Annotated in this window: 51 protein-coding genes and 2 tRNA genes (2 of these 53 running past the window's edge); 15 read left to right on the top strand and 38 right to left on the bottom strand. The window is 63.3% G+C overall.

Annotated features, from left to right (window positions below):
• From N1058_RS18360 to N1058_RS18340, 5 genes are all read left to right on the top strand, one after another.
• Positions 1-611, top strand: partial view of a TrmH family RNA methyltransferase gene (locus N1058_RS18360; protein ID WP_265519060.1) — the 3' portion only. Its footprint begins 217 nt before the window's first position; only the last 611 of its 828 coding nucleotides appear in the window; the start codon falls outside the window, past its left edge; it ends in the stop codon at positions 609-611.
• A gap of 225 nt (positions 612-836) precedes the next feature.
• Positions 837-912 (top strand) — tRNA-Thr (locus tag N1058_RS18355).
• Between the two features lie 117 nt (positions 913-1029).
• Positions 1030-1803: an NAD kinase gene (locus tag N1058_RS18350; protein WP_265519054.1), complete on the top strand. Its 774-nt coding sequence runs from the start codon at positions 1030-1032 to the stop codon at positions 1801-1803.
• A 271-nt stretch (positions 1804-2074) separates the two neighbouring features.
• The gene (locus tag N1058_RS18345; protein WP_420848011.1) at positions 2075-3619 is read left to right on the top strand and encodes a DEAD/DEAH box helicase; all 1545 of its coding nucleotides are present in this window, start codon (positions 2075-2077) and stop codon (positions 3617-3619) included.
• A 252-nt stretch (positions 3620-3871) separates the two neighbouring features.
• Positions 3872-4369, top strand: a complete 498-nt coding sequence (locus N1058_RS18340) for a GFA family protein (RefSeq protein WP_265519053.1) — start codon at positions 3872-3874, stop codon at positions 4367-4369.
• Here N1058_RS18340 and sufA read toward each other — a convergent pair.
• From sufA to N1058_RS18305, 7 genes are all read right to left on the bottom strand, one after another.
• Positions 4366-4755 (bottom strand): Fe-S cluster assembly scaffold SufA, encoded by a 390-nt coding sequence (sufA, locus tag N1058_RS18335; RefSeq protein WP_265519052.1) that lies wholly within the window; start codon positions 4753-4755, stop codon positions 4366-4368. The two genes, N1058_RS18340 and sufA, sit on opposite strands and share 4 nt — an antisense overlap.
• Before the next feature lie 135 nt (positions 4756-4890).
• On the bottom strand, positions 4891-5274 hold the full coding sequence (locus tag N1058_RS18330) for an SUF system Fe-S cluster assembly protein (RefSeq protein ID WP_265519051.1): 384 nt from the start codon (positions 5272-5274) through the stop codon (positions 4891-4893).
• A 4-nt stretch (positions 5275-5278) separates the two neighbouring features.
• Positions 5279-6520, bottom strand: a complete 1242-nt coding sequence (locus N1058_RS18325; protein ID WP_265519050.1) for a cysteine desulfurase — start codon at positions 6518-6520, stop codon at positions 5279-5281.
• Positions 6521-6741: 221 nt separating this feature from the next.
• A complete protein-coding gene (gene sufD / locus N1058_RS18320; RefSeq protein ID WP_265519049.1) occupies positions 6742-8007 on the bottom strand; it encodes a Fe-S cluster assembly protein SufD in 1266 nt (421 codons plus the stop codon).
• 10 nt (positions 8008-8017) lie between these two features.
• On the bottom strand, positions 8018-8773 hold the full coding sequence (gene sufC, locus N1058_RS18315; protein WP_265519048.1) for a Fe-S cluster assembly ATPase SufC: 756 nt from the start codon (positions 8771-8773) through the stop codon (positions 8018-8020).
• A gap of 31 nt (positions 8774-8804) precedes the next feature.
• Entirely contained in the window at positions 8805-10334 is a 1530-nt protein-coding gene (gene sufB / locus N1058_RS18310) for a Fe-S cluster assembly protein SufB (protein ID WP_265519047.1), read from the bottom strand.
• Positions 10335-10507: 173 nt separating this feature from the next.
• Complete coding sequence (locus N1058_RS18305) at positions 10508-11671, bottom strand: cysteine desulfurase family protein (protein ID WP_265519046.1); 1164 nt, start codon at positions 11669-11671, stop codon at positions 10508-10510.
• Between the two features lie 231 nt (positions 11672-11902).
• On the opposite strand from N1058_RS18305, the gene N1058_RS18300 reads away from it, so the two are divergent.
• The 3 genes from N1058_RS18300 to tyrS all read left to right on the top strand — a co-directional run bounded on the left by N1058_RS18300 (position 11903) and on the right by tyrS (position 14575).
• Positions 11903-12577 (top strand): alpha/beta hydrolase, encoded by a 675-nt coding sequence (locus N1058_RS18300; RefSeq protein ID WP_265519045.1) that lies wholly within the window; start codon positions 11903-11905, stop codon positions 12575-12577.
• 12 nt (positions 12578-12589) lie between these two features.
• A complete protein-coding gene (locus N1058_RS18295) occupies positions 12590-13234 on the top strand; it encodes an FMN-binding negative transcriptional regulator (protein WP_265519044.1) in 645 nt (214 codons plus the stop codon).
• Between the two features lie 87 nt (positions 13235-13321).
• Positions 13322-14575: a tyrosine--tRNA ligase gene (tyrS, locus tag N1058_RS18290; protein WP_265519043.1), complete on the top strand. Its 1254-nt coding sequence runs from the start codon at positions 13322-13324 to the stop codon at positions 14573-14575.
• A gap of 10 nt (positions 14576-14585) precedes the next feature.
• Here tyrS and N1058_RS24150 read toward each other — a convergent pair whose 3' ends face one another.
• Positions 14586-17939 carry a YhdP family protein gene (locus tag N1058_RS24150; RefSeq protein WP_265519042.1) on the bottom strand — a complete coding sequence of 1118 codons (3354 nt, stop codon included), beginning with the start codon at positions 17937-17939 and terminating at the stop codon, positions 14586-14588.
• Between the two features lie 175 nt (positions 17940-18114).
• On the opposite strand from N1058_RS24150, the gene N1058_RS18280 reads away from it, so the two are divergent.
• Together N1058_RS18280 and N1058_RS18275 are read left to right on the top strand one after the other, a co-directional pair.
• The gene (locus tag N1058_RS18280) at positions 18115-18582 is read left to right on the top strand and encodes a peroxiredoxin (protein WP_265519041.1); all 468 of its coding nucleotides are present in this window, start codon (positions 18115-18117) and stop codon (positions 18580-18582) included.
• A gap of 115 nt (positions 18583-18697) precedes the next feature.
• Entirely contained in the window at positions 18698-19972 is a 1275-nt protein-coding gene (locus tag N1058_RS18275; protein WP_265519040.1) for a M23 family metallopeptidase, read from the top strand.
• 6 nt (positions 19973-19978) lie between these two features.
• Here the strand turns inward: N1058_RS18275 and N1058_RS18270 are convergent, their stop codons facing one another.
• From N1058_RS18270 to N1058_RS18240, 7 genes are all read right to left on the bottom strand, one after another.
• Positions 19979-20299, bottom strand: coding sequence for a hypothetical protein (locus tag N1058_RS18270; protein ID WP_265519039.1), 321 nt, complete (start codon positions 20297-20299; stop codon positions 19979-19981).
• Positions 20300-20427: 128 nt separating this feature from the next.
• A complete protein-coding gene (locus tag N1058_RS18265; RefSeq protein ID WP_265519038.1) occupies positions 20428-21705 on the bottom strand; it encodes a hydantoinase/carbamoylase family amidase in 1278 nt (425 codons plus the stop codon).
• The gene (locus N1058_RS18260) at positions 21702-22646 is read right to left on the bottom strand and encodes a dihydroorotate dehydrogenase (protein WP_265519037.1); all 945 of its coding nucleotides are present in this window, start codon (positions 22644-22646) and stop codon (positions 21702-21704) included. Before N1058_RS18260 ends, N1058_RS18265 begins: the two co-directional genes overlap by 4 nt.
• Positions 22640-23470 (bottom strand): dihydroorotate dehydrogenase electron transfer subunit, encoded by an 831-nt coding sequence (locus N1058_RS18255; protein ID WP_265519036.1) that lies wholly within the window; start codon positions 23468-23470, stop codon positions 22640-22642. The genes N1058_RS18260 and N1058_RS18255 overlap by 7 nt, the downstream gene beginning before the upstream one ends.
• Before the next feature lie 14 nt (positions 23471-23484).
• Positions 23485-24771 (bottom strand): TRAP transporter large permease, encoded by a 1287-nt coding sequence (locus N1058_RS18250; RefSeq protein ID WP_265519035.1) that lies wholly within the window; start codon positions 24769-24771, stop codon positions 23485-23487.
• Positions 24768-25268: a TRAP transporter small permease gene (locus N1058_RS18245; protein WP_265519034.1), complete on the bottom strand. Its 501-nt coding sequence runs from the start codon at positions 25266-25268 to the stop codon at positions 24768-24770. Before N1058_RS18245 ends, N1058_RS18250 begins: the two co-directional genes overlap by 4 nt.
• Before the next feature lie 96 nt (positions 25269-25364).
• Positions 25365-26387: a TRAP transporter substrate-binding protein gene (locus tag N1058_RS18240; protein ID WP_265519033.1), complete on the bottom strand. Its 1023-nt coding sequence runs from the start codon at positions 26385-26387 to the stop codon at positions 25365-25367.
• Between the two features lie 208 nt (positions 26388-26595).
• Here N1058_RS18240 and N1058_RS18235 point away from each other — a divergent pair, with 208 nt between their 5' ends.
• A complete protein-coding gene (locus tag N1058_RS18235) occupies positions 26596-27513 on the top strand; it encodes a helix-turn-helix domain-containing protein (protein ID WP_265519032.1) in 918 nt (305 codons plus the stop codon).
• A 59-nt stretch (positions 27514-27572) separates the two neighbouring features.
• Here the strand turns inward: N1058_RS18235 and N1058_RS18230 are convergent, their stop codons facing one another.
• From N1058_RS18230 to N1058_RS18220, 3 genes are all read right to left on the bottom strand, one after another.
• Positions 27573-28262: an MOSC domain-containing protein gene (locus N1058_RS18230; RefSeq protein ID WP_265519031.1), complete on the bottom strand. Its 690-nt coding sequence runs from the start codon at positions 28260-28262 to the stop codon at positions 27573-27575.
• 237 nt (positions 28263-28499) lie between these two features.
• A complete protein-coding gene (gene tig / locus N1058_RS18225) occupies positions 28500-29936 on the bottom strand; it encodes a trigger factor (RefSeq protein ID WP_265519058.1) in 1437 nt (478 codons plus the stop codon).
• 88 nt (positions 29937-30024) lie between these two features.
• Positions 30025-30109 (bottom strand) — tRNA-Leu (locus N1058_RS18220).
• Between the two features lie 429 nt (positions 30110-30538).
• On the opposite strand from N1058_RS18220, the gene N1058_RS18215 reads away from it, so the two are divergent.
• The gene (locus N1058_RS18215) at positions 30539-30679 is read left to right on the top strand and encodes a DUF1127 domain-containing protein (protein ID WP_265519030.1); all 141 of its coding nucleotides are present in this window, start codon (positions 30539-30541) and stop codon (positions 30677-30679) included.
• 178 nt (positions 30680-30857) lie between these two features.
• Here N1058_RS18215 and N1058_RS18210 read toward each other — a convergent pair whose 3' ends face one another.
• A complete protein-coding gene (locus tag N1058_RS18210; protein ID WP_265519029.1) occupies positions 30858-31523 on the bottom strand; it encodes a hypothetical protein in 666 nt (221 codons plus the stop codon).
• Positions 31524-31552: 29 nt separating this feature from the next.
• Here N1058_RS18210 and trmFO point away from each other — a divergent pair, with 29 nt between their 5' ends.
• Positions 31553-32959, top strand: coding sequence for a methylenetetrahydrofolate--tRNA-(uracil(54)-C(5))-methyltransferase (FADH(2)-oxidizing) TrmFO (trmFO, locus tag N1058_RS18205; protein ID WP_265519028.1), 1407 nt, complete (start codon positions 31553-31555; stop codon positions 32957-32959).
• Between the two features lie 21 nt (positions 32960-32980).
• Here the strand turns inward: trmFO and N1058_RS18200 are convergent, their stop codons facing one another.
• The 5 genes from N1058_RS18200 to yajC all read right to left on the bottom strand — a co-directional run bounded on the left by N1058_RS18200 (position 32981) and on the right by yajC (position 39157).
• Positions 32981-34744 carry a DUF4153 domain-containing protein gene (locus N1058_RS18200; protein ID WP_265519027.1) on the bottom strand — a complete coding sequence of 588 codons (1764 nt, stop codon included), beginning with the start codon at positions 34742-34744 and terminating at the stop codon, positions 32981-32983.
• 207 nt (positions 34745-34951) lie between these two features.
• The gene (locus N1058_RS18195; RefSeq protein WP_265519026.1) at positions 34952-35782 is read right to left on the bottom strand and encodes a phytoene/squalene synthase family protein; all 831 of its coding nucleotides are present in this window, start codon (positions 35780-35782) and stop codon (positions 34952-34954) included.
• 1 nt (position 35783) lies between these two features.
• Entirely contained in the window at positions 35784-36173 is a 390-nt protein-coding gene (locus N1058_RS18190) for an Mth938-like domain-containing protein (RefSeq protein WP_265519025.1), read from the bottom strand.
• Positions 36170-38743: a protein translocase subunit SecDF gene (gene secDF, locus N1058_RS18185; RefSeq protein ID WP_265519024.1), complete on the bottom strand. Its 2574-nt coding sequence runs from the start codon at positions 38741-38743 to the stop codon at positions 36170-36172. The genes N1058_RS18190 and secDF overlap by 4 nt, the downstream gene beginning before the upstream one ends.
• A gap of 75 nt (positions 38744-38818) precedes the next feature.
• A complete protein-coding gene (yajC, locus tag N1058_RS18180; protein WP_265519023.1) occupies positions 38819-39157 on the bottom strand; it encodes a preprotein translocase subunit YajC in 339 nt (112 codons plus the stop codon).
• A gap of 217 nt (positions 39158-39374) precedes the next feature.
• Here yajC and N1058_RS18175 point away from each other — a divergent pair, with 217 nt between their 5' ends.
• On the top strand, positions 39375-40253 hold the full coding sequence (locus N1058_RS18175; RefSeq protein ID WP_265519022.1) for an ATP-binding protein: 879 nt from the start codon (positions 39375-39377) through the stop codon (positions 40251-40253).
• Positions 40254-40455: 202 nt separating this feature from the next.
• On the opposite strand, the gene N1058_RS18170 is transcribed toward N1058_RS18175, so the two are convergent.
• The 14 genes from N1058_RS18170 to N1058_RS18105 form a co-directional block, all read right to left on the bottom strand.
• Complete coding sequence (locus tag N1058_RS18170) at positions 40456-41742, bottom strand: peptidoglycan DD-metalloendopeptidase family protein (RefSeq protein ID WP_265519021.1); 1287 nt, start codon at positions 41740-41742, stop codon at positions 40456-40458.
• 135 nt (positions 41743-41877) lie between these two features.
• The gene (locus tag N1058_RS18165; protein ID WP_265519020.1) at positions 41878-42522 is read right to left on the bottom strand and encodes a protein-L-isoaspartate(D-aspartate) O-methyltransferase; all 645 of its coding nucleotides are present in this window, start codon (positions 42520-42522) and stop codon (positions 41878-41880) included.
• Between the two features lie 2 nt (positions 42523-42524).
• Positions 42525-43283, bottom strand: a complete 759-nt coding sequence (gene surE / locus N1058_RS18160; protein WP_265519019.1) for a 5'/3'-nucleotidase SurE — start codon at positions 43281-43283, stop codon at positions 42525-42527.
• A 46-nt stretch (positions 43284-43329) separates the two neighbouring features.
• Positions 43330-44637: a serine--tRNA ligase gene (gene serS / locus N1058_RS18155; protein ID WP_265519018.1), complete on the bottom strand. Its 1308-nt coding sequence runs from the start codon at positions 44635-44637 to the stop codon at positions 43330-43332.
• 57 nt (positions 44638-44694) lie between these two features.
• Positions 44695-45492: a twin-arginine translocase subunit TatC gene (tatC, locus tag N1058_RS18150; RefSeq protein WP_274709323.1), complete on the bottom strand. Its 798-nt coding sequence runs from the start codon at positions 45490-45492 to the stop codon at positions 44695-44697.
• Positions 45493-45542: 50 nt separating this feature from the next.
• Entirely contained in the window at positions 45543-46118 is a 576-nt protein-coding gene (gene tatB, locus N1058_RS18145) for a Sec-independent protein translocase protein TatB (protein ID WP_265519016.1), read from the bottom strand.
• Positions 46119-46157: 39 nt separating this feature from the next.
• Positions 46158-46391 carry a twin-arginine translocase TatA/TatE family subunit gene (locus N1058_RS18140; protein WP_265519015.1) on the bottom strand — a complete coding sequence of 78 codons (234 nt, stop codon included), beginning with the start codon at positions 46389-46391 and terminating at the stop codon, positions 46158-46160.
• Positions 46392-46525: 134 nt separating this feature from the next.
• Positions 46526-47629: an ABC transporter ATP-binding protein gene (locus N1058_RS18135; protein WP_265519014.1), complete on the bottom strand. Its 1104-nt coding sequence runs from the start codon at positions 47627-47629 to the stop codon at positions 46526-46528.
• A gap of 89 nt (positions 47630-47718) precedes the next feature.
• Positions 47719-48450, bottom strand: coding sequence for an SMC-Scp complex subunit ScpB (scpB, locus tag N1058_RS18130; RefSeq protein WP_265519013.1), 732 nt, complete (start codon positions 48448-48450; stop codon positions 47719-47721).
• Positions 48447-49244: a segregation and condensation protein A gene (locus tag N1058_RS18125; protein ID WP_265519057.1), complete on the bottom strand. Its 798-nt coding sequence runs from the start codon at positions 49242-49244 to the stop codon at positions 48447-48449. The genes scpB and N1058_RS18125 overlap by 4 nt, the downstream gene beginning before the upstream one ends.
• Before the next feature lie 136 nt (positions 49245-49380).
• Positions 49381-50397 carry a beta-N-acetylhexosaminidase gene (gene nagZ / locus N1058_RS18120; RefSeq protein ID WP_265519012.1) on the bottom strand — a complete coding sequence of 339 codons (1017 nt, stop codon included), beginning with the start codon at positions 50395-50397 and terminating at the stop codon, positions 49381-49383.
• An 88-nt stretch (positions 50398-50485) separates the two neighbouring features.
• Positions 50486-53059 carry an SPOR domain-containing protein gene (locus N1058_RS18115; protein ID WP_265519011.1) on the bottom strand — a complete coding sequence of 858 codons (2574 nt, stop codon included), beginning with the start codon at positions 53057-53059 and terminating at the stop codon, positions 50486-50488.
• A gap of 98 nt (positions 53060-53157) precedes the next feature.
• A complete protein-coding gene (gene argS / locus N1058_RS18110; RefSeq protein WP_265519010.1) occupies positions 53158-54915 on the bottom strand; it encodes an arginine--tRNA ligase in 1758 nt (585 codons plus the stop codon).
• A 70-nt stretch (positions 54916-54985) separates the two neighbouring features.
• Entirely contained in the window at positions 54986-56218 is a 1233-nt protein-coding gene (locus tag N1058_RS18105; protein WP_265519009.1) for a deoxyguanosinetriphosphate triphosphohydrolase, read from the bottom strand.
• Positions 56219-56288: 70 nt separating this feature from the next.
• On the opposite strand from N1058_RS18105, the gene erpA reads away from it, so the two are divergent.
• Positions 56289-56291: the 5' end (the start) of an iron-sulfur cluster insertion protein ErpA gene (gene erpA, locus N1058_RS18100; protein ID WP_265519008.1), read on the top strand. The gene runs 348 nt beyond the window's last position; 3 of the gene's 351 nt are visible here — the first part of the coding sequence; the start codon lies at positions 56289-56291; the stop codon falls past the right edge of the window.

Genomic DNA, 56291 nt, shown 5'->3' with positions numbered 1-56291 from the left:
TGGAGCTCGGGCCCCTCGACGCCCTGCCCTTTCCCGCCGAACTGGTCGAGCCGAGGGCGATCGACACGCTCACCGGCCCCGATGCCGTCCACCAGGGCGTGCTGATCGAGGCCCGACCGCGCAAGACACGCACCCTTGCCAGCCTTGGCGATGCGCGCCTGGTGCTCGTGCTCGACCAGGTGACGGATCCGCACAATGTCGGCGCCATCATGCGCTCGGCGGTAGCCTTCGGCGTCGATGCGCTAGTGACGACGGGGCGGCACAGTCCGGCCGAATCGGGCGTGCTGGCAAAATCGGCCTCGGGCGCGCTCGAACATCTCGACCATATCGAGGTGCGCAATCTCGCCGATGCGCTGACGGGACTGCATAGCGCCGGTTTCCAGACGGTGGGGCTTGACTCCGATGGCCCGCTTGTCCTCGAGGAGACGCTCAAAGGGAGCAAGGTCGCGCTGGTTCTAGGCGCCGAAGGCAAGGGTCTGCGCCACAAGACACGGGAAACCGTAACCAAGCTCGCCCGGCTCGACATGCCGGGCGCCATTCGTTCGCTCAATGTGTCCAACGCGGCAGCCGTCTCGCTCTACATCGCCAGACGGCATCTGGGCGGCCTTTAGCGGTTGGTGGTGATCTCCGTTTTTGCGCAGCGAAAATGGCAAGGCCGCCGGCGCACCGCAGGTGCGCCTTTTCACTCAATGCAGGGCGGCCGAGCCGCCCGCCCGTCAGCGCTCGTGCGCCGTAAGCCAAGGGCGCGGATGCGCCCGCCCGGCGCTTGAGGGTGGAAAAACGGAAGACGAGTTTTCATTTCCCTCGGCCCCCGATTATGGTATGCGCGGCGCCATGCCCTTGTAGCTCAGTTGGTAGAGCACCTGATTTGTAATCAGGGGGTCGCGGGTTCGAATCCTGCCGGGGGCACCATTCTCCAGATTATTCCAGCCGGAACACCTGCGCTTTGCAGCGGCATCCGCCCGTGCTAACCGGGATGGCCGTTTGCGCGCGGACATGTTTGGAAAACGATCGGAAGCCGCCATTCCCATGAAGTCCTCCGCCCTCTCCCTCGCCTTCGTGTCGACCGAATCCGAAGACGCGCGCGACGCCGCGGCCAGGCTGTCGGTCCTCTACGGCCAGGAAAAGCCGGAAAATGCCGAGGTGATCGTCGCGCTTGGCGGCGACGGCTTCATGCTGCAAACACTGCGCGACATGATGGGTCATGACAAGAAGATCTACGGCATGAACCGCGGCACCATCGGCTTCCTGATGAACGAATACCGGGAGGAAGGCCTGCGCGAGCGGATCGCGGCGGCCATCCCCGAAACCGTCCGCCCGCTGGAGATGACCGTCACCGAGGCTGACGGCGGTACCCGCACAGCGATGGCGATCAACGAGGTGTCGCTGCTGCGTCAATCCTATCAGGCGGCCAAGATACGCATCGCCATAGACGGCAAGGTGCGGCTGGAGGAATTGATCTGCGACGGCGTCATGGTGGCGACGCCCGCCGGCTCGACTGCCTACAATCTCTCGGCGCACGGCCCCATCCTGCCGCTCGACGCCCCGCTCCTGGCGCTGACGCCGGTCAGTCCGTTTCGGCCGCGGCGCTGGCGCGGCGCGCTGCTGCCCAACCAATCGACGGTCGACTTCACGATCCTCGAACACGAAAAGCGCCCGGTCAACGCCGTCGCGGACCATACGGAAATCAAGTCCGTGCGGCGCGTGCGGGTGCGCGAAGCGCATGACCGGACGGTGACGCTCCTGTTCGACGCGAGCCATTCGTGGGACGAGCGCGTCCTGTCGGAACAATTCCGCTACTGATTGCTTATTGCGAAAAGCGCTCCCGTTCCGCCGGAATCCGCCTTTCGGCAGGCCGGGAGGCAATCGCGCTGTTGACATTGCTTCCGCGTGCGTTCATTTGATCGCTGCGGGGCATATCGTGTTGATCGAACGCGCGGTTCCGCCCGTACGCGGAAGTTCTCCGGCGCCCCAGACGGCAGCCGACGCTGCGGCCCATCAGGATCGGGAGCGCCTGATCAGCTCAAAGACCCGACAACAGCCACAATTCTTGAGAAGCAAAGACAGCCATTACGTGTCAGACACCGAAGAAAACACACAGCAAGCTGTGACATTTGCAGAGCTCGGCCTTTCGCCGAAAGTGCTCTCCGCCGTCACCGACGCCGGATACACGATCCCCACCCCGATCCAGGCTGGCGCCATTCCCCATGCGCTGCAGGGCAAGGACGTGCTGGGAATCGCCCAGACCGGCACCGGCAAGACGGCGTCCTTCGTGCTGCCCATGCTGACGCGGCTGGAGCGCGGGCGCGCCAGGGCGCGCATGCCGCGAACGCTGATACTGGAGCCGACGCGCGAGCTGGCGGCCCAGGTCGAGGAAAATTTCGTCAAATACGGCAAGAACCACAGGCTCAACATCGCGCTTCTGATCGGCGGCGTCTCCTTCGACGAGCAGGAGAAGAAGCTGGAGCGCGGGGCCGACGTGCTGATCGCCACCCCCGGCCGCCTTCTCGACCACCACGAGCGCGGCAAGCTGCTTCTGACAGGCGTCGAAATTCTCGTCATCGACGAGGCGGACCGCATGCTCGACATGGGCTTCATCCCCGACATCGAGCGTATCTGCAAGCTGATCCCCTTCACCCGCCAGACGCTGTTCTTCTCGGCCACCATGCCGCCGGAGATCACCAAGCTCACCCAGCAGTTCCTGCAGGCTCCGGTTCGTATCGAGGTTTCCAGGCCGGCATCGACGGCGATCAACATCACCCAGCGCCTGGTCAAGACGGGATCGAAGCCCTGGGCCAAACGCCAGCGCCTGCGCGAGCTCATCACCGCCGAGGGCGACGCGCTGAAGAACGCCATCATCTTCTGCAACCGCAAGACCGAGGTCGCGACGCTGTTCCGTTCGCTCGTGCGCCACGAGTTCGATGCTGGCGCGCTTCATGGCGACATGGATCAGCGGGCGCGCATGGCGATGCTGGAGGGTTTCCGGGCCGGCAAGCTGAGGCTGCTGGTCGCTTCGGACGTCGCCGCACGCGGCCTCGATATTCCCGATGTAAGCCACATCTTCAATTTCGACGTGCCGACCCATGCGGAAGACTATGTGCATCGTATCGGCCGTACCGGCCGCGCGGGACGCTCGGGCAAGGCCTTCACGCTCACCTCGAAATCGGACGTGAAGTATCTCGATTCCATCGAGAAGCTGATCGGCCAGAAGATCGAGTGGTTCGATGGCGATCTCAGCACCGTCTCGGCCGAGGAAGAGGCCGACGAGAGGCCGCGCCGTGGCGGCCGTAGCGAACGCGGCGAGAAGCCATCGGGACGCGGCAGGAAGGACGGCGAGCGCAGCCGCCGCCGCGAGACAGCGCCCGAACCAGCCAAGGCGCCCGAGCCAGCCGAGGCTCCCGAACCGGCCGAGGCCGGCGAGCCGGCCAGGGCCAGCCGGCCGGCTCCGGAGAAGCAGGCCGACAAGCGGCGCCGCCGGGACGAGATCAAGTCCGCCAACGCAGGCTCGACCGAGCGCCAGCGCGCGCCGCGCCGCCGCGAAGACCGCGACGAGGGCGATGCGCCCATCGGCTTCGGCAACGATATCCCCGATTTCATGAAAGTGCCGGGCAAGGTCTGATCTTTGCCCGTCGCGCGCTGTTTTCGCGCGGGCGTGGACAGGTCGCGGATCTTCCCTCCCTGGATTGTCAGGAGACGGTCCCCGGCGGCTGACAGGGACGGCCAGGAAGTCTAGAGCATTTTGCAGTCAGGTGGAATCACCTGACGTCGCACAAATGCGAAAAAAACAAGTAGATTGAGCAGATCAGCGTTTCAGTGAAGCGATGATCTGCTCTAGACTTCCTCCTGTGCCCATCCCGTTGGAGGTTCATCCATGCCCATGATGCTGAAAGGCTCATGCCGCTGCGGCGCGGTCAGGTTCGCGGTCGAAAGCCACACGCCCGTCCCCTACCAGCTCTGCTACTGCACCATATGCCGCAAGCAGCAGGGCGGCGGCGGGTATGCGATCAATCTCGGAGCAAATGCCTCGACGCTGGTCGTCGAAGGCGGCGAGCATCTTGGCCTTTACCGGGCGGAGATCGAGGATGACGAGCGTCCCCGTTGCGAGATATCGACCGGCGAGCGCCGGTTCTGCCGCGAATGCGGCGCGGCGTTGTGGCTTTACGACCCGACCTGGCCGGACCTCGTCCATCCCTTCGCATCGGCCATCGACACCGAGCTGCCCGCGGCGCCCAGCCGGGTGCATCTCATGCTGAGATACAAGGCCAGCTGGGTCGAGCCGAACGTCCGCGATGCTGACGTGACCTTCGATCTTTACCCGGAAGAATCGATTGCCGCATGGCACCGGCGAAACGGCATGTGGGTCGATTAGCCGGCCGCACCCTCCGCGCGTGCTTCTGCCAGCGCCTTCAGATCGGCCGGCTTGAGCTCGACGGATTCGCCGCAGCCGCAGGCCGAGCTCTGGTTCGGGTTCTTGAAGGTGAAGCCGGTGCGCAGCTTCGTCGTCTCGAAGTCCATCTGGGTTCCCAGGAGGAACAGCGCGGCCTCCGGCGCCACATAGATGTGCGCCCCCTCATGCTCGATGTGGTCGTCCTTGGAGTCCGGCTCCGTGACAAGGTCGACCGTATATTCCATGCCCGCGCAGCCGCCCTTCTTTATGCCGACGCGCACGCCATGGGCGCTTTCCCGCGTATCGACGATCTCACGCACGCGGGCAGCCGCTGCGTCCGTGATGGATATTACCTGAAACCGGCCCATAAATTTCTCCATTCACTGCGAGCTCAAGACTCGCGGAAGGTCCTCAACGCCTAAGATGGTCAAGTCCGAAGCAGGTTGCAAGCACCCGCAGGCTCGCGATCGAGCGGGATCGAGGGCAACCGGCCATTGTGCCGGCTAGTACCATCCCACCGCGTATTGCGCTTCTTCCGACATGCGGTCGGGGGTCCAGGGCGGGTCGAAGACCATGTTGACCTCGACATTGCCCACGCCCTCCACCGCGCTCACCGCGTTTTCCACCCAGCCGGGCATTTCACCGGCAACCGGGCAGCCCGGCGCCGTCAGTGTCATGTCGATCTTGATCGAGCGGTCGTCCTCGATGTCGATCTTGTAGATCAGGCCGAGCTCGTAGATGTCGGCCGGGATCTCGGGATCATAGACCGTCTTCAGCGCCGAGACGATGTCGTCGGTCAGGCGCGCCAGTTCCTCCTCGGGCAACGCCGATGCCGTTTTCGGGGCATCCATGGCCTCGGTCGGCTTGTCTTCTGCGATCTCGCTCATTGCTTCACCCAAAAAAATTGCGCGCCTTGTCCAGCGCTTCGGCCAGGGCGTCCACCTCGGCCCGTGTATTATACATGGCGAATGAGGCACGGCATGTCGAGGTCACGCCGAACCGTTTCAGAAGCGGCTGGGCGCAGTGGGTGCCGGCGCGGACGGCCACGCCCGAGCGGTCGATCACCATCGAAACGTCGTGCGCGTGGATGCCCTTCAGCTCGAAGGACAGGATGGCGCCCTTGCCCGGCGCATTGCCGAAAATGCGCAGCGAATTGATCTGGCCAAGGCGCTCATGGGCATATTTTGCAAGGTCGGCTTCGTGAGCGGCGATGTTCTCACGGCCCAGCCCTTCGACATATTCCAGCGCCGCGCCAAGGCCGATCGCCTGCACGATGGGCGGTGTGCCCGCTTCGAAACGGTGCGGCGGTTCGTTATATGTGACGTTGTCCTCCGTCACATCCTCGATCATTTCGCCGCCGCCCTGGAACGGCCGCATCTCGGAGAGCATCTCCCTGCGGCCATAGAGGACGCCGATGCCCGAGGGGCCGTAGAGTTTGTGGCCGGTGCAGACATAGAAGTCGCAGCCCAGCGCCTGCACGTCGACCGGCATGTGCACTGCGCCCTGGCTGCCGTCGACCAGCACCGGAATGCCGCGCCCATGGGCAATGCGGACGATCTCTTCTATCGGCGTGACGGTGCCGAGCACATTGGACATCTGGGTGATGGCCACCAGCTTCGTGCGTTCGCTCAAGCAGGCTTCGAACTTCTCCAGCGAGAAGGAGCCGTCATCCTCGACCGGTGCCCAGACCAGCTTGGCGCCCTGCCTTTCGCGCAGAAAATGCCACGGCACGATGTTGGAGTGGTGCTCCATGATCGATAGCACCACCTCGTCGCCCTCGCCGATACGCGGCATGGCATAGCCATAGGCCACGGTATTGATGGCCTCGGTCGCCGATTTGGTGAAGACGATTTCTTCGGTGCTGGGCGCGTTCAGGTAGCGCCGCACGGTCTCGCGCGCCTTCTCGTAGGCGTCCGTCGCCGCGTTGGAAAGGAAATGCAGGCCGCGATGCACATTGGCGTATTCGTTCGAATAGGCATCAGTCACGGCATCGATCACTGCCTGTGGCTTCTGCGCGGAGGCGGCGTTGTCGAGATACACCAGCGGCTTGCCGTATACCTCGCGCGCCAGGATCGGAAAATCGCGGCGGACGGCCTCGACGTCATAGCTCTTGTTTTCGACCTTCTGGTCCACTGCCTCAACCTTCCTGTTTGCAACTTCCGGTCATCCCGGAAGCCCCAAGGGCTGTCCGGGATCCGTTGGCCGTGCATCGTAACGCACGGCCCCTCTGAGCTTGTCGAAGGGCCTCGCCTTGGCGCATGTCAGCGCCGACTGCCCCTTCTACGAAGATCGGCCCCGCGAACCCAACGGTCCCGGCTCTCCCTGCGGTCGGCCAGGAAGTGACGGGCGGCGCCTCACCCGTGCTCGGCGAACCACGCGCCGATCTTCGCTTCAAGCGCCTCGACGACGGCGTCGTCTTCCAGTTCCTCGATCACCTCGGCGACGAAGGCTTTCACCAGCAGTCCCCGGGCCACCTTCTCCTCGATGCCGCGTGCCATGAGATAGAACAAATGGTCGTGCTCGATCTCGGTCACCGTTGCTCCATGGCCGCAAGCCACGTCGTCGGCGAAGATTTCGAGTTCCGGCTTGGCGGAGAAGGAACCTTCATCCGAAAGCAGCAGCGTGTTGCAGGCCATCTTGGCATCGGTTTTCTGCGCATTTCGAGCAACGCGGATCTGCCCCTGGAACACGCCTTCCGCCTTGCCGGTGACGACGTTGCGGAAAGTCTCGGTCGAAACGGTATGCGGAGCCAGATGGTCCAGCACCATTGTCACGTCCGTGTGGCTGTCTCCCGACAGAAGATTGACGCCGCGCAGCTTGAACTGCGAACCCTCGCCTTCGGCCACGACGCGCACTTCCTGACGCACCAGCTTGCCGCCGGTGTTCATGACGAACAGCGTGAGCCTGGAGCCCTTGCCGATGCTGATATTGATCTGACCCAGATAGCTCACATCCTGCGGCTGTTCCTGAATGATCAGGTAGTTGATTTCGGCATCGTCGCCGACATCGAGGTGACTGATCGAGGAGACGAGCGCCGCGCCGCTGCCGGTCTGGCGCTCCACGATGGTGGCTTTCGCCCCTGCGCCCGTCGTGACGACAAAACGCGAATGGGCCTGGCCGCCACCATGAACATTCTGCAGTTCCACCGGCGCGGCCAGTTCCGCCCCAGCCGGGATGTCCAGCACGAAGCCGTCGGCGACAAGGGCGGAATTGATGGTGGAAACGGTATCGTCGTGGCCGGTGGCGCCCAAAAGGGCGGCGAATTCACCTGAGGCAAGCCCCTCGGCAAAGGTCGCGAGGCCCGCGCCATCTGGCGCTGCCGCCCGTCCGGCCACGCTGTTCAGCACCGGAAGCACCGAAGCACCGGCGAGGAGAGGTTCCACCGGCTCGGCATAGGCCTGAAGGTCGAACCCCGGCACCGACGCTAAGAGGCGGCGCAGATCCGTATAGTGCCACGCTTCCACCTTACGCGTGGGCAGGCCGGCCTTCAGCAGTTCTACCGCCTCGTCCCGCTTTACCGTCACCTTTGCATCGCCCGGCAGATCCGCCACGCGCACACCATAGCTGTCGATCAGCGCATCTTCGGCCGCTGTCCGCTTCATCTGCGTGATAACATTCATTTCACGCACCTCAGGCCGCTTCGTTGATGATGCCGGCGTAGCCGTTCTTTTCAAGCTCCTGCGCCAGTTCCTTCTGGCCCGACTTGACCACCTGCCCCTTGTAGAGCACGTGCACGGTGTCCGGCACGATATAGTCGAGCAAGCGCTGGTAGTGGGTAATGACAACGATCGCCCGATCGGGAGAACGCAGCGCGTTGACGCCGTCGGCCACGATCTTGAGCGCGTCGATATCGAGGCCCGAATCCGTCTCGTCCAGCACGCAAAGCTTCGGCTCCAGCAGCTTCATCTGGAGGATCTCGGCCCGCTTCTTTTCGCCGCCGGAGAAACCGACATTGAGCGGCCGTTTGAGCATCGCCATGTCCATGTCGAGCTCGTCGGCTGCCTGGCGAACCCGCTTCAGCATTTCTGGGATCTTCAATTCCGGCTCGCCGCGCGCTCTGCGCTGCGAATTCACCGCGACCTTCAGGAACTCCATGGTCGCCACACCCGGTATCTCCATCGGATACTGGAACGCGAGAAATAGACCGGCGGCGGCGCGCTCCGCCGGGTCCATCTCGAGGATGGACTCGCCATTGTAGAGAATGTCGCCCTCGGTCACCTCATAGTCCTCGCGCCCGGCCAGTACGTAGGAGAGCGTCGACTTGCCAGAACCGTTCGGTCCCATGATGGCGGCCATCTCGCCCGCTTTCACGGTCAGGTTCACGCCGCGCAGGATTTCGGTGCCGTCCTCGGCGATACGGGCGTGCAGGTTCTTGATCTCAAGCATCTTTTATATCTTCCCAAAAATTCAGTGCCGATCAGCCGACCGAGCCTTCAAGCGAAATACCGATGAGCTTCTGCGCCTCGACGGCGAACTCCATCGGCAACTCCTGGATGACTTCCTTGACGAAGCCGTTGACGATCAGCGCGATGGCTTCCTCCTCGGGAATGCCGCGCTGCATGACGTAGAAGAGCTGGTCTTCGGAGATCTTCGAGGTTGTCGCCTCGTGCTCGAACTGAGCCGTTGCGTTCTTGGCCTCGATATAGGGCACCGTGTGCGCGCCGCAGTCATTGCCGATCAGCAGACTGTCGCACTGGGTAAAGTTGCGCGCGTTGGTCGCTTTCCGGTGCGCGGAGACCTGGCCGCGATAGGTGTTGTTCGAGTGGCCGGCGGAAATGCCCTTGGAGATGATGCGGCTCGACGTGTTCTTGCCGAGATGGATCATCTTCGTGCCTGAATCGATCTGCTGGTGCCCGTTGGACACGGCGATCGAGTAGAATTCGCCGCGCGAATTGTCGCCGCGCAGCAGGCACGATGGGTATTTCCAGGTGATCGCCGAGCCGGTCTCGACCTGCGTCCAGGAGATCTTCGAATTGTTGCCCCGGCAATCGCCACGCTTGGTGACGAAATTGTAGATGCCGCCCTTGCCTTGGGCATCGCCGGGATACCAGTTCTGGACCGTCGAGTACTTGATCTCGGCATCGTCCAGCGCCACCAGTTCAACCACAGCTGCGTGAAGCTGGTTCTCGTCGCGCTGCGGCGCGGTGCAGCCCTCCAGATAGGAGACATAGGCGCCCTCTTCGGCGATGATCAGCGTGCGCTCGAACTGCCCGGTGTTCTTCTCGTTGATGCGGAAATAGGTCGAAAGCTCCATCGGGCAGCGAACGCCCTTCGGCACAAAGACGAAGGAGCCGTCGGTGAAGACCGCGGAATTGAGCGTGGCGTAGAAATTGTCGGAGATCGGCACGACCGAGCCCAGATATTTCCGCACCAGCTCGGGATGTTCGCGGATGGCTTCGGATATCGAACAGAAGATGACGCCCGCCTTGGCGAGCTCCTTCTTGAAGGTGGTGACCACCGAGACGGAATCGAACACGGCGTCCACGGCCACGCGGCCGGAATTGTAGACGTTATCGCCGGGCTCGTCTTCGCCATCGGCCTGGCTCATTTCACCCGGCTTGCGGACACCGGCAAGAATCTCCTGCTCTTTCAGCGGGATACCGAGCTTTTCGTAAGTACGCAGCAGCTCAGGATCGACCTCCTCGAGCGACGTCGGCCCCGGCGTGTTCTTCGGCGCGGCGTAGTAGTGCAGATCCTGAAAATCGATCTTGGGATAGGAAACGCGCGCCCATGAGGGCTCGTTCAGCGTCAGCCAGCGCCGGTAGGCGGAAAGACGCCATTCCGTCATCCAATCGGGCTCGCCCTTCTTGGCCGAAATGAAGCGTATGATGTCCTCATTCAGTCCCTTGGGGGCCAGGTCGCTCTCGATGAGCGTCTCGAAGCCGTATTTATACTGGTCCACGTCAATCTTGCGGACCTGATCGATGGTTTCCTGCACTGCAGGCATCAGCATTTCTCCTTCATGCCGAATTCAAGGTTCGGCAGCTTCCATGTCGGACGCCTTACGCCCTTATTTAGTAAGCCTTGGCGCGGACTTCATCGCCGCAAGCTAAAAATATGTGTCTTCTTCTCCACTTTATTGGTCCAGACAAGGTGAAGTTGGCGCCATAAGGAGCAAATTCATGCCGCCGCCTCGTTGTTTCGCCGTCTGGCGGCAATGCCACCAAGCGTCACCTTGAAAGCGTCGAGTTCTGCGCCCCCCGTCTGTGCGCCGATGGAAACGCGCAGCGCGCCCGTGTCCTCGCCCTTGCCCATCGCCTTGAGCACATGGCTCGGCCCGACCTTGCCCGACGAACAGGCCGAGCCTGCCGAAAGGGCGATGCCGGCCAGATCGAATGCGATCTGCGCCGTCTCCGCTTTCAGGCCGGGGATCGTGAAGAAAAGCGTGTTGGGCAGCCGGGGTGCGCCACGGCCGTGTATTTCTGCGTCAGGAACCAGTTCCATGACTGCCTCCTCGAACGCATCGCGCAGCGCTTCGACTTCACTGACCGTCGCGAGCCCCTCGCCCGCGATACGCGCCGCCGCGCCGAAGCCGGCAATCGCCGCGACGTTCTCGGTTCCCGCGCGATGGCCCTTTTCCTGTCCGCCGCCGCGAACCAGCGCACCGGGCATCATCAGGTCGGAACCGCCGACGATGGCGCCAGCGCCCTTCGGCCCGCCGATTTTGTGCGAGGAAAGAATCAAGAAATCGGCATAATCATTTGAAATGTCTATCTCCAGCCTTCCCGCAGCCTGAACCGCATCAACAACGAGCGTTGCCCCGGCTGCGCGCGCTATGGCGCCAATCGCGTCGACGGGCTGGATGACGCCCGTCTCGTTGTTGGCCGCATGGATGGCGACAAGGGGCAGCCCCTTCGACCGGTCATGCGCCTTCAGCGCATCGCTCAGCGCTTGCAAATCAAGCAAACCGCTTTCAAGGACCGGCAGGATCGTGATCGCATCTGGTGTGAACCGCCCTCCCGAGAGCAGGCAAGGATGTTCGACCGCGCTCACATAAAGCCGCGAGAAGGTCAAAGGTGCGCGTCCCATGGTCCAGCCGGGCGTCAGCAGGGTCGTCGCGGCCTCCGTTGCGCCGGAGGTGAAAACGACGTGCTCGGCCTTTGCATTGACCAGCGCTGCGACGGCGCGGCGCGCGTCTTCGACCAGACGCCGGGCCTGCCGGCCTTCACCGTGCACCGATGACGGATTGGCATCGATTTCCAAAGCGCTCAACATCGCCGTCCGCGCCGCTGCGGCGAGCGGCGCGCTGGCATTATGATCGAGATAGAAGCGCTTTGTGATCATATCCTTCGCGATACTTTGACGTCTGTTGCCACATTTGTAGCGGCGGCGGCGTTATTTCCTTGAATTTTCAAGGCCAGCCGTCCTATTTACGCGGCTTGCCACGCGAGGCTGCGCCAGTCAGTTTTGAACTGTTCTAAAGTAGCTTCTATGGAGGCATAAGCCCGGCGTCAAGGGTCCCGGTCGGCCAAGCCGACGGAAATACCGTGAACGCCCTGCCCAAGCGGAGTACGTATGCCAGAGGTCATTTTTACCGGTCCTGCCGGCCGTCTGGAAGGCCGTTATCAGCCGTCCAAGGAAAAAAACGCGCCGATTGCGCTCATCTTGCACCCGCACCCCCAGTTCGGCGGCACGATGAACAACAAGATCATCTACGATCTCTTCTACATGTTCCAGCAGCGCAATTTCACCACGCTGCGGTTCAACTTCCGCAGCATCGGGCGCAGCCAGGGCGTCTTCGACCATGGCACGGGCGAATTGTCGGACGCGGCCGCCGCTCTCGACTGGGTCCAGTCGCTGCATCCCGATTCGAAGAATTGTTGGGTCGCGGGCTACTCCTTCGGGGCGTGGATCGGCATGCAGCTCCTGATGCGCAGGCCGGAGATCGAGGGCTTCATGTCGATCTCGCCGCAGCCGAACATCTACGACTTCTCCTTCCTGGCCCCCTGCCCCTCGTCCGGCCTGATCATCCATGGCGGCGCGGACAAGGTGGCTCCGCCGGCCGATGTGCAGACCTTGGTCGACAAGCTGCAGTCCCAGAAGGGCATCACGATCACGCAGAAGACCATGCCCGAGGCAAATCACTTCTATACCAACTGCGCGGATGAACTGATTGCGGAATGCTCGGAATATCTCGACCGGCGCCTGGCCGGCGAATTGGCCGAGCCAAGACCGAAGCGTATCCGATAGGTCAGGAACCCCATGTACCAGCCACCGCAATTCAAGGAAACGCGCCTCGAAGTCCTTCACGGGCTCATTCGTGCACATCCTTTGGGGATGCTCGTCTGCAACGGCCCCGAGGGACCGATTGCAAACCCCATCCCGTTCCTTCTCGATGCGGTGGAGGGGCAACCGGGGGTGCTGCGTGCTCACTTGTCTAGGGCCAATCCGGCATGGCAGGCGATCGGCCAGCAGCCGGAGACGCCCGTTCTCGCCGTCTTCCAGGGTCCGCAAGCCTATGTGACGCCATCCTGGTACGAGACGAAGAAGCAGACCGGCAAGGTCGTGCCCACCTGGAATTACGCCATCGTGCAGGTGCGCGGCCGGGCCGAGATCATCGACGATCCCGTTTGGCTGCGCGATCAGATCGAGACGCTTACCGGCCAGCACGAATCCGGGCGCTCCGCGGCTTGGCAGGTCAGCGATGCGCCAGAACGGTTCATCGAGGCTCAGATGAAGGGCATTGTCGGTCTGCGCATCGAGATCGCCGGGATCGAAGGCAAATGGAAGGTCAGCCAGAACCGCCCGGTTGAAGACCGCGCGGGCGTGGCCAAGGGATATCGGGACGAGCGCAACGACGCCATGGCGGGGCTGGTCCGGGACTATGGCGGGATCGAGGAAGGCTGAGCCAGCCCCAAATGCTTGTGCGCCGGCCGACATGGGTGCTAAACGCACTCGCCTCCAATCCCCCACCCCTCCAGCGGGACATCAGAAATGCCGAAGTTCAAGTCCGATTTTCTGCGCACCCTGTCCGAGCGCGGCTTCATCCAGCAGACCTCCGACGATACGGGGCTGGATGAGCTGTTTTCGCGAGAGACGGTGACAGCCTATATCGGCTTTGACCCGACCGCGCCCAGCCTGCATGTGGGCGGGCTCATGCAGATCATGATGTTGCACTGGATGCAGAAGACCGGTCACAGGCCCATCGCCCTTATGGGCGGCGGCACGGGCATGGTGGGCGATCCGTCCTTCAAGGACGAGGCCCGCAAGCTGATGACGCCCGAAACGATCGGCGACAACATCGCCGGCATCAAGCAAGTATTCGCCAATTATCTCACCTTCGGCGAGGGCAACACCGACGCGCTTATGGCCAACAATGCGGACTGGCTGCTCGGCATCAATTACATCGAGTTCCTGCGCGATGTGGGCCGGCACTTTTCGGTCAACCGGATGCTGTCGTTCGATTCGGTGAGGACGCGGCTCGACCGGGAGCAGTCGCTCTCCTTCCTCGAATTCAACTACATGATCCTGCAGGCCTACGACTTCGTCGAGCTCAGCAAGCGCTATGGCTGCCGGCTCCAGATGGGCGGCTCCGACCAATGGGGCAACATCGTCAATGGCATCGACCTCGGCCACCGCATGGGCACACCGCAGCTCTACGCTCTGACATCGCCGCTTCTGACGACATCGTCGGGCGCCAAGATGGGCAAGAGCGTCGACGGCGCCGTCTGGCTCAATCCGGAATTGCTAGGTGCCTACGATTTCTGGCAGTTCTGGCGCAACACGGAAGACGCCGATGTCGGGCGCTTCCTGAAGCTTTATACGACCCTCCCGATGGACGAGATCGCCCGGCTGGAGGCGCTTGGCGGCGTCGAAATCAACGAGGCCAAAAAGACGCTCGCCACCGAGGTGACGGCTATGCTGCACGGGCGTGAAGCAGCGGAAGCGGCCGCCGAAACGGCCCGCAAGACCTTCGAGGAAGGAGCGCTCGCCGAATCCCTGCCGACGGTCACCATGCCGCGCGGCAAATTGGAGGCCGGCGTCGGCGTCCTTTCGCTGTTCGTCACGGCCGGCCTTGCCGCTTCCAACGGCGAAGCCCGGCGGCATGTGAAGGGCGGAGCGGTGCGCATCAACGACGAGCCCGTATCGGACGACCGCATGGTCGTCTCAGTGGACCACCTGACCAGCGAAGGCGTCGTGAAACTGTCCCTCGGCAAGAAGAAGCACATGCTGGTGCGGCCGCAATAGGCCGCCAACCTCATCGATACTCGAAAATCTGCCGGAAGATGCCGGGGGCGATGGCCGATATCGGGTTGATCTGCAGCGCGGGGTCATCGAGCTTGCCGCTGAGGCGGTAGGTGATGCCGATCAGCCCCCGGTCGCGGCCATTGCCCAGAATCTGGCCGAACAGCGGTATCTCACCAAAGATGCGGTTGATGCCGTAGAGCGGCATGAACGTGCCAGTGATGGCAATATTGTCGTCAGCGTCATAGAGCGTGCCCTGGAAGGTCGAGCCGATCAGCGGACCGCGTAGGACGCCGTCTTGCAGGCTCAGCGCACCGTCGCTCCGCGAGACGATCGCCGCGCCACGGTCGAAGCGCACGCGCGATACATCCACCTGCTCGCCGCCCCGGCCCGCTTCCTTGGTAGCGGCGACCAGCGAGCCGAGCCGCGGCTCGTTGACAACCCAGAAATCCAACAAGTTGACCTGGCCCGCCAGTTGCCGCGCGGTACCGCCGGTCATGTTGACGTCGATGCGGCCTCCCTCGACATGCGGATAGATGTCCAGGAAACGCAGAACCGCCCCGGCATTGTCCGACGACATGCGCAGGACATGGCCGTCACCGCCGCTTCCCTTCTCGAACGACACCGAGCCAAAGCTGCCGGTGGCGCCGCGAATGGAGGCCTGCGAAGCGCTCGAACTCTTGCCGCTGTAGCGCACGGTGACATTCGTAAGCGTTTCGCCGTTGAAACCGATAGCCGTATCCATGTCGGCCGCAAGTTCGATGGGAGTATTGTCGGCCGCTCCGCCGCTGGATGCCTTGTCCGACAAGCTTTCCTTGATCAGCGAGCGGGCATCGAAGGCAGCGCCCTCGACGTTTACGACATAGCCCTTTCCAGCGCTGGAGATGTTCACCTGATAGTCGTCGTTCCGTGTGAGCTGGACCCGGTCGAACCGGGCCTCGGCGAGCCTGCCGCCCTTCAGACGCACGACACCGGCGACGGAGAAACTTTCGCCCGTGAGCTGGAAATCCGACAACTCCGTTACGCCATCCTTCTCGCTCATGGTGAAGCTGGCTGTCGCTGCTATGCCGGCGCCCTTGCGCCAGCCGATCCACGGCACCGAAAGCCGGGCCGTATCGAGTGTTGCCGTGATCTGTTTCGCTGCATCGGCGCCCTTCTCTTCATACGTCACCTTGAACGGACCCGTTACGAACATCCCCAGTCCCGGAAACATCCTTTCGCGCGCCGCGTCGTCGATGCTGAGCTCAACCCGGCGTTTGCGCTCCACGTGCGAGCCGCCGAGCGGCTGGGCGATGCTAAGACGGGCGGGCACGTCGTTGAGTTCCGCTTCCGCCTCGATCTCGGCGCGGTCCGGGGCGATGAGCAGAGATCCCCTGGCCTTGGTCACTCTCTGCCCCTCGAAGAGCTGCGAGATCGCCAGATCTTCGTAGTCAAGCATGACCTTCCAGACCAGGTCTCGGGCCGCGATGCCGTCCTGCAGGGGGATATCGGCCGAGATGTGGCCCTTGACCCTGCCCGTCACCTCGTCGGGTTCGAGGTCATGGAACCTCGACGCATCGATCGGTTCGTAAGAGGCCAGCTCGACGACTGCCGGCGCGTCGCCGGCAACGTCGATCTCCAGCTTGCCGATGCGCGGCTTGATATGGGCGCTGTCGATCACGAGCCGGCCGTTGCTGGCATCGACCGTTCGCCCGCTGGGCATGAATATCGTTCCCGCCGACAATCCGACTTCCACATCCGTGCCACGAAATTCAACCCAGCCCTCGCCGTCGCGAACCGGCGGAATGGCCCCCGCCACGTCGAAACGCGTGCCCGACAGCGTGAACCGGCCGATCACTTCCTCGCGGCCGAGCGGGACGCCGTTGCCAAGTCGGCCAGGCGGTACGTTGAGCCGCAGATCGCTATCCTTGACGCGGCCCCCGAAGAGATTGGCCAGCGTCCAGCGCCGCGCACCTGAGGCGGCGAACCATGGCCAGAGCTGCTTGGCGTGGGCAGCCGGCAGGTCGGCCACATGAATGGCAAGGCGCAGGCCGGGCGACTGCCCCCTGGGCGCGGTCACGGATGCGCTCGCCGTCAGTTCTCCTCCCGAGGTGCGAACTTCGATAGTGTGCGCCGTCACGGTGGAGGCTGCAGGGTCGGCCTGCCCGGAAAGTCGTATCGCCAGGGGCAATGGCGGTTCGGTGGAATCCATCGGCGCCACCACGGTGTCCCGCGAGACGAGCGCGAAGTCATAAAGCGGTCCGCTGTTTCCGGTCCCGTCCGACGGGCCGAACGTGCCTTGGAAGTTCAGCGTCGTCCGCGCCATCCTCATATGCGCGCCGACCACCGAGAACGTCTTGTCTCCGTCGCCAAATCCCACGTTCAGCGCGGCCTCGTCGATGGACAGGCTCTCACCGTCGATGCGCATGAGAATGTCCCTAGCCTGCCCCACGGCGGACATCCAGCCCGGCTGGTCCGGACTGGTTTCCTGACCGGTGAGCCTGAAGTCCATTGCGCCAACGCCGGGGGCACCGGCGTCTTCCCGGCCATCTGCTTCAAGAGCCACCTGCAATTGCTGGATCACCCCCCCCGCCCCGCGATCGGCGGTGCCGCGATAGTCCAGCGGCCGCCCGCGATGGAGCGCTTCCCCGGAAAAACTGATGGAGGTGGCGCTGTCACGCAGAAGCTCCATGCGCTCCACGACCAGATCAGGCACCGCCTGACCGGTTGCAGTGCGCAGGTTTACATTGGAAAGCATGACGCGCCGGACGCCTGAATCTTCTGTCAGAGAGAAGGCACGGCGGATCGTGCCGAAGACGGCCTGCTGCACATCGGCCGGCGCTATCGCTGTGTCCCTGCCGGCGCCCATCCCCGCCAACTGAAGCAATGGCACTTCCGCCGGTGAGAGTTCCGCATCCGCCAGGGTGATGCCGGCAAGTTCGAGACGGCCGCCGAATAGCGGCATCACCTTGACGCCGATCCTCAGCGTGCCCGCCTCGGCGATTTCGGCACCGTCGGCGGACCTTGCGATGCGCGCATCGGCAATCTCGAGGGCCAGAAGGCTGAAGCGGCCCGGGCGCAAGCGCAGTTCGCCGAGGCGAACATCGACGTCGAAGCCGGCTACACGCTCGATCGCGGCTTCGGCCTGGGTGCGCAACCGTTCATTTCCGATCGCATCGATGCCGATCAGCGAAAAGCCCGCGACAGCCAGAACGATACACAAGGGAATGGCCACGAGCATGACCGCGCCCCAGCGCAGCAACCGCCACCGCAGTTTTGGCCGCAGGCAGCGTGCTATTCTTCGACTGGCCGATGGGTAGCTTTCCAGCGGCGCAATCTCACTGCGCTTGAAAAGAACCTCCTCGTGATCGTCCTCTTGGTGCTCCACAAACGTTTCCGTTACACAGTCCTGGCTCTTTGCCGTGCGAGAGATTTCCCGGCGGCAAGAGGTATGATTGGACGAATCCCCCTGGACCATTATATCTCTGCATCCCGCTCGACGGGACGCTCATGGCGATATCCATCGATTTTTAAACTGCGTAGTCACAAACGAGGGTAAGAAAATGGCCGGACTCGAAAAAGGAAACGAAGCTCCTGATTTCGAACTTCCAAAGGATGGCGGCGGCACCCTGCGGCTTTCTTCCCTGCGTGGCAACCCGGTGGTTCTCTATTTCTACCCGAAGGATGCCACCAGCGGCTGTACGGCCGAAGCCATCGACTTCACCGCCCGCAAGCCGGAATTCGATTCCTTGGATGTGACCATCGTGGGCATGTCGCCGGACAGCCAGAAAAGCCATGACAAATTCAAGGCCAAGCACGGGCTGACGATAGACCTCGTCTCCGACCCGGAAAAGGAAGCGCTGCAGGCCTATGGCGTCTGGGTGGAGAAGAGCATGTACGGCCGCAAATATATGGGCGTGGAGCGTTCCACGTTTCTGATCGACGGCGACGGCCGCATCGCCGAAATCTGGCGCAAGGTAAAGGTACCTGGGCATGTCGATGCCGTGCTGGCGGCGGCAAAGGCGCTCTGACCGCCCTATTTTAGCCGAATTCTGCACGCCGGGGCTGCATCAAAAAGCGTTTATTAACCCTAACGCTGTGTAATCGCCGCAATGAAAATCATTGCAACGGTTGTGCAGTCCCGTGATGCCAAATCAGCGTAAACCCGTTTTCGGACAACGCTCCGAGCCCCACACCGTCATCATCGCGCGCGGCGACAATATTCGCCATTTCACGGTGCGACCCTGGATGGCGGCTACCGTCGGTTCGATGATTGCTCTCCTGTCGGTCGGCTATCTGCTCGCCACCACCTATCTGGTACTGCGCGACGATCTCATAGGCGCGGGCATGGCGAGGCAGGCGCGCCAGCAGCAAGCCTATGAAGACCGCATCTCGGCCCTGCGCGCCCAGGTCGACCGCATCACCAGCCGCCAGTTGCTCGATCAGCAATTGATGCAGCGAAAGGTCGGAGAGCTGATAGAGCGTCAGGAAAAGCTCACCCAGCGGCACGGACGTCTGGGTCCCGTCCTGGAAAAGGCCACCAGGCTCGACGGCGCTCCCGAGCAGGTGCCGCTTCCCTCCCCACGACCGGAAATCCGCGCCGGCTTCGACGGTGGCGGCGCGGTGGACAATTTGGTTACCGCCAACGCTTATGCGAATGTGACGGCGGCAACCACGCCTTGGCCGCTGCGGACGGCGCAAGACCCTGCCCTTTCGGAAGCGGACCGCGCGGACCGGCTTTTCATAGCCATCAACAGGTCGCTGCGCAGCATCGAATCGGAGCAGATCGAACGCATCGAGATGCTCACCGGCGAAGCCTACGAGACGGCCGAAACCATCGCAGAGGCCCTAAAGGCGGCCGGAATCAAGGCGGACCTTGCCTATGGCGAGGAATCCGTGGGCGGGCCCCTGGTCGCGGCGGCCGACAATACCGGCTTCGCAATCAAGGTGCGCGAACTCGACGAGGCGCTCAGCACGCTGGAGCATCTGAAAAAGACGGCGCGCCGCATTCCGATCGCCAATCCGCTGCCGGGCGCGGCGGTGACCAGCACTTTCGGTGTCCGTCGCGATCCCATTCTACGCCGTCCGGCGCATCATTCTGGAATGGATTTCCGAGGCAGCACCGGGGGCCCCATCCGCGCCGCCGGCGCCGGCAAGATCGTCAAGGCTGGATGGAATGGCGGCTATGGCCGCATGGTCGAGATCGACCATGGCAACGGCCTGACCACGCGCTACGCTCACATGAGCAGGCTTCTCGTGCAGGAAGGCGCGCATGTCGAGGCCGGGGCCATCATCGGCAAGGTCGGCAGCAGCGGCCGCTCGACCGGGCCGCATCTGCACTATGAAGTGCGCAAGAATGGAACGGCGGTCAATCCGCTGAGCTTCCTCACCGCCGGAAAGCGCATCGTCAAATATCTCTGAGAGTCCTTACGCCTTGGGCGTGCCAAGCTGTGCCGCGACGCGATTGAGCGCCGCCACCTTCTCGTCGGCGCTGCCGTTCGAAAAAGCCTTCTCGAGCACATCGACATACGACTTGAACGCGCCAAGCTCCTCGTTGGCCGCATCGACGGTCAACGGCTGGTCGTCATAGGCATCGACAAAGCGCTGGGCCGCGACCGATATCAGAAAGAGCGCGGCCGCGTTCTCCGGCTCGTCGACGATCCGCGCGCGGGCCTTACGTGCACAGGCCTCGTAGGCGCGCACGCTGGCGCCCTGCTCGTTCAGGCTTTCAATGAGTGACTGAAACATTCTGTCCCTTTTTCCTTCATTCGCCAGCCATCATGGCCGATACCATATCCGCACGGATACACGCCGGAGCGCCTCGATAGACCGAATCCGCCTCCACGAAAACCCGAAAGCTCCGCGAGAGTTCATGATCAGCCCGCCAGATATTCATAGATGACGTCGCAGGCGGAAATGAAATCCTCAAGATCCATCGCTTCGTCGGGGTTATGCGAGCCATTCCGGTTGCGCACGAAAACCATGGCCGAGGGCACACCCGCGCCGGCAAAGACGGCCGCGTCATGGCCGCCGCCGCTGGCCATGACAAAGGGTTCCTGCCCTGCCCGCGCCATCGCGGCCTCCAATCCCTTGACCATGCCGGCGTCGCAGACTGCCGGCTCCACCCGCAATTCGTCGTCGAGTACGAAGCGCACGCCCCGATCGCGCTCGACCTGGCGCATCTCCTCGCGCAGCAGCGCCCGCATGTGATCGAGCGTCTCTGCGCCCTGGCTGCGGATATCGAGGCTGAAGCCGATTTCGTCGGGAATGCGCGTCATGGCATGCTTGGCCGGATCGGTGCCGACGACGCCGCTCGTCAGCACCAGATCGTCGCCCTTGTTGAGGATGGTCTGCCAGCTTTCGTCCAGCCGGACGAACAGATCGGCCATGGCAAGCACGGGATCGCGCCGGAAGGCGCGCGGCACGGCGCCCGAATGCCCGGCCTCACCGATGCAGCGCACCTCGCGGTGGCGGATATTGCCGCGGATTCCGGAAACTGCGGCCGCCGGTATGTTCTTTCCGATCAGAAGCGGACCCTGCTCGATGTGAAGCTCCAGATATTCGGTGATCGCCGAGGCGTCGGCAAGCGGCGACCCCGCCTTCACCTTATCCATCGGAAGGCCGGTATCGGCCATGTGCTCGGCGAGCGTGCGCCCGTCGCCCTTGTGGCGTGCGCCGAGTTCGGCCGCCCCTAGGACGCCAAGAAGGGCCTTCGATCCGATATAGCATGGGCCAAACCAGGCGCTTTCCTCACCGCGCAAGGCAAGAACGTGCACCGGTCGGCTGAAGGCCTCGCCGCGCCGCTTAGCGCGCACCAGCGCAATCAGCCCGGCCACGACGCCGGCCAGCCCATCATAGTTTCCGCCAAAGGGAACGCTGTCCACGTGGGAGCCGACGAGGCAGTATTTCTCCGCGTTCCGGTGTTCGGGCAACGAGAAATTGGCGTTGCAGCCGGCATCGTACCACACGTCCAGCCCGGCAGCCCGCGCGACGTCCTCCAGATAGCGCAAGGTGTTGGTCTCGACCTTGGAGAAGGCGGGCCGGCTCACGCCCTGCTTGTCTGGGGAAAGCGCGGCGACTTCGGTGAAGATGCGGTCGGCGAAGGCCAGATCGTCCTCGCGGTCGTCGCGGGGTTTTGACCGTGCCACGGTCATGGTGCGGCCTCCATGAAGACCACGCCCTCACGCTGCTCGCCATCCTCCACCGTGCCGATGATCTCGCGCACGCTGGAAAGGCCCTCAGCCTCCAGATAATGGCTCAGATCGTCGATTATCGTCACCATCGCGGTGGGGTTGATGAATGTCGCCGTGCCCACCTGGACGGCGCTGGCGCCGGCGATCAGGAATTCCACCGCATCCTCGACCGTGGAAATGCCGCCACAGCCGATCACGGGTATCTTCGTGGCGCGGGCGCATTGATAGGCCATGCGCAAGGCAATCGGCTTCAGCGACGGCCCGGAAAGGCCGCCCATGAGATTGCCGAGCTTGGGCTTGCGAGTGCGAATGTCGATGGCCATGGACAGGATAGTGTTGGCCACCACCAGCGCATCCGCGCCGGCCTCTTCGGCCGCACGCGCCACTTCGCTCGTCTCGCCGGTATTGGGCGTGAGCTTGGCCCATAGCGGCAGGGCGGTCGCCCGGCGCAGCTTGGTCATCACCTCGAAAGTCGAGGAAGGCCGGATCGCGAAGGCCTTGCCGTCTTCCTCGATATTGGGGCAGGAAATATTGACCTCGATCGCATCCACGCCCGGCACGCTGACCTCGGCGCAAAGCTGCGCGAACTCGTCCGCCGTATTGCCGGAGATGCTGACCACCAGCGGCGTCTCATACGCCTGGTAGAAGGGGACGACATTCTCCAGAAAGTAGCCCACGCCCTTGCTGGGAATGCCGATGGAGTTGAGCATCGAGCCGCCGACCTCGCACACGCGCGGCGTCGGGTTGCCGCCGCGAAAGCCGCGGGTGATCGTCTTGGTGACATGGGCGCCCAGCAGATCAAGGTCGAAGACGTCCGCCAGATCTTCCGAGAACGTACCGGAGGCCGGCATAATCGGGTTCTTCAGGCGCAGTCCGGCAATGTCCACATCAAGCCTTACCATGCCATCGCCTCCTGTATGTCGAAGACCGGCCCTTCCCTGCATACCCGCAGATTGACGATGCCCTCCTCCTTCTGGAAGGGGCGCACGCAGCAGTGGCACATGCCCAGCCCGCACGCCATCTGCTGTTCGAGCGCGATCTGGCCCGGTATGCCGTGGCGCGTGCCGAGCTTCTGCAAAAGCTTCAGCAGGCGATTGGAGCCGCAGGTGTAGAAAGCATCGATTCCCGGCCCGTCGATCAGCGCGATGAGCACGGCCTCCAGGTTCTCCACCGACGAGGAGCCGTCCTCGTCGGTCAGCGTGATCACGTCGGCGCCCATGTTGCGGAACAGGTCGACCGACATGAGAACGTCCTCGCTGCGGGCGCTGCAAATGGCGGTGAGCTGCTTGCCGAGGCGGCGTGCCTCCAGCGCCAGCGGCGCGAGCGTGGCCAGGCCGACACCGCGCGCGGCAAGCACCAGCCTGTCCCACTCGGGCTCGATGCTGAAAGGCTCTCCCAACGGCCCCAGAACGTTCAGGCCGTGCCCTGCGCGCAACATCGCCAAGGCCCGCGTTCCCTCGCCCGTGACCTTGTAGAGGAAATGCAATTCGCCGTGCTCGGGATAAACGCCATAGATGCTCATCGGACGGCGCAGATAGGGCGCCTGCCCGCCCATCTGTGGGCAAAGCAGGTGGAAAAACTGGCCGGCGCGGCATTTTTCCAGGAGCTCGGGCGGGGCACGGAGAACCAGAAGCCGGTATTCGCGGTTGACCGGCTCGTTGGACAGCACGTCAAGCTCCAGTTCGTAGGTCTTGGGAGCCGGTGCGATCTGGTGAATATGACTCATCGTCTGCATCCCGATCACCCGAACACCAGCCACGGCAGGAAAGTGGAAATGCCGGGCACATAAGTGATGATCAACAGCACCGCGATATTGGTGGCGATGAACGACCAGACGCCAGCGACGATGGAAAGCACCGGCTTGGACAGCGTCGAAGACGCCACGAAAAGATCGAGCCCGAAGGGCGGCGTGATCATGCCGATCGATATGTTCAGGGTAACGATCATACCGAAATGTACGGGGTCGATGCCGAGCGCCATCGCGACCGGGTAGAGCGGCGGCACCAGGATCAGCAGTGCCGAATTGGGGTCGATGAACATGCCCGCGATCAGGAAGGTCACATTGACGACCACGAGGAAGAAGATCGGTCCGGCGTTTACCGATTCCAGAAAACCTGTAATGAACGCGGGTACTTGCGCCAGCGTGATGAAGTATGACAGCAAGCCGCCCATGGCAAGCAGGATAAAAATGATCGACGTCGATATGGCCGCGCGTTCGGTCACGGCGAAGAGTTTCCGGAACGTCAGTTCCCGGAACACGAATGCTTCGACAAAGATGGCGTAGACGACGCTGACGGCTGCCGCCTCCGTCGGCGTGAAGTAGCCGCTATAGATGCCACCCAGAATGATGACGGGCATGCCCAGCGCCCAGCCGGCCTCACGCAGCGCGGCAAGGCGTGCGCCCCAGGAAAGCGCCGTTCCCCGCTCGATGCCGGACCTGCGTGCCTCGACCGCCACCATGATGGCGAATGCCAGACCGAGGGTCAGGCCGACGGCCAGGCCGCCGACAAACAGCTTGGCAACCGAAGTCCCGGTCATCCAGCCGTAGATGATGAAGGTGATGGAGGGCGGGATCAGAAGCGCGGTCTCCGCACTCGACACGATCAGCCCCAGTGAAAAGCGCTCGCGAAAACCCGCCGCTCGCATCTCCGGATAGACCATGCGGGCCATGGCCGCGACCGTGGCCGGAGCGGAGCCGGATACAGAGCCGAAGGCCATCGACCCGCCGATGGTCGTGTAGCCCATGCCGCCACGCGTGTGGCCGACCATGGCCTTGACGAAGCCCGTCAGCCGCCGTGCGATCTGGCCCTGGCCCATCAGTTCGGCGGCCAGTATGAAGAAGGGAATCGCCAGAAGCGTCGTGTGGTTGATGCCGCCCAATACCTTCTGCACGACCACGGGATCGGGCAGATTGCCGTAAAAGAACTCCTTCACCATCAGCGCAGGCACGCCGAGCACGAGGAACATCTCGAAGCCAAGAACGAGAAGAAGAGCGGCGGCGGCAATGACCAGGAACAGCAAAATCATATGTTTTCAGCCTCTTGGCGGGCGAAGCGGTCGATCTTTCCGGTCAGGCTGAGCAGGTAGCGCAGCGCCATGAGTACAAAGCCGACGGTCGGCGCCAGATAGATCCAGAAGACAGGCAGGTTGAGCGTGGGGCTGCGCTGGCCCATTCCATGGACGAAGATCGTCATCTGCAGGCCGAGCCAGGCGAGATAGATACAAAAGACAAGCCCGGTCGCGTCGATGAGTTTGCGCAGCGGCAGGCCCGTACTGGTTGCGATCCTGTCGCGCCATGTGTGGACGCCCACATGGCGCCCGTCGTCGAGCGCCAGCCCCACGGCGAAGAACACCAGGAACAGGCTCATCAGCCGTACCGCTTCCTCGACCCACGCAAAATCCGAGGCAAAGGTGCCGCCGAACTGCCGCGCTAGAACGTTCATGAAATAGAGCGCGACCATCAGAAGAAAGACGGTCACCACGGTGAACCGCTCCACCGCGCGCAAAAGGGACAGCGCCTTCATGCCAAGGCTCCTGTAACTGGAAGAAGAAAAAGTCGCCCGTCGGAAAGCGCCGGCGGGCGAATGGGCGCCGTCGTCATGCGACGGCGCCGCCCCGCCTTATTTAGCGGCGGTCTCGTATTCTTTTTCATAGATGGCGATGAGTTGCTCACCCTCCTCGCCGGCGCGTTCGATATAGGCTGCGCGCGCTGCCGGATACATCTTCTCGCGGAAGGCAGCCTTTTCCTCGTCGGAGAGTTCGCGAACGTCCATGCCCGCCCCCTTGATTTCCTCAAGGGCGGCATCCACGGCGGCGGCCTTGTGCTCGATAAGCTCAGGAATCACCTCGTTGAAAGCCTCGACGATGGTGGCACGATGCTCCTCCGGCAGGCTTTGCCAGAACGCGGGATTGAAGAGAACGACGTCTTCCATCGCACCGTGATTGGACAGGACCAGGTGCTTCTGGACCTCGTAAAACTTCATGCGCTGGATCGTATCGAGCGGGTTTTCCTGGCCGTCCACGACGCCCGTCTGGAGCGCTGTGTAAAGCTCGCCGAAGGGTAGCGCGATTGCCGACGCGCCGAGCGCATTGAACTGCTCGATGAGGATGTTGGAATCCATGACGCGGAACTTCTGCCCCGCGAAGTCGTCGAGATCGGCCAGCGGTGCATTGGAGCTGAAATTCTTGCGCCCGTTTGGCCACAGGGTGATGCATTCGACGCCACGCGTATCGAAGCTGTCGCACAGCGCCTCGCCAAAGGCCCCGCCACGGATCGCTTGGGCGGCCTCGTCGTCGGCCGGCAGCAGGTACGGAATGTCGAGGATGGAAACGGCCGGATTGAAACCGCCGAGGAAAGCGGCGGGCGCCACGGTGGCCTCGAGGGTGCCGAGCTGTACGCCTTCGGTCATCTCGCGCTGCTGGCCAAGCTGGCCCTGCGGGAAAATCTGGAATTCGACGGCGCCGCCGGTCCGTTCGGCAACGAGCTTGGCGACCTTCTCCAGATGCACATGGCGGGATTGCTGGTCGGATTCCAGATGGCCGATCTTAGCCACGAATTCAGCGGCTCCCGCGCCCGAGACGGCCGCTATTCCTATCACTGCTGCGATTGCCGTTGACGCCAACGCGCCGAGAATGCTTTTCATGGTTCCACCTCTCTGTTGCCTGACGGTACTTCTGAAAAACCTAGCCTAAGAACAGCCGCTATGGCTGTCAATGAAAAATCTCATTTTTGAGATTTTCTGCAGGGTCATGTCTTTATTGATTTTTGTCTCTGTGTATGAGCCTGCTGTTGACAAATTCGACGCCGCAATCCGATAACGACTTCGACAGCAACTGCAATGCGGATACAACGTGGCGGATAACAAGTCTCCCCTCAACGCACCTTTACGCTTTAGCGATATCGGGGCGCGGCTGCGGGCCTACCGTATCGGCCAGGGTATTGCGCCCGAGACGCTCGCCTTGAGGCTCGGCATCTCGCGGGCTGCACTCTACCGGGCCGAAAAGGGCCAGATCCGCAAGATCGAGATGCTTACCGCCATTGCGGACGAGTTGGGCGTTTCGCTGCCCAGCCTCATGGGGGTCGGCGTGGAATATGTAAGCTCGGCGACGGCGTTCTTCGAGCGCATGAGGCAGTTGGAGGCCGAGTGCCAGCAGATCATCGGCCTTTTCAGCCCCGTGTCCTACCTGCTGACGTCGGACAACTATGATTCAGAGCTGCAGGAAGTGCTTGCCGAATCGGTTCCCGATGGCGCATCGGCCAGCCACGAAGCTTCGCAAACGATCGAGGCGCTGCTCGACATCCTGAAGGCCCGCAAGACGGCCTTCAGGATGCGGCGCCCGCTGATCGTCAGCCTGATCGCCACGGCGGACCTTGAACGCTTCCTCCTGCATGGCCTCATCGGCCGCCACGACCTGCCGCAGAGCCTCGTAGACGAGCGCCGCCTCAAGGCTCGCCGCGAGGCGGAGCACATTATCAAGACGCTGCGCAACCAGCCGATCGGCGTGCAGATCGGCGTCGTACGCGAACCGGTGCCCGCCACCAGCTTCCAGATATTCCGGCAGGCCGACCGTTCGGTCCTGGCCATCAGTCCTTTCCGCCTGGGCGAGCAGCCGAATATCCGCGTAGGCGTGGCGCTCATCACATCGGCGCCGGAGGCCATGCAGCTGCACGAGGACATCGCTGCCCGTCTCTGGGACGAAGCACTCAAGGGCGCCGATGCGGCAGATTATCTGGAAGCGATGGTGCAGAAATACGGGATTTCCGTCTGATAACGTCCCGTTCTACCGCGTTTCCGCTGAAAATGGACGTCAACCGGCTGGAAATAACTTCAAGACGAGCCTTCCAGCCGCTTCGACCAGTCCTCCACCTGGCCCCGCTCCAGCCGGCGCTGCGCGAGCTTGCGCCAGCTTTCAGCGAGGAAGGCATTCTCGGCGAGTTCGGCCAGTGCCTCGTAATTCAGCATGTCGCGGTAAAGCAGTCCCGTGACGCGGGCCAGCGTCCAATCCGGCTGGGGACGCTCCATCAGCGCCAGGCGGTCGCCCGCGGCGACGGTCCCCTCTTTCAGCACGCGGAAATACCAGCCGGTGCGACCGGTTTCCTGGACGCGGGCAGCCATGGTCTTCTCGCCGAAGCGCTCGTTCAGCTTCCAGCAAGGCTGGCGCCCTTGCGAAAACTGCACCAGTGCGGTGCCCAGTTGCAGCGTGTCGCCGATGCAGATGTCGTCCTCGCCGATGCCCGAGACGGAGAGGTTCTCGCCGAAGGCCCCGGCGGTGAATGAGCCTGCCTTTTCCGGCAGTTCGCGGCGCCACGACCGGTAGTGCCGAGCAGGATAAAGGTGCAGCGCCTTCTCCGGCCCGCCATGAACGCGCGTGTCGCCCTGATGATCGCCAGCAAGGCCGGTCGTTCCCACAGCAACCGGGCCCGTCGCCTCCTGCTTGAATATGCCGCTCGGCACACCGCGCGGACCAAGCGGCCTCAGCGCGCCGACGAAGACCGCATCGACTGCCCATTCCGTCATTGCATCCTCCATAGCCGGCTTGCCTGTTTCTGAAGTTGTTTCACCATTTGTCAGAGACGGCGAAACGATCCGACTGTCTGATTTCGCACCATCGCAGGCGGCAAACCCGCTTTCACCTTTTCTGGAACTGCTCCCGCAGGCAGCCCCGTTCGCGAAGCACCACGCGGCACATGTCCTTGATCCAACAAAAAGCCCCGGAGAACCGGGGCTTTTTCAGATCGTGTCTCAGGCGGGTTTTTACTCAGCGTCGCCTTCGGCCTTGGCTGCCTTCTTTTTCGGAGCGGCCTTCTTCTTGGCCGGCTTCTTCTCGGCGGCGGGCTTGGCGTCCGCCTCGTCCTCGTCGTCGGCCAGCAGTTCTTCGCGGCCAACTTTCTTGTCGGTCACGTCGGCCTTGGCCAACAGGTGGTCGACAACCTTCTCCTCGAACAGGGGCGCGCGGACATTGGCCAGCGCCTGCGGGTTCTGACGGTAGAAGTCGTAGATTTCCTGCTGCTGATGCTGCGGGTAGCGGCGGATCGATTCGATCAGCGCGCGCTGCATCTCATCCTCGCCGACCTCGACGCCGGCTTCCTCGCCGATCTGCGCCAGAACAAGGCCGAGGCGCACGCGGCGCTCGGCCAGGCGCTGATACTCGGTGCGTGCCTCCTCCTCGGTCGTCTCCTCATCCGCGAAGGTGCGGCCGGCGCTTTCGAGATCGCGGGTCACCTGGTTCCAGATATTCTCGAACTCGGCTTCCACCAGCTTCGAGGGTGCCTCGAACTTGTAGGCTTCGTCGAGAGCGTCGAGAAGCTGGCGCTTGGCCTTCTGTCGCGTCACCTGGCCGAACTGATTCTCGAGCTGCCCGCGGACGATCTCGCGCAGCTTGTCGGCCGATTCCAGCCCAAGCGTCTTGGCCAATTCGTCGTCGATGACCAATTCGTCGGCCTCGGACACTTCCTTCACGGTGACGTCGAATTCGGCTTCCTTGCCGGCCAGGTGCTCCGCCGCGTACTCGTCGGGGAACTTGACCTTGATGGTCGTCTTGTCGCCCGCCTTCACGCCGACGAGCTGCTCTTCGAAGCCGGGAATGAACTGGTTATGGCCGATCACGACATCGGAATCCTCGGCAGCGCCGCCGTCGAACAACTCGCCGTCGATCTTGCCGGCGTAGTCGATGGTGACCTTGTCGCCCTCCTTGGCCTTGCCGGATTTGGCCTTATAGGTGCGGGCCGAATCGGCGATGCGCTTGACCTGCTCCTCGACCTCGTCCTCCGACACGTCATAGACGGGACGCGTCACCTTGATCTCGGAGAAATCCTTGATCTCGATCGGCGGGATGACTTCGTAGCTCATCGTAAACTCGAAATCGGCGCCGCCGGCCAAAACCTTCTCGGCTTCCTTCTCGTCCTCGGTCATATCGATTTCCGGCTGCATGGCCGGCTTTTCGCCGCGCTCGGAGATGATCGACTTGGAGGAATCGGACAGAATTTCATTGACCACTTCGGCCATCAAGGACTTGCCGTAGATATTGCGCAGATGCTGCAGCGGCACCTTGCCGGGGCGAAAGCCCTTCAGCCGCACCTTGGACTTTGCGTCCTCGAGACGCTCCATCAGCCTGGACTCGAGGTCCTTGGCCGGCACGGTGACTTTGATCTCGCGCTTAAGACCTGAGTTTAGAGTCTCGGTTACCTGCATTATTAAACCTTTGTGTTCACTCATCGCCGCTTGCGCGGCGTTTCACCGTTGAGCCTGCCGAAGAAATCCGTCTCGGGGGTGGCCTGTCTGGTGCGGGTGGAGGGACTTGAACCCCCACGGCTTGCGCCACCAGAACCTAAATCTGGCGTGTCTACCAGTTCCACCACACCCGCTTCGAAAGCAGAGCGCTCCCGAAAGCGCGGGGTTCTATATCACCTGCCCTTGGTCTATCAAAGGAAAATTGCCTGAAAAACAGGCTTTTTTCCGCGATGGAGCGCCGAGCGTCCTTTTAGATGCGCAAAGCACGCTCCGTCTTTTGGTTTTACCGCATTTCCGCAGCTGTCGATGAAGTCACCTGACTGCAGCATCCTGCAAGCGGAACAGTTTTCCAACAACGTCTGCCGGCCACCGGAAAAAGGCGCTCTTTTCCCTCCAATTGACGTGTGCGGCGAAAGGTGGGGCGCATTGCGGCGCGATAATGGTGCGTTGCACAATATGCATTGCTGCTATGCAACATTATCTCTTCCTCTGCATGGCGAACGCTCTTATCTGTTCATCGCAAGACGGACGAACAATTCTCCGATACGAAGTGAGCAGGAAAAATGAACATCATTCGCAATTACCGTAACTGGCGCCGCTACCGGCAGACGGTTACCGAGCTGAGCCGCCTTTCCACCCGGGAATTGAGCGACCTCGGTATCGCACGCGGCGACATTCCTTTCGTGGCGCGCAAGTCGCTCTAACGAAAGAAAATAGATTTCGGCGGGACTACCTCCTCCCAGTCCTGTCGAACGCGGCCGACTTTCACCTCCTCCCGATTGTCGGTCGATCAAAACGACACCCGCCGGACCTCCTCCCCCGGCGGGTGTTGTTTTTTGCGCGTTCGCTCCCCTGAAAAATTGCGCTGGCCAGGAGCCGACCCTATCGCGCGCCGCCAACACCGCGCTTGCGCCATTCGGCGAGCGGCATCATGTCGGGCGCACCGCCTGCCGGCTCGTACCAGCTGTCGACCGCCCATAATTCCCCGTTCTTTTCACTCAGCACCGCCGTCGAATGGGGATAGCGCCCATCGATGAAAGCGCCCCGCGACGCGGGCGGGCGGCTCTCGTGATGGCGCATCAGCCTCTCCCTCTGAAGATAGTCCAGCAGTGCGCCCGTATTGCTCGACTCGTCAATACAGTCCATCTGGCCGTAGACGCGGCTGCCGCTGATCTCGCCCTTCGGCCCGTCCTTCGTCCCGATCATGGCGGTCGCGACGCGCTCGAAATACTGGACTGCGCGCGAAACGGCCTTCCGCTCGGCATGTGCCGAAGCACCGCCGGAGGCCATGATGCCCGCCAGCTTGTTTCGGAAAGCCGGCGTCAGCGGCAATGCCGTCTTGTAGGCGCAACTGTAGCCGCTGCACAAATACAGCTTGCCTTTGTTGGCGAAGGCGGGCCAGGCGTTCGCCGCCTGCATGGCAAGCGTCAGAATCGTGATTGCGACGGCGCGTGCGTATCCAATCGTCATTGGCATAGGATAGGGTTCCCGGCTGTCCGCCGCAATTGCGTGATAGCCGCGCTCCCGGGCGGCCCGTATCGATTGCATTCGCGCTCCCATGGGCTTATCTCCGCGTCATGATAGACAAACCAATCCACATCATCGGCGGCGGACTGGCCGGCTCGGAAGCGGCCTGGCAGGCTGCGCAGGCCGGCGTACCCGTTATCCTCCACGAAATGCGGCCCGTGCGCGGCACCGAGGCGCACAGGACCGACGGTCTTGCCGAGCTCGTCTGCTCCAACTCCTTCCGTTCCGACGACGCGGAGACGAACGCGGTCGGCGTGCTCCATGCGGAAATGCGGCTGGCCAGGTCGCTGATCATGCGCGCGGGCGATGCCAACCAGGTTCCGGCCGGCGGGGCGCTTGCCGTCGACCGCGACGGCTTTTCCGATGCGGTGACCAAGGCGATCGAGGACCACCCGCTGATCACGATCGCCCGAGAGGAAGTCACCGGCCTGCCGCCGGAGGACTGGGACCAGGCCATCATCGCGACCGGTCCCCTCACCGCCCCTGCCCTGGCCGAGGCGATCGCCACCCAGACCGACGAGAAGGCGCTGGCCTTCTTCGACGCGATCGCGCCCATCGTCCATTTCGACTCTATCGACCTCGACACATGCTGGTTCCAGTCGCGCTACGATAAGGTTGGGCCTGGCGGCACCGGCAAGGACTATATCAACTGCCCTATGGACAAAGCGCAGTACGAGGCCTTCATCCAGGCGCTCATCCAGGGCGAGAAGACCGAGTTCAAGGAATGGGAAGGAACGCCCTATTTCGACGGTTGCCTGCCCATCGAGGTGATGGCCGAGCGGGGGCCGGAGACGTTGCGCCACGGACCGATGAAGCCGATGGGACTCACCAACGCGCACCAGCCGGACGAAAAGCCCTATGCCGTCGTCCAGCTCCGCCAGGACAATGCACTGGGAACGCTCTACAATATGGTCGGCTTTCAGACGAAGCTGAAATATGGCGAGCAGGCGCGCATATTCCGCATGATTCCAGGATTGGAGAACGCGGAGTTCGCCCGCTTGGGCGGCCTGCACCGCAACACCTACATCAATTCGCCGGCCCTGCTGGATCCGACGCTGCAGCTCAAGTCACGGCCGGGCCTGCGCTTTGCCGGACAGATCACCGGGTGCGAAGGCTATGTAGAGAGTGCTGCCATCGGTCTCCTGGCCGGCCGTTTCGCCGCTGCCGCGCGGCTCGGCCAGGCTGCTCCCCCGCCGCCGCTTACCACCGCGTTCGGCGCGCTTCTGGGCCATATCACCGGTGGTCATATCCTTTCCGACGATGAGCCCGGCAAGCGCTCCTTCCAGCCGATGAACATCAATTTCGGCCTGTTTCCGCCGGTCGAAGTGGAAAAGCCCGAGGGAAAGCGGTTCCGTGGCAAGGAAAAGTCCGTCGCCAGGAAGCGTGCCTTGAGCGCGCGGGCGCTCGCCGACTGCCGGCAGTGGCTCGGCGGCGAATTTTCAGCCGCCGCCGAATAAGGACAAGGGCGGGCGCCGCCCTTACCGCCAGTCGGCAGAGTTCAGCAGGATCGTCGTCTGCATCGACTGCAATCGCGGGTCGTCCGCATTGTCGGCGTAGAAATGCGTCGGGACGATCCTGATCGTGCGGCCGCCGGTGGTCAGATCGAGTTCGTTCTGGCCATCTCCACCCGTGTCGGCAAGCTTGCGCAACTGATCCGGCAGGATCGGGAAGCGAACGTTTTCGCCTGCACCGGATATCACGAGTGCGTCGCCGTCCAAGGCAAATGTCAGCGTGTCGCCGTCGGGCAACGTCGTCTCGAGAGGCGTTTTGCTGCCGGCGCTCAGCATCACATTGTGAACGACCACATCATAGCCGGCGATGCCGAACGCGACAGGCCCCTGCACGTCGCGCAACACATAGGCAGAGGAACTGCCCACGGGCCTGTCGGGGTCCAAGCCCCATGCCTTCGCGACAGCACGGTACCGGCTCTCACGCTCGTCGGGGGCCGCTTCGGCTTCGCTGCCGTCCGGCAGGGGCGGCAAGGCATCGTGGCGATCGAGGAACCGCAGCGCGCCCAGTGCTTCGTCTTGAGAGGCCATATCAGCCGCCTGCCCGGCGACAAGCGACTGAAAGCGCGCGGTTTGGCTGGTGATCGACGTCCCGACGGCACCTTGCGGGCCGAAGCTGCCCAGAACGAACGCCAGTGCAGGCAAGGTGGCCATAATCCTGATGTCGCCCCTTGAGCGGGGCAATAGCTGCAAGAGCAGGACCACCAGCGTCACCACGGCGAACAGCCCGAGGAAATAGCGTTCAGGCGTCAGCCCGAAACCGTTTACGCGGAGCGCCAGAGCATAAAAGAGCAGCACCAGCGGAAGCGGCAGGAGCGCCGGCCACCATCTCAGAAACAGGCGGCTGGGCGCGCGTGCGCGGTCGAAAAAGGGGCTGATGAGGAGAAGAACGAAGAAAACGCAGAAGCCGTAGCTGAGCACGAGCCAGCCGATCTGCCCGTCCGGCACCTCGCCCGTCACCACGATCTTCAGCGCGTAAAGATGCAGGATGACCGCGTAGACGATGAGCAGCGGCGCCGCCACGAAATCGCCAAGCGAGCGCATGCCGCGGTCCATGAAACCGGTCTGCGCGAGGGCCGGGCCCTCGTCGAAGCCTTCAGGCAGTTGCCCGAGGCCGAACAGCGGCGCGGCGAAGAGTCCTGTGAAAACCCATACGTGGTGGTAGAGCCGGTCGGGAACCTCCAGGCCGAACAGATGCGTGAGGCTGGCCAGGATCGCCGATATGCCACCAGCGAAAAGCACCAGCGCCAGGACCGCCAGCAGCGCCGCGAAAGCGGCCCTGGCGCCGAACATCCAGAACGACGCGCTGTCCCCGCGCCAAAGGAAGGGCGCGACAAGAGCGCTGCCGGCAACGCCGGCAATCAGGGCGGGCGGGCTGAGGGCGAATGCCTGCGACATCACGAAAGGCGCGGTGACGGCCAGCCCGATCAGGAGTGCGGCGCCCTGGCGACCCGCCAGCGGCACGGCGCGCCGCTCGAAGAAGAGCGTGACCGCCAGTGCCGCAACGGCGCCGGTGAGAAGGCCCAGTACCAGCCTGGAATCGTAGGCTTCCAAGGCACCGACAGATATTTCGGGATAGGCAATGAGGATATTGGCCCAGATGCATGCCGCAACAAGGAACAGGACGACAACCGGAAACCGGACGACGGCGGCCCTTATGCCACGTAGCATCTCGATCAGGACATCACGCCATTTCCCCCCGCTTTGATGGGAACTGCTTGAAACTGCTGTCATGATAAGGCTCCGGAAATAAATAAAAGAATGGAGAATGGGATAAACGCAGAAACCGCCGACAATGGGGCATTACTGGTGGACATGGCGGCGACCGGTCGCAACGCCACCGCGAATTTTGCTGTTCCGGCTAATCCTTGACGTGTGGCTCGCTTCTGTCGTTGCGTTTCACGCCGCGCCCTGCATTCCCTCTATGGGGCGGGAATGAATTCAGCCCCTTGCAGCGAGCATAAGCATGCGCCAATGACGTTTGATCGGGGAGATCCCCGCGACCTTCTCGAGCGCATCGGCGGGGTGTTGCGCGACGCGGTCCAGATAGTTCCGGCTCAAAAAAGCGGGGAGATAGGCCGGCTTCAGGCTGGCTGGCAGGCCATCCGCCGCCTCAAGAAACCTTGCATAGTGATCCCGCCCGAGAGCGACCATGGCCATCACGGCGCGCGCGGCAGCCTCCTCATCCTTGCCTTGCAGCAGGGTTTCGCGGTCGGCGCCCGCAGCCGTCAGAAGATCCTGCGGTATATAGCACTGGCCGCGCCGGCGGTGGATGGGCAGCGACCGGAGCAGTCCGGCCATTGCCTGCGCGCAACCGGCATGGCCAGCGGCGTCGGCGAATGCCGGTGCCCGCTCCGGGTCGAGAACGAGGCTCGCGAGCTGGATCAGCGCCGAAGCCGTCTCCCCGCAATAGCCTTCGAGGCTTGCCCGGTCCGGCATGGGATCGTCGTAGAGGTCGAAAATGCGCGCCTCGATCATGCGGTCGAAGGTATGCGCGGGAAGCCGGTATTGCCCGATTGTCTCGATCAGCGCCGCGGCCACCGGATGGCCGCCGCCCTCGCGGTTGCCCAGCGCGTCACGCCACCATTGCAGCCGCACTTCGCCCGGCAAGGCCTCGGCGATCTTGTCGCGCACGGAAGCGATCTCGATGTTGAAGGCGTACAGCGCGGTTAGCGCGTCACGATGCTCGGGCGGAGCATAAAGCGTCGACAGATACCGGTCTGGATCTCCCTCACGGACGGACTGCACCAGGATGTCGGTGGCGATTGCCATCTCACGCGACGGCAAGGAGGACAGCGGCGACGGCCCGTTCCTCGGCCAGCAACACGTTGAACGTTCGCACCGCCGCGCCCGTGGCCATCGTTTCGACACCCATGCTGGCCTCGCGCAGCCGGGCGCGCAGTTCGGTCGGGATCGGCCGCAAAGTCTTGCCCGTGCCTACCAGCAGGATTTCGATCTCGCCCGCCTCGGCCAGCACCGCAGCGAAATCATCCGGGCCCAGCGCGCCGGCATCCGCCGGCTCCCATCCATGGATGCCGGAAGGAAGGCACTGAATGGAGCCGCGGTGGGACATCTCGGCGAAGCGGAAGCCGCCATTGCCATAAGCGTCGATGGGCGCGCGGCTGGGGAAATGGGCCGCGCGCATTTCAATTCCCCCACTCATCCTTTCGCCGCAACGCCGGTTTTCGGGCCAGTCGTCGGCTGCTTGTCCACCTTTTCATCCGGCTCCTGCACGCCGCTAGCGCGCATGCGGAACAGGATGAGCAGTGGTGAAGCGATGAAGATCGAGGAATATGTGCCAATCACCACGCCGAAGATCATCGCAGCCGTGAAGGAGCGGATCACTTCTCCGCCGAACACATACAGCGCGATCAGCGCCAGAAGCGTGGTCACCGAGGTCATGACCGTTCGCGACAAGGTCTGGTTCATTGACAGGTCGAGCAGTTGCGGCAGCGGCATCTTCTTGTAGCGCCGCAAGTTCTCGCGCACGCGGTCATAGACGACCACCGTATCGTTCAACGAGTAACCGACAATCGTAAGGATGGCCGCGATACTCGTCAGGTTGAACTCGATGCCGGTGACGACGAAGAAGCCGATCGTCATGATCACGTCGTGGGTGGTCGCCAGTATGGCGCCGACTGCGAACTGCCACTCGAAGCGCAGCCAGATATAGACCAGGATCGCCAGGAGCGAGGCGAGAACCGCTATCGTTCCTGCCCGGGCCAGCTCGCCCGACACCGTCGGTCCGACGACTTCCACGCGGCGGAAATTGTAATCGGCCTCCAGTTCACCGCGCACCTTGTTTATGACGCTCTGCTCGGCGCTTTCGCCGCCGCCTTGGGCCTGAACGCGGATCAACACGTCGCGCGGGTCGCCGAACTCTTGAACCTGCACCTCGCCGAGATTGAGCCCGGAAAGACGTGAGCGGATGTCGGAAATGTCGGCCTCTCCCTCGATCGCCTGGACCTCGATCGACGAACCGCCCTTGAAGTCGATGCCGTAATTCATGTTGACGGTCATGAACAAGGCGAGCGCGGCGATGGAAGCCAATGCGGAGAGGGAGAAAGTAAAGCGGCGCAGCCGCATGAAGCGGACGGACGTTTCCGGCGGGATCACATGGAGCGGCGACGCAGGCAGTTCTTTCGGTCTACGGGTCTTGACCCAGACAGCCGTCATCCAGCGCGTCAGAGTATAGGCGGAGAACACCGTCGTCACGATGCCGATGGCCAGGGTGACAGCGAAGCCACGGACGGGGCCTGTCCCCAGATAGAACAGGATGACGGCCGCGATCAGCGTCGTGACATTGGCGTCGACGATGGTCGCGAGCGCTTTCGAGAAGCCCGAATCGATGGCCTGGATGACAGACCTGCCGCCCGCCCTTTCCTCGCGTATGCGCTCGAAGACAAGGACGTTGGAATCGACCGCCATGCCCATGGTGAGCACGATGCCGGCGATGCCCGGCAGGGTGAGCGTCGCCCCGAGGCCGGACAGGATGGCGATGATCATCGCGATGTTCGCGACGAGCGCGACCACGGCGAAGATGCCCAGCAGGCCGTAGACGGCGATCATGAAGGCGACCACCAGCACCGCGCCGATCATCGAAGCCACCTTGCCGGCGTCGATGGAATCCTGGCCGAGGCCGGGGCCGACCGTGCGTTCCTCGATGACCGTCAGCGTGGCCGGCAATGCGCCGGCGCGCAGGAGCACCGCCAGGTCGTTCGCCGACTGGACGGTGAAATTACCCGATATCTGGCCGCTTCCGCCCAGGATGGGCTCACGGATCTGCGGAGCGGAAATGACCTGGCCGTCGAGGATGATGGCGAAAAGGCGCCCCACATTCTCCTGCGTGGCCTGGCCGAACCGGGTCGCACCCTTGGTATCGAAGCGGAACGAGACCACCGGCTCGTTGGTCCGCTGGTCGAAGGTCGCCTGAGCGTCGACGAGGTTCTCGCCCGACACGATCACACGATCCTCGATGACATAGGGAACCGGCGGATCGTCCATGGAATACATGACGGACGTTCCGGGCGGCGGCCGGCTTTCGATCGCTTCCTGAACCGGCACCGACTGATCGACCATCTGGAAGGTCATCTTGGCCGTCTGGCCGAGAATGTCCTTCAGGCGCTGCGGGTCCTGGAGGCCGGGCACCTGCACGAGTATGCGGTCATCGCCCTGGCGCTGAATGACCGGTTCGGTGGTGCCCAGTTCGTTGACACGGCGGCTGACCACCTCAATCGACTGCGAAAGAGCCGCACTGAGCCGGTAGGTGATGCCCTCCTCGGTCAGCGTAAAGCGCAGGAGGCCGGGTTGAGGCTCGCTCATCTCCATCTCGGCGACCGAGCCGGAGCCGAACAGGCCCGAGGCCACGGGCGCGGTCAATTCGGAAAGCGCCTCGCGCGCCGCCTGCACCTGGCTGTCGTCGCGGACGCGCACCTGCACCGCATTGCCCGAAACCGAGAGGCCGGTATAGCCGATGCGCGCGTCGCGCAGCAGCCGGCGCACATCGTCGCGGGCGCTCTTCAAGCGTTCCTCGACCAGTTCCTGGCGGTCGATCTGCAGCAGGATATGAGAGCCGCCCTGGAGGTCGAGACCAAGGGTCATTGGACGCGACGGCGCCCAGGAAGGCAGCGACGAGAAATAGGAAGCGGGAATAATATTCGGAGCAGCGTAGGCAATGCCGAGCGCCACGGCCAACCAGATCAGGATCGTCTGCCAGCGCGGAAAATGTAACATTGTGTCTCTTCTTGTTCGGTCCCGGCCTCGAGGCCGGGCCTGCAGCCTGCCCCGGTTACTCCCGTATTAAGGCGGCTATTTGTTTGCGGCCGTCTTCTCCACCGGCTCGCCCTTCACGCGCACATCGGCCAGCATGGCGCGCATGACCGTCACCTTCGTGCCGCCGCCAAGATCGACTTCGAGCTCGGTGTCGTTGACCACCTTGGTGACCTTGCCGACAAGCCCGCCTCCGGTAACGACGGTGTCACCGCGGCGCACCGCGGCCAGCATCTCCTGGCGCTTCTTCGCCTGGGTGCGCTGCGGCCGGATGATGAGGAAATACATGATGACGAAGATCAGCACGAAAGGCAAAATGCTGACCAGCATGTCCGGTGCGCCTGCGCCCGCCTGGGCATATGCCGGTGTGACTAACATGAATATACTCCTGAAATGCGTGAAAGGACGATGCCGCCCGTCGAAGCTCGCGCGGAATATAGATGTTCACACCCTGTTTGCAACTGTCGGGAGCCCGTGTTCCGGGGCTTTGGCGTGCATGGGTAATCCATTGCGGGCCATTGCGGCTTGAAAATCGCCTCCGACCGTGAAAGAACCGTACCGTACGGTACGTTCCTGCTGCGCAAACGGTGTTTCCATGACCGACAAGACACTCGAATCACTCAACGAAAAGCTGGAAAGGCTCATCGAAACCGTGGCGCGGCTGACGCCCCCGCCCACCCCGGCGCCGGACTTCGATGCGGCGGACTGTTTCGTCTGGCAGGCTGAGGGGCCGCGGCTCCAGCCCGTCGAGCGGGTCAACCGCGTCGATTTGGCGCTGATCAAGGGCGTCGACCGCGTGCGTGATATCCTGCTCGACAATACGAGACGTTTTGCCTCGGGCCTGCCGGCCAACAATGCGCTTTTGTGGGGCGCGCGTGGCATGGGCAAGTCGTCGCTGGTCAAGGCCGTGCACGCCGAGGTCAACTGTGCAAGGCCGGACGATGCCCCTGCCCTCAAGCTGATCGAGATCCACCGCGAGGACATCGAGGGCCTGCCGAAGCTGATGGCGCTGGTGAAGGCCGCGCCCTACCGCTTCATCCTGTTCTGCGACGACCTCTCCTTCGACCAGGACGACACGTCATACAAATCGCTGAAGGCGGCGCTGGAAGGCGGTGTCGAAGGCAGGCCCGCCAATGTCATCCTCTACGCAACGTCGAACAGACGGCATCTGCTGCCGCGCGACATGATCGAGAATGAGCGTTCCACCGCCATCAACCCGTCGGAGGCGGTCGAGGAGAAGGTATCGCTATCCGACCGTTTCGGCCTCTGGCTCGGTTTCCACAAATGCTCGCAGGATGAATATCTGTCGATGATCCAGTCCTACGCCAGCTATCACGACCTGCCGGTCGATGCAGAAACCCTGCGTACAGAAGCGCTGGAATGGGCGACCACGCGCGGCAGCCGTTCCGGGCGGGTGGCCTGGCAGTTCATCCAGGAACTGGCGGGCCGGTTCGGGAAGCAGTTGAAGGAATAAGGAATAGAGCAATTCCGGGAAAGCGGCTGCCGGTTTCCCGTCCGGAATTGCATAGAATCAAAACAGCCGGCACTGGCACGCGCCCCTGCGCGCAGAAAAAAAATGAAGCGGGCGTGCCGATTGGGTCAGCAGACCGCCCGCTTCAAGCACGGCCGGGCGGAAAGGTTCCGGCGCGCGATGGTGGTGAATTAGCCCAGCCGGGCTATTCGAGATATTCGGTGGGATCCACCGGGCTCGTGCCCTTGCGGACCTCGAAATGGAGCTTGGGCCGGTCGGCATCGCCGCTCATGCCCGACAGCGCCACTTCCTGTCCGCGCGTAACCTTGTCGCCACGCTTCACCTTGATGTCGGAAGCGTGGCCATAGACCGTGACCAGCCCATCCTCATGGCGCACGAGAACCGTATTGCCGAAGCCTTTCAGGCCGTCGCCGGCATAGATGACGACGCCGTTTTCGGCGGCGCGAACAGAAGTGCCTTCCGGAACCGCGATGTCGATACCGTCGCTGTTGCGGCCGCCGGCATTGGCGCCGAAGCCGGTGACCACGCGTCCGCGCACGGGCCAGCGCAACCGGTCCACGCCGGTCGCGTCGGGCGTGATGGCGGCGACTTTCTCTTCCGACACGGCTTTGTCCGCGACATCGTCGCTGTCCTTGGGCGGTGTATAGGTGGAAACTTGGCGCGGTTCTTCTTCTTTGGGCGTACTGTGTGAAGTGGGCGCGGATACGGACTTGATCTGATCGGCATCCGAGCCGGTGCCCGATGGAATTTTCAGTGTCTGGCCGATCCTGATCGTGCCGTCGGAAAGGCCGTTTTCCTGCTTGAGCCTGTCTACGCTGATGCCCGTCTTCCGGGAAATGCCATAGAGCGTGTCGCCCGAAACCACCGTATAGGCGCCGTTGCTGGCGGCAGGCTGGGCGCCGGCCCGATCCTTGTCTTCGGCCTTCGGCTTGGGCGCCTGGGGAACCGCGGCGGCCTGCACCTGCCGGGGCTGCGTGGGCTGTGGCGCAGGTTCTGCCGGCGCCGCGGCGTCCTGCCGGCGGGGGGCAACCGTATCCATGAAGGTATTTTCCGGTTGCTGCCTTGGTGCCGATGCTGAACTCTGCTGCGGAGCCGGCAAGGGCTGCGACACGATTTCGGAGCGGGCGGCGGAAGGAGGCGTGTAGACCGGGGCCGAAGCCGGCGCGGCCGGAGCGGGCAGGTTCGATACATTATTGGCCGGGCCGGCCCCACCGCCGACGTCCACGCGCGGCCGAATCACCTTTAGCCCGCCATCGGCGGTTCGCCGCGCGGTCGGCGCGCCGACGTCGCCCGGATAGGCCTGGTAGGCTGGCGCGGAGCTTTGGACCGTGGAAGTCGAATTCGTCACGAGGCCATCGGTCAGCTGCGCAGCGCCGCCGCCACTGCAGCCTGCCGCTACTCCACCCATCACGAGGACAGCAGCGCCTCGTGCCAGCGAGCGTTTGAATTGTCCTGTGATGCCGAAACGCATGACGCTACCTGCACGTTACTCTCAACTGACAGGATTAAAGCGCGTTAATGTTACCGGGCGGTTAAGCTGCGGAATCTTCGGCAATAATTATCATAAATTGCCTTCCATTCGGCGCGCGGCGCCCCCTGCCTGCGCTCAAAGCGCCTCCGCCACCCCCTTGGCCAGCGGCTGCAGGCGAACCGGGCCGAGGTCGGTGCGTTCGAAGCGGCTGCCTATCTTGACGAACTTTGCCATGGCCTGCACGCCGTCGCCCGGCCCCAGCGGGGCGACCATCACCCCGCCGCTCGTCAGGCAGTCGACGAAGCGGCGCGGCATCTCCTCGAAGGCGGCCCAAACGATGACGCGATCGAACGGGCCATCGGCGGCCCCGTCGGAGCCGTCGGCCTGGCGCGTGACGATGTTGCCCAACCCCAGATGCTCGTGGCGAAGAGCCGCCTGCTCCAGAAGGATCTTGTACCGGTCGAGCGTCAGCACTTTGTCGCAGAGCCGGGCCATGACGGCGGCCGTATAGCCGGAGCCGGTGCCGATCTCCAGCACGCGCGCCCCCGGCTGCAGGTCGAGCGCGTGGATCGCCATGGCCTGGAAGTCACAGGCCTCCAGCATCTCGCCGCATTCGATGGGCACCGTCCGGTTCGTCCAAACGGCCCTGCGCCAGTCGGCAGGCACAAAGGCCGTGCGCGGCGTCGCCTCCATCGCGGCGAAAAGCTCCTTCGTGCCGATGCCTGCCGCGCGCATGCGCAGCATGAAGGCGGCAAAACCTTCCTGTTCCTCCTCGATCATGGTCAGCCGATCGCCTTTGCCAGCCTGTCGCGCACCTCATGCGCGGTCAGGTCGAGATGCAGCGGTGTGACCGAGACGTAGCCGTCGCGGACGGCGGCCTGGTCGCTGCCCTTGCGGATTTCGGACTCCTTGCGCCCAAAGCGCAGCCAGTAATACGGGAAGCCGCGCCCGTCCTTGCGCTCGTCGATCCACAGGCCATGCACCAGCTTGCCCTGGGCCGTGACCTGGGTTCCCTTCACCTTTTCGGGCGGGCAATTGGGAAAATTCACGTTGAGGAACACGCCCTGCGGCAGTTCCGTCTCAACCAGCTTCCTGAGCAAATCGGGACCGAGCGTTTCCACCACGTCCCAAGGCACATAGCGTGCGTCGTCGGTGAAGTCGTAGGCCTGGCTGAGCGCTATCGAGCGGATGCCCAGCAGCGTGCCTTCCATTGCGCCGGCCACCGTGCCCGAATAGGTCACGTCATCGGCGATATTGGTGCCGTTGTTGACGCCGGAAAGGATAAGTTCGGGCGGCGCATCCATGACCTTGTTGACGGCCATGATGACGCAATCGGTGGGCGTGCCGCGCAGCGCGAAATGCCGGTCGTCGATCTTGCGCATGCGCAGCGGCTCGGACAGCGACAGCGAATGCGCAAAGCCCGACTGGTCCGTCTCGGGCGCCACGACCCACACATCGTCGGAAAGCGTACGCGCCATCCGCTCCAGCACCGCCAGCCCCTCAGCGTGGATGCCGTCGTCATTGGTCAGAAGTATGCGCACGCTGCTTTTCCTTCTCTGCCGCTTTCGTTCCGTGGACGCCGGGCACCTACCCGCCGATCTTCTCCACGCCCCCCATATAGGGCCGCAAAACCTCCGGCACGGTAATCGAGCCGTCCTCGTTCTGGTAATTCTCCATCACCGCAATCAGCGCGCGGCCGACGGCGACGCCGGAGCCGTTCAGCGTATGGACGAAATGGGTTTGACGCCCTGAGCCTGTCGAAGGGTCGCCGGCCTTGCGATAGCGGGCATTCATGCGCCGCGCTTGGAAATCGCCGCAGACCGAGCAGGACGAGATTTCGCGATAGGCCTTCTGGCCCGGCAGCCATGCCTCGATGTCGTAAGTCTTGCGGGCGCCGAAACCCATATCGCCGCTGCACAGAACCACCGTGCGGAAGGGAATTTCGAGCTTCTTCAGCACCGTCTCGGCGCATTCCGTCATGCGCTCATGCTCGGCGAGCGAGGAATCGGCATCGGTGATCGAGACGAGCTCGACCTTGTAGAACTGGTGCTGACGCAGCATGCCCCGCGTATCCCGCCCCGCCGAACCCGCCTCCGAGCGGAAGCAGGGCGTGAGCGCGGTGAAGCGCAGGGGGAGTTTCTCGGTGTCGAGGATTTCCTCGCGGACGAGATTGGTGAGCGGAACTTCGGCAGTGGGGATGAGCCAATGATGCTCGCCGGCATTGAAAAGGTCCTCCGCGAACTTCGGCAACTGTCCGGTTCCAAACAGTGCCTCATCGCGAACCAATAACGGCGGCTGCACTTCGGTATAGCCGTGCTCGGTCGTGTGCAGGTCGAGCATGAACTGGCCCAGCGCCCGCTCCAGCCGCGCGAGTTGCCCGGAAAGCACCGTGAAGCGCGCGCCCGAGAGTTTCGCAGCGCGCTCGAAATCCATCATTCCGAGCGCCTCGCCCAACTCGAAATGCTCCTTCGCCCAGTTCGGGCGGCGGGCTTCACCGACCTTGCGGATTTCGACATTGTCGCTCTCGTCCGCGCCTTCCGGAACGTCGTCGAGCGGCACGTTGGGAATGCCGGCCAGAAGGTCGCGCAGGCGCTCGTCGAGCTTGCGTTCCTCGGCCTCGCCCTCCTGCACGAAGGTCTTCAGCGCGCCCACTTCAGCCTTGAGTTTGTCGGCCAGCGCCTGGTCGCCCTTGCCCATCGCCTGGCCGATCTCCTTGGAGATGGCCTTCTGCCGGGCCTGCTTTTCCTGGAGCTCGGTCAGATGCTGGCGGCGCGCCTCGTCGGCGGCAAGCATCGCTTCGACGGAGGATTGCGCGTCCGCCTTGTCCTGACCGCGCTTTTCCAGCGCGGCGGCAAGGGCTTGCGGGTTTTCGCGTATCCATTTGATGTCGAGCATGCGACCTGTTCCACCATGCGTTTATATTGCGCCTGGCGGAACAGCGCACCCGAAGTATCAGGCCGCGGGCTCGTCCTGGCTCTCCGCTGCGGCTTCCGCCGCTTCGGCTGCTTCAGCTTCCCGCTTGCGCTTGCGCTCCACCATACGGGCGCTCCAGATCGCCACCTCGTAGAGAAGGATGGTGGGAATCGCAAGGCCGATCTGGCTGACCGGATCGGGCGGCGTCAGGACCGCCGCGGCGACGAAGGCAGCGACAATCGCGTATTTGCGCTTGTCGACAAGTCCCTGCGACGTGAGCAGCCCGACCCGCGCCATCAGCGTGGTGACGACAGGCAACTGGAACACCAGCCCGAAGGACAGGATCAGCGTCATGATCAGGCCCAGATATTCCGAAACCTTCGGCAACAGCGAAATCTGGATTTCCTCACCCGGCCCCACCTGCTGCATGGACAGGAAGAACCACATGACCATGGGCGTGAAGAAGAAATAGACGAGCGCACCGCCGATCAGAAACAGGATGGGCGAAGCGACGAGGAAGGGCAGGAAAGCGCGGCGCTCGTTGCGGTAAAGGCCGGGCGCCACGAATTTATAGACCTGCAGGGCGATGACCGGAAAGGCCAGGACCAGGCCGCCGAACATGGCCAGCTTGATCTGCGTGAAGAAGAATTCCTGCGGCGCGGTGTAGATGAGGTCGACCTTGTCGCCCTCGAGCCCGGCCCATTCGGTCGCCCATTGGAACGGAATGACCAGCAGGTTGAATATCTGCTTGGCGAAGAAGAAGCACGCCAGGAACGCGATGAAGAAGCCGACGATCGCCCAGATCAGGCGTGAACGCAGCTCGATCAGATGCTCCATCAGCGGTGCGGATGACTGGTCGATATCCTCGTTTTCTTGTTTTCCGGCACTCACGAGGCGGTTCCCGTCTTGGTGGTCTTCCTGGCCGCCGGCTTGCGCGCGGCAGGCTTTGCGGCGGTTTTACCGGACGCCGGCTTCGCCTTGGGTGCGGGCTTCGTCTTCGGAGCAGCCGTGCTTGTCGATTTCCCCGACGAAGCAGCCTTGGAAGCCGGCTTCTTGGCCACTTCCGGTTTCGTGGCCGGGCTGTTCGCCGGGGCCTTCTTGGCGGGCTCGACAGCGCGCGCTTCGGTGGAAGCCGTTTCAGCGGGCTTTGCCGGCTTCGGCTTCATAGCATCGTCGAGACCGGCGCGAACGTCGCGGCCGGCCTTTTCGAGCGGGCTGAGATGCTTCTTGATCTCGTTTCGCGGATCGAGTTTGCGCGCGTCGTCCACCAGGTTCTTGACGTCGTCAAGCTCGGCTTCCTTCATCGCATCGTCGAACTGCTTGCGGAAATCGCCCGCCATCTCGCGCATCTTTGTGGTCGTGCGCCCGAAGCCGCGCAGAAGGCGCGGCAAATCCTTCGGTCCCACCACCACGATCAACACGATCGCGATGACGAGGATTTCAGGCCAGCCAAGGTCAAACATCGGTCGGTTTCCGGTGGAGCTTCACGAAGCGCACGACGCTCAGGATTTGCTCGCCTTCTCCTTGGCCTTGGCGTTCTTGATCTCTTCGTCCGTGCGGTGCTCCACCGTCTTGGCGGTGTCGTCGTCCGCCGCATCGTCCTCGGACATGCCCTTCTTGAAGCTCTTGATGCCTTTGGCCATGTCACCCATCAGCTCTGGAATCTTGCCGCGCCCGAAGAGAAGCAGCACCACTACGAGCACGATGAGCCAGTGCCAGATTGAAAAGGAACCCATAATCCAGTCTCTTTCGCCTGTTGCCTGGAGGGGTCTCGTATTCTTCGAATACCGATTCCGCCCCAATAATGATTTGCTGCGATTTCGGACGGAAAACCGGTTTTCCCTTTTCCTGAAATCGCTCCCCGTTTGATTTATGCGCTTTCGCGCTGTCTTTCAAATACTAGAACGTCTGCGGGTCGAACATCCAGAAAGATATCGCGTATGGAGGGCGGCAGCATGCCGCACCTGACCCGCGCCCGCACATGCTCCTCAATGCCGGGCACAGCCAATTCCAAGAGTTCGACAACGCCCAGGAACCGCCGTGAAACGATGCGCGCCTGGACCGCACCCGCCTTGGCATTGACCTCGAAACCCGACAGCCTGACGGCAACCGTCACCCATTGCCCGTCGCTGAATCCCGCCGCCGGCACCGGCCCGACCGGCGTATGGGCGAAGCCTGTTCTCACCGGCCCCTCGAATATATTCAATTCCGAGAAGAAGCCAGCGACGAAAAGGTCCGCCGGCTTGAGATAGAGTTCTTCCGCCGTTCCGATCTGCACCAGCCGCCCCTCCCTCAGAAGCGCGATACGGTCGCCCATGCGCATGGCCTCCTCCGCATCGTGGGTCACGACGATGGCCGTTGCCCGACTTTGCTGGAGGATGGCCAGCGTTTCGGCGCGCACGCTGTCCTTCAGGCGCGAATCGAGCCCGGAGAATGGTTCGTCCATCAAAAGTACGGCCGGCCGCGGCGCCAGGGCGCGGGCCAGCGCCACGCGCTGCTGCTCACCGCCCGAAAGCACATGCGGATAAGCCGCAGCATAGCCTTCCAGCCCGACGCGCGACAGCGCGATCATGGCTTCGCGCCTTGCTTCCTCCCCCGACAGAGCGGTCAGGCCGAAGCGCACATTGTCGAGGATGGTCAGATGCGGGAACAGCGCGAAATCCTGGAACACCAGACCGATGGACCGCCCCTCGGGCGGCACATACACATCCGGTCCCGAAATCTCGCGCCCGTTGACCAGGATGCGCCCGGAATTCTGCACTTCGATCCCGGCGGCGATCCGCAGCAGCGTGGTCTTGCCAGAGCCCGATGGCCCCAGCAGACACAATACCTCTCCCGGCTCGGCGGTCAGCGACACATCGTCCAGCGTCGGTTCGCCGGGAGCAAAGCGGTGGCTGATATTCTCGAACGCGAGCCGGGCAGCGAAGGTAACGCCGGCAGTAACGCGGGTCCGCTTTTCGTCCAGATCGCTCATCGGCGCGCGGGAGCAATCAGCGTTGGCATGGCTAGGATCGCACGGGCCATTGGTTTCCGATCAGCGGCGTGGACACGGGTCAGGCCGGATCAATCATCGTCGACCCGTGGTGTCAACAGGCCCAGCTCCTCAAGATCGATATCGGTCAGCGGGTCCTCGTCGTCCGTCAGCATGTCGGGGTCCGCCGTCGGCTGCGGCACCGAGAAGTTGGAAGGCATGCGGGACGAAAGCAGGCCGGCGCCTTTCAGCTCGTCCATTCCCGGCAGATCGCGCAATTCCTCGAGGCCGAAATGGTCGAGAAAATCGATTGTCGTGCCATAGGTCACCGGGCGCCCGGGCGTGCGGCGACGGCCGCGCATTCTGACCCAGCCGGTCTCCAGCAGCGTGTCGAGCGTGCCTTTGGAGGTTTCCACTCCTCGGATTTCCTCGATCTCGGCGCGGGTTACGGGTTGGTGGTAGGCGATCACCGCCAGCATCTCGGTGGCCGCGCGCGACAGCTTCTTCTGCTGCGTTGCATTGCGGCTCATCAGGAAGGCCAGATCTCCGGCGGTGCGGAAAGCCCAGCATTCCTCGGCCCGCACCAGGTTCACGCCGCGGCGGGAATAATCGGCCTGCAGGGCTTCCATGACCGCCTTCACTTGCACCCCGTCGGGCAGCCGATCGGCGAGCGCTTTCTCTGAAACCGGTTCTGCGGACGCGAACACCAGCGCTTCGGCCATGCGCTTGGCCTCGGCAAAGGCGATGCCGCCGGGACCGGCGTCGCCGTCCTCCGCCGCTCCTCCGTCACCGAAAAAGGAAACCACGTTGGTCGCTTCGGTCATGACGCTTCTTCTCTTGCGTATTCTCCGGTGCTCTTGCGCATGTATAGGGGCGCGAACGGCTCCTGCTGCCGGATTTCCAGCGCGCCCTCGCGCACCATCTCCAGTGTCGCGGCGAAGGAGCTGGCCAGCGCCGTCGCCCGCTCCCGCGGGTCGGTCAGATAGCGGATCAGGAACTGGTCGAGTGCCGTCCAGTCGGCGAAATCACCCACCATGCGCGCCAATATCTCGCGCGCCTGCTTCAGCGACCAGACCCCGCGCTGGGCGATGCGCACATTGGTGATGGCGCGGCGCTGCCGCTGCCCGGCATAGGCGGTGAGCAGGTCGTAGAGGGTTGCCGAATAGGCGCTCTTCTTCTCCACCAGCACCGGCTCCGGCATGCCGCGCGCAAAGACCTCGCGGCCGAGCCTGTTGCGGTTGACGAGCCGCGAGGCGGCGTCGCGCATGGCTTCCAGCCGCTTCAGGCGGAACTGGAGGATCGCGGCCATCTCCTCGCCGCTGGGCTCCTCGTCGTCCGCCTTCCTGGGGATGAGAAGCCGCGACTTGAGATAGGCAAGCCACGCCGCCATCACCAGATAATCGGCAGCAAGCTCCAGCCGCATGCTGCGGACGCGCTCGACGAAGGCGATATATTGCTCGGCCAGCGCCAGCACGGAGATGCGCGCCATGTCGACCTTCTGGTTGCGCGCCAGATGCAGGAGAAGGTCGAGCGGCCCCTCGAAGCCGGCGACATCGACGGTCAGCGCCGGTTCGCTGACCCCGCGCGCCTCCGTCTCGTCCGACCACAGCTTGTCCATCGGAATGGGCTTGCCCGTTCCCGTTTCGCCGCTGTTATCGCGCTTTGGCTCTGCCACTTCGTTCCGATCCTTGCTGGAGCGTGGTGCGGGCGGTCTGCCCGAGCTCCTGCTTGTCCACTCTCAGGCGGGAGGCGCGTCAGGCGATGGCGAACATGCTCCCGAACTCCGCGCGCGCCTGTGCTTCCCGCGTTTCGTCGCCGGCGGAAAGCGCGGCGAGCGCCTTGTCTGCACGCGTCCTGGCCTTGCCTGTCAATTCCGGCACTCTTGCGGCGACCGCCCGCATCTCGTCCATCAGGCCGTTGCAATGAAGGACGAGATCGCAGCCCGCTTCAAGGATTGCCCGCGTGCGCTCGCCGTAATCCCCAGAAAGTGCGTTCATCGACACGTCGTCGCTCATCAAAAGCCCGTCGAAGCCGATCTCCCGGCGGATGATCGTCTCGATGATCCTGACCGACGTCGTGGCCGGGTTGTCCGGGTCGAGCGCCTCATAGACGATATGGGCCGTCATCGCCATCGGCAGGTCCCTGAGCGCCTTGAACGGCACGAAGTCGCGCGCTCGCAATTCCTCGATGCCCGCGCGCACCCGCGGCAGCGCCTTGTGGCTGTCGGCTTCGGCGCGGCCATGGCCGGGTACGTGCTTCATCACCGGCAGGATGCCGCCGGACATCAGGCCGTCGGCGGCCGCCCTGCCCAAGGCGGCGACGGCTTCCGGCTCATGGGCATAGGCACGGTTGCCGATGACGTCGTGGGAGCCTTCTACCGGCACATCGAGCACCGGCAGGCAGTCCGCCGTCAGTCCGTAGCGCGCCAGGTCGAAGGCGTGCAGCCGCGACATGAGCCAGGCTGCGCGCAAGCCGGCCTCGGGCTCGCGCGCATAGACTTCACCGATTGCCGCCGCGTTCGGATAGTTCGGTGCGAGCGGCGGGCGCAGGCGCTGCACGCGCCCGCCCTCCTGATCGATGAACACGGGAGCGTCAGGCCTGCCGGCGCTTTCACGCATCTCCGCGGTCAGGTCGCGGATCTGGCCTTCCGCCTCGATATTGCGGGCGAAGAGGATGAAACCCCACGGCCGCTCGTCGCGGTAGAAGGATTTCTCGTCCTCGGTGAGCCGGGTGCCAGCGGCACCCAGTATCATTGATTTTGATTCGCTCATGGCAAAAGGATAGCCGCGATCGCTGCCATGAGCACGAGCAAAAACCGCCGCGATTCGCGGCGGTTTTTACAGTACCGGTTCACAAGGCCTACTTGGAGACGAAGCAGCTCCCGCCCGCCGATTTGAGCTGGGAGCAAAGCTGGATCGCCTCATCCTTCGAGGAGGAAGGGATGCGTACCCTGAAATACGTACCCTTGCCGGCGATATCCGCCTTCACGATGTTCACGCCCTTGCCTTGCAGGATGGAGCCATAGCGCTGGGCCATGTCCTGATAGGATTGCTGGGCCGCCTCCGCCGAGGGCTGCGAGGAAATCTGAACGGACCAGGGCGCACTCGTGGTAGCCGCAGGGCCGGCGGGTGCGGCAGCCTGCGTTGGCTGCGGGGCCTGCTGGGCCGGCGCGGCCTGTTGTTGCTGGGCCGCCGGCTGTTGCGCAGGCGCCCGGTTTGCCGGTTTGGCGGGCGGTATAGGTGCGGTTCTGGGCACCGCCGCTGCGGCAACCTGTGTCTCGCCTGCCGCCCCACCGATGGCGGACGCGGCAGCCTCGGCCGTCTGCCGGGCGGCAGTGCCAAGCGCAGCGCTATCCTGTGCGGCCGAACGGATGGTTTCGGCGGCGCTCGTCAATTCATCGGCTGCCGTGCCGCTCACGCCCGCGGTTTCCGAAGGTTCGGGCATTTCACGGGGCGCCATGGTCCCATCGGGCCGGACGACCAGCGAACGCACACGGCGCGGCGTGAGAGACACAGTCTCAAAGGCCCCCGATGCGGGGTCCGCGCCAGTCTCGTCATTGACGAGCCGGTCGTCTACCTTGGCGGATGCGTCGGTTGTCTCCCGCCCTTCGGCGGCCTTCGATGCTATGTTGATCGGCTCTTCCGTGGTCGTGACCAAAGCCGTCTGGGCAGGTTCGATATCGCTGCTCTCGCCGGAGACGCGCTTATAGACCTCATTGTCCTGATTGGGGATGGTCGTGCCGCCCGGATTTTCCGGCTTCACCTTGATGGGTGAATTGTCGGCCTTGATCAGGACCGGTTCCACGGAACCGGCACCTCCTCCGCCAAAAGCGTAGACGCCGACACCGCCCGCAAGCACCACGCCGCCCAGAAGAGCCGCAACGAGGATGGCACGCGAGCCAAACCGGCCTTGGCCGGATGCCGGAGGAGGCTCCGCGCCCGGCGTCGGGGCCAGCGAAGGTGCCGCGCGCTCGTCGGTCCAATAAGCCGGCTCGGGCTGGTCGGCGGCTGCCGTCGAGTATCCATGTTCCGAAGAATGCGTTTCGTCGTAAGCCAGATCGTCGAAATTAAAGTCGATATGCGCGTCGTCGCCGGCAGGTTCGTCCACATGGTACGCAGCAGCGGCAGTCCCGCTATCCCTGCTGTTCCATTGCTCGGGCGCAGCGGCGACAGGAGCGGCGGCGGTCACTTCGGGCTCCGCCAGTTCATCGATGGCGCCAAAGGCGCCCGACAGCATTTCGTCGATTTCATCGAACTCTGCTGACGATTTTACCGGCTCGCGATAAGGAACCTCCGGTACGTCGAGCGCGTCGGCGACAGCGACGGCCTCGCCCGGGACGTCGACCGTATCGATCTCCGGCGCTCCATCGTATGCATCGAAAGCGGGCTCGCCTGCAGCCGGCTCCTCGTGACCTTCAAACGGCGACCAGTCTTGCTGCGCGGCACTGCTGGAAACGAAAACCTTGTCCGGGGACCAGTCATCGGCGCCGTCCGGTTCATCGTCCGGCTGCTGCCAGGACACATCCTGTTCGGGCAGCGCGACATTTTCGTTCAAAGATTCACCGGCTTCAGAGCTATCCTGTGTTGACGCGTCCTGAGCGGGCTCATCGTCCGAAATGCCGTAGAGGAAATCGGGCCGCTCACTTGCCGCGCGGGCATAATCGAATTCGAAAACACTGTCGGCCCCGCCGTCATCGGCGTCTGCATCGGATGATGGCGTGGTCTCGGGCGTTTCCGGGAGGGCGAAATCGGAATCGAGCGCAGCCAGATCCTCATCCCGGATATCGAACACGGCATCATCATCCTGTGCACCGCCAGCATGAGAGCCGACATTCATGTCGGACTCACGCATTTCAAATGGGGCGATTTCAGATGGCTGCGCTTCGAATGAAGGCGTTTCAGACGGAATCATTTCGGGCGCCGATGCGGCGAATTCCGCTTCGTCCGCGCCATACGCCTCGACCGGCACGCTGTCGTCCATGACCGGCTCGCCGACAATCTCCCGGGTCGGGTGGGGTACATCCTCCTGGGTCGGGTGAGGCGCATCGTCGGCGATGGCGCTCTCGAACTCGGCCTCGAACAGGTCGATAAAGGGATCGTCCTGTCCGGCAGAAGATGAATCGGGAGAGTTGTCGACGCCCTCCTCCGCGAAGGCTTGCGCGGCAGCCGCGCCCATGTCAGGTGTGTCCGCGTCGGTTGCGAATGGCGACCGTTGAACACTGGCCTGCACGGCCTCGTCCGAGGCGATATCCGCCAGAGGGTCCATTTCGCCAAGAAGCTCGTTCTCAAGCTCCAGCGCGAGGTCGTCCACCACTTCGTCCTGCGGCTGCGTCTGGCGGGGATCGTGCCCCATTATCCTCGTCAATTCGGCAAAGGGATCGTCCTCCGCCATCAGAACGGGTTCATCGCTATTGGCAAAATTGCGGTCAGCCATGCCTTTTCCCACACTTGGTCGGACGCCGGCGACGTCTCATTTATGTTGGCCCCTACCAGCGCATTGTGGGCAAAAGGTGACAGGTTTCCCCAGGGAAATCAGCGCATTTCCGACGGTGCTTCCGCTCCGATCAGCGCCATTCCGGACGTCACGACATCCAGTACCGCCTGCACCAGACCCAGCCTGGCATAGGTCAACTCTGGCGCGTTAACCTTAACAAACCGTAAGCTATCTGTCTCGCTGCCGCGATTCCACTGCGCGTGAAGCTGGCTGGCAAGGTCGTAGAGGTAGAAAGCCAGCCGGTGCGGCTCCAGAGACTGGGCGGCGCTCTCGATCAGGCGCGGATACTCGGCCAGCTTGCGGATGAGCGCCAGTTCCCCCTCGTCGGTCAACAGATGCAGCGAACGGCGCAGCGTGTCGCGGTCGATGCTTTCCACGCCCAATTGCTCGCGGGCCTGCCGGAACACCGAGTGGCAGCGGGCAGACGCGTATTGCACATAGAAAACCGGATTGTCCTTGGACTGCTCGGTCACCTTGGCAAAATCGAAGTCCAGCGGCGCATCGCTCTTGCGGTAGAGCATCATGAAGCGGACGGGATCGCGCCCTACCTCGTCGATGACCTCGCGCAGGGTGACGAACTCGCCCGACCTTTTGGACATGCGGACAGGCTCGCCGTTGCGGTAGAGCTTCACGAGTTGGCAAAGCAGCGCCGTCAGTTCCAGCTTTCCGTCGGATATGGCACGCGCCAGCGCCTCCAGGCGCTTGACATAGCCGCCATGGTCGGCGCCCAGCACGTAGATCAGGTGCTCGAAGCCGCGTGCGTATTTGTCCTTCATATAGGCCACGTCCGCAGCGAAATAGGTAAACTGCCCGTCCGACTTGATCAGCGGGCGGTCGATGTCGTCGCCCACCTCGGTGGAGCGGAAGAGCGTCTGCTCGCGGTCCTCCCAATCCTCGGGCAACTGGCCCTTGGGCGGCGGCAGCTTGCCCTTGTAGACGTGGCCCTTGAGCGTCAGGTCGTTGATCGCCGAACGGATGGCGCCGCCATTGCCGGCATGCAGCGTGCGCTCGGAAAAGAACACGTCATGGCGCACATTGAGCGCGGCCAGATCCTCCCGGATCATCGCCATCATTGCGTCGATGGCCCTGTCCTTGACGATGTCGAGCGCATCAGGCTCTGGCATTTCCAGAAGCTTCGTGCCGAACTCCTCGGCCAGCCCCTTACCCATCGGGACAAGATAGTCGCCGGGGTAGAGACCGTCCGGGATGGCGCCGATCGCATCGCCGAGTGCCTCGCGATAGCGCAACATCACCGAGCGGGCCAGAACGTCGATCTGCACGCCGGCGTCGTTGATGTAGTATTCCTTGGTGACATCGTATCCGGCGAAGGCGAGGATATTGGCAAGCGCATCGCCTACCACCGCACCCCGGCAATGGCCGACATGCATCGGCCCGGTGGGATTGGCCGAAACATATTCGACATTGACCTTGCGGCCGGCGCCGGTGTCGGAGCGGCCGTAGTCGGCGCTCAGGTCAAGCATCTCGGCGAGCCGTGCCTGCCAAAAACCGTCGCTCAGCCGCAGATTGACGAAGCCGGGCCCGGCAACGCTCACTTCGGCCACGTCCGCGTCCTCGGCCATCGCTGCGGCCAGCCTTTCGCCAAGCGCGCGCGGGTTCTCGCCGACCGCCTTGGAGAGCACCATCGCGGCATTGGTCGCAAGGTCGCCATGGCTCGGGTCGCGCGGCGGTTCCATCGTCACCCGCGCAAGGTCGAGCGCACCGCCATCCTTTGTCTGGAGCCCCAGCCTTTCAACGGCCTCGACGACCCGATTGGAGAAATCGGCGAAAATATTCATAGGAGTGATCCGGATCCGAGAAATCAGCGCATTGGGCCGCACGGCGGTCGGTGCGGCGGTCCGCGAGCCCCTAGCGCATATCGGGCAGACGGTCAAACAGACGGGAGCCGAACAGGCGCCTGTGTTCCTTGATGGCATAGGTGTCGGTCATGCCGGCCAGGAAGTCGGCCACGTCGCGCGCCCTGACGTCTTCGGTCCGGCCCGCCCCCTCGCCCCACCCCTCGGGCATCTCGCGCGGATCGGCGAAATAGGCGTCGAACAGTTCGCGCACCGTCCTGTCGGCCGCCTTTCGCGCCTCCAACACATCGGGATGGCGGTAGAGATTGGCGTAGAGAAAGCGCTTCAGCTCTTTCTCCTGCACCGCCATATCGTCCGAAAACGCGACCACCGCGCGTCCGGCATCACGGATATCATCGACCGACCGGGGCGCGAGCGCATCCAGCCTTTCGCGGGAAGTCACGATCACATCCTCGACCATCAGGGTGATCTGCCGGCGCATCAGCTCGTGGCCGGTCCGCACGGGATCGAGGCCGGGATACCGCTTGTTGACGGCGTCCAGAATGCGGCCTGGCAGGCCGACATCGGCGAGCATCGGCAGTGTCAGCAGGCCGGACCGCAATCCGTCGTCCAGGTCGTGGGCGTCATAGGCGATGTCGTCGGCAATGGCCGCGCATTGCGCCTCAAGACCGGCATAGCGGTGAAGCTCCAGATCATGGCGCGCGCAATAGTCCGAAATCGGGCGCGGCACCGGGCCCGACAGACCCTTGCCGGCCGCATCGGTCAGGGGGCCATTATGCTTGACCAGCCCTTCGAGGGTTTCCCAGGAAAGGTTCAGCCCGTCGAACTCCGCGTAGCGGCGCTCCATGAGCGTGACCACGCGCAGCGACTGGGCATTGTGGTCGAAGCCGCCCCACGGCGCCATCTTCTCGTCGAGCGCCTCTTCGCCCGTGTGGCCGAAGGGCGTGTGGCCGAAATCGTGCACCAGCGCCACCGCCTCGGCCAGATCCTCGTCGCCGCGCAGGGCGCGGGCAAGCGCGCGGGCGATCTGGGCAACCTCGATGGAATGGGTCAGCCGGGTCCGATAGTGGTCGCCCTCATGAGCGATGAAAACCTGCGTCTTGTGCTTCAGCCGGCGGAAGGCGGTGGAGTGGATGATGCGGTCGCGATCGCGCTGAAAAGGTGTCCGGGTCGGGCTTTCGGGCTCATCATGATAGCGCCCGCGCGATTGCGCCGGGTCGCACGCATAAGCCGCGCGCGGCCTGTAGCCGAAGCCGATACCATCAAGATCTGTCGGGGCCGCCATTTTCGCCCTTATTGACTCGCCGCACGCCCGTTCATACCTATTGTGCATCAGCGAAAGCAAGGTGACGATCATG

The organism is Nitratireductor luteus (assembly GCF_026162365.1).
Lineage (GTDB): Bacteria > Pseudomonadota > Alphaproteobacteria > Rhizobiales > Rhizobiaceae > Chelativorans > Chelativorans luteus.
The sequence above is the reverse complement of the archived record's forward strand: the minus strand, read 5'-3'. Positions and strand labels throughout refer to the sequence as shown.

What these genes read in the sequence shown, in the direction of transcription:
- trmFO (WP_265519028.1), top strand. Translation starts at nt 31,553, where the DNA reads ATGATAGACAAACCAATCCACATCATCGGCGGCGGACTGGCCGGCTCG.
- N1058_RS18200 (WP_265519027.1), bottom strand. Translation starts at nt 34,744, where the DNA reads ATGACAGCAGTTTCAAGCAGTTCCCATCAAAGCGGGGGGAAATGGCGT.
- N1058_RS18340 (WP_265519053.1), top strand. Translation starts at nt 3,872, where the DNA reads ATGCCCATGATGCTGAAAGGCTCATGCCGCTGCGGCGCGGTCAGGTTC.
- secDF (WP_265519024.1), bottom strand. Translation starts at nt 38,743, where the DNA reads ATGTTACATTTTCCGCGCTGGCAGACGATCCTGATCTGGTTGGCCGTG.
- argS (WP_265519010.1), bottom strand. Translation starts at nt 54,915, where the DNA reads ATGAATATTTTCGCCGATTTCTCCAATCGGGTCGTCGAGGCCGTTGAA.
- N1058_RS18300 (WP_265519045.1), top strand. Translation starts at nt 11,903, where the DNA reads ATGCCAGAGGTCATTTTTACCGGTCCTGCCGGCCGTCTGGAAGGCCGT.
- scpB (WP_265519013.1), bottom strand. Translation starts at nt 48,450, where the DNA reads ATGACCGAAGCGACCAACGTGGTTTCCTTTTTCGGTGACGGAGGAGCG.
- tatC (WP_274709323.1), bottom strand. Translation starts at nt 45,492, where the DNA reads ATGGAGCATCTGATCGAGCTGCGTTCACGCCTGATCTGGGCGATCGTC.
- N1058_RS18240 (WP_265519033.1), bottom strand. Translation starts at nt 26,387, where the DNA reads ATGAAAAGCATTCTCGGCGCGTTGGCGTCAACGGCAATCGCAGCAGTG.
- N1058_RS18195 (WP_265519026.1), bottom strand. Translation starts at nt 35,782, where the DNA reads ATGGCAATCGCCACCGACATCCTGGTGCAGTCCGTCCGTGAGGGAGAT.
- N1058_RS18245 (WP_265519034.1), bottom strand. Translation starts at nt 25,268, where the DNA reads ATGAAGGCGCTGTCCCTTTTGCGCGCGGTGGAGCGGTTCACCGTGGTG.
- N1058_RS18260 (WP_265519037.1), bottom strand. Translation starts at nt 22,646, where the DNA reads ATGGTAAGGCTTGATGTGGACATTGCCGGACTGCGCCTGAAGAACCCG.
- N1058_RS18275 (WP_265519040.1), top strand. Translation starts at nt 18,698, where the DNA reads ATGCCAAATCAGCGTAAACCCGTTTTCGGACAACGCTCCGAGCCCCAC.
- N1058_RS18140 (WP_265519015.1), bottom strand. Translation starts at nt 46,391, where the DNA reads ATGGGTTCCTTTTCAATCTGGCACTGGCTCATCGTGCTCGTAGTGGTG.
- nagZ (WP_265519012.1), bottom strand. Translation starts at nt 50,397, where the DNA reads ATGAGCGAATCAAAATCAATGATACTGGGTGCCGCTGGCACCCGGCTC.
- tatB (WP_265519016.1), bottom strand. Translation starts at nt 46,118, where the DNA reads ATGTTTGACCTTGGCTGGCCTGAAATCCTCGTCATCGCGATCGTGTTG.
- N1058_RS18280 (WP_265519041.1), top strand. Translation starts at nt 18,115, where the DNA reads ATGGCCGGACTCGAAAAAGGAAACGAAGCTCCTGATTTCGAACTTCCA.
- N1058_RS18135 (WP_265519014.1), bottom strand. Translation starts at nt 47,629, where the DNA reads ATGAGCGATCTGGACGAAAAGCGGACCCGCGTTACTGCCGGCGTTACC.
- N1058_RS18255 (WP_265519036.1), bottom strand. Translation starts at nt 23,470, where the DNA reads ATGAGTCATATTCACCAGATCGCACCGGCTCCCAAGACCTACGAACTG.
- N1058_RS18165 (WP_265519020.1), bottom strand. Translation starts at nt 42,522, where the DNA reads ATGATCGAGGAGGAACAGGAAGGTTTTGCCGCCTTCATGCTGCGCATG.
- sufD (WP_265519049.1), bottom strand. Translation starts at nt 8,007, where the DNA reads ATGAATGTTATCACGCAGATGAAGCGGACAGCGGCCGAAGATGCGCTG.
- sufA (WP_265519052.1), bottom strand. Translation starts at nt 4,755, where the DNA reads ATGGGCCGGTTTCAGGTAATATCCATCACGGACGCAGCGGCTGCCCGC.
- N1058_RS18215 (WP_265519030.1), top strand. Translation starts at nt 30,539, where the DNA reads ATGAACATCATTCGCAATTACCGTAACTGGCGCCGCTACCGGCAGACG.
- N1058_RS18115 (WP_265519011.1), bottom strand. Translation starts at nt 53,059, where the DNA reads ATGGCTGACCGCAATTTTGCCAATAGCGATGAACCCGTTCTGATGGCG.
- sufB (WP_265519047.1), bottom strand. Translation starts at nt 10,334, where the DNA reads ATGCCTGCAGTGCAGGAAACCATCGATCAGGTCCGCAAGATTGACGTG.
- N1058_RS18305 (WP_265519046.1), bottom strand. Translation starts at nt 11,671, where the DNA reads ATGATCACAAAGCGCTTCTATCTCGATCATAATGCCAGCGCGCCGCTC.
- N1058_RS18105 (WP_265519009.1), bottom strand. Translation starts at nt 56,218, where the DNA reads ATGGCGGCCCCGACAGATCTTGATGGTATCGGCTTCGGCTACAGGCCG.
- N1058_RS18190 (WP_265519025.1), bottom strand. Translation starts at nt 36,173, where the DNA reads ATGAGTGGGGGAATTGAAATGCGCGCGGCCCATTTCCCCAGCCGCGCG.
- N1058_RS18350 (WP_265519054.1), top strand. Translation starts at nt 1,030, where the DNA reads ATGAAGTCCTCCGCCCTCTCCCTCGCCTTCGTGTCGACCGAATCCGAA.
- sufC (WP_265519048.1), bottom strand. Translation starts at nt 8,773, where the DNA reads ATGCTTGAGATCAAGAACCTGCACGCCCGTATCGCCGAGGACGGCACC.
- serS (WP_265519018.1), bottom strand. Translation starts at nt 44,637, where the DNA reads ATGCTCGACATCAAATGGATACGCGAAAACCCGCAAGCCCTTGCCGCC.
- N1058_RS18170 (WP_265519021.1), bottom strand. Translation starts at nt 41,742, where the DNA reads ATGCGTTTCGGCATCACAGGACAATTCAAACGCTCGCTGGCACGAGGC.
- N1058_RS18250 (WP_265519035.1), bottom strand. Translation starts at nt 24,771, where the DNA reads ATGATTTTGCTGTTCCTGGTCATTGCCGCCGCCGCTCTTCTTCTCGTT.
- yajC (WP_265519023.1), bottom strand. Translation starts at nt 39,157, where the DNA reads ATGTTAGTCACACCGGCATATGCCCAGGCGGGCGCAGGCGCACCGGAC.
- N1058_RS18175 (WP_265519022.1), top strand. Translation starts at nt 39,375, where the DNA reads ATGACCGACAAGACACTCGAATCACTCAACGAAAAGCTGGAAAGGCTC.
- tig (WP_265519058.1), bottom strand. Translation starts at nt 29,936, where the DNA reads ATGCAGGTAACCGAGACTCTAAACTCAGGTCTTAAGCGCGAGATCAAA.
- tyrS (WP_265519043.1), top strand. Translation starts at nt 13,322, where the DNA reads ATGCCGAAGTTCAAGTCCGATTTTCTGCGCACCCTGTCCGAGCGCGGC.
- N1058_RS18295 (WP_265519044.1), top strand. Translation starts at nt 12,590, where the DNA reads ATGTACCAGCCACCGCAATTCAAGGAAACGCGCCTCGAAGTCCTTCAC.
- N1058_RS18330 (WP_265519051.1), bottom strand. Translation starts at nt 5,274, where the DNA reads ATGAGCGAGATCGCAGAAGACAAGCCGACCGAGGCCATGGATGCCCCG.
- N1058_RS18265 (WP_265519038.1), bottom strand. Translation starts at nt 21,705, where the DNA reads ATGACCGTGGCACGGTCAAAACCCCGCGACGACCGCGAGGACGATCTG.
- N1058_RS18125 (WP_265519057.1), bottom strand. Translation starts at nt 49,244, where the DNA reads ATGGACAAGCTGTGGTCGGACGAGACGGAGGCGCGCGGGGTCAGCGAA.
- N1058_RS18210 (WP_265519029.1), bottom strand. Translation starts at nt 31,523, where the DNA reads ATGCAATCGATACGGGCCGCCCGGGAGCGCGGCTATCACGCAATTGCG.
- N1058_RS18230 (WP_265519031.1), bottom strand. Translation starts at nt 28,262, where the DNA reads ATGACGGAATGGGCAGTCGATGCGGTCTTCGTCGGCGCGCTGAGGCCG.
- N1058_RS18270 (WP_265519039.1), bottom strand. Translation starts at nt 20,299, where the DNA reads ATGTTTCAGTCACTCATTGAAAGCCTGAACGAGCAGGGCGCCAGCGTG.